The sequence below is a fragment of the Phenylobacterium sp. genome, assembly GCF_025351295.1.
In the GTDB taxonomy this organism is placed as follows: Bacteria; Pseudomonadota; Alphaproteobacteria; order Caulobacterales; family Caulobacteraceae; genus Phenylobacterium.
Map to the genome: position 1 here is coordinate 1 of NZ_JANXWD010000043.1, position 53967 is coordinate 53967.

56 protein-coding genes (1 of these 56 only partly in view) are annotated in these 53967 nt (G+C 70.6%); 36 read left to right on the forward strand and 20 right to left on the reverse strand.

What is annotated here, in order from left to right; genetic code table 11:
- Positions 1-250: 250 nt before the first annotated feature.
- A complete protein-coding gene (locus tag Q0R13_RS06450; protein ID WP_293901214.1) occupies positions 251-652 on the reverse strand; it encodes a hypothetical protein in 402 nt (133 codons plus the stop codon).
- Positions 649-957, reverse strand: a complete 309-nt coding sequence (locus tag Q0R13_RS06455) for a hypothetical protein (RefSeq protein ID WP_293901217.1) — start codon at positions 955-957, stop codon at positions 649-651. Before Q0R13_RS06455 ends, Q0R13_RS06450 begins: the two co-directional genes overlap by 4 nt.
- A gap of 164 nt (positions 958-1121) precedes the next feature.
- On the opposite strand from Q0R13_RS06455, the gene Q0R13_RS06460 reads away from it, so the two are divergent.
- Positions 1122-2531 carry an HWE histidine kinase domain-containing protein gene (locus tag Q0R13_RS06460; RefSeq protein WP_293901220.1) on the forward strand — a complete coding sequence of 470 codons (1410 nt, stop codon included), beginning with the start codon at positions 1122-1124 and terminating at the stop codon, positions 2529-2531.
- A gap of 12 nt (positions 2532-2543) precedes the next feature.
- On the opposite strand, the gene Q0R13_RS06465 is transcribed toward Q0R13_RS06460, so the two are convergent.
- The 3 genes from Q0R13_RS06465 to Q0R13_RS06475 form a co-directional block, all read right to left on the reverse strand.
- A complete protein-coding gene (locus Q0R13_RS06465) occupies positions 2544-2873 on the reverse strand; it encodes a GIY-YIG nuclease family protein (protein WP_293901223.1) in 330 nt (109 codons plus the stop codon).
- A gap of 385 nt (positions 2874-3258) precedes the next feature.
- Positions 3259-4512: a CoA transferase gene (locus Q0R13_RS06470; RefSeq protein WP_293901226.1), complete on the reverse strand. Its 1254-nt coding sequence runs from the start codon at positions 4510-4512 to the stop codon at positions 3259-3261.
- 55 nt (positions 4513-4567) lie between these two features.
- Positions 4568-6325 carry a peroxidase family protein gene (locus Q0R13_RS06475; RefSeq protein ID WP_293901229.1) on the reverse strand — a complete coding sequence of 586 codons (1758 nt, stop codon included), beginning with the start codon at positions 6323-6325 and terminating at the stop codon, positions 4568-4570.
- Between the two features lie 314 nt (positions 6326-6639).
- Here Q0R13_RS06475 and Q0R13_RS06480 point away from each other — a divergent pair, with 314 nt between their 5' ends.
- The 3 genes from Q0R13_RS06480 to Q0R13_RS06490 all read left to right on the forward strand — a co-directional run bounded on the left by Q0R13_RS06480 (position 6640) and on the right by Q0R13_RS06490 (position 10015).
- The gene (locus Q0R13_RS06480; RefSeq protein ID WP_293901232.1) at positions 6640-8010 is read left to right on the forward strand and encodes a caspase family protein; all 1371 of its coding nucleotides are present in this window, start codon (positions 6640-6642) and stop codon (positions 8008-8010) included.
- A 69-nt stretch (positions 8011-8079) separates the two neighbouring features.
- Positions 8080-9135 carry an AraC family transcriptional regulator gene (locus tag Q0R13_RS06485; RefSeq protein ID WP_293901235.1) on the forward strand — a complete coding sequence of 352 codons (1056 nt, stop codon included), beginning with the start codon at positions 8080-8082 and terminating at the stop codon, positions 9133-9135.
- 85 nt (positions 9136-9220) lie between these two features.
- Positions 9221-10015: a sterol desaturase family protein gene (locus Q0R13_RS06490; protein ID WP_293901237.1), complete on the forward strand. Its 795-nt coding sequence runs from the start codon at positions 9221-9223 to the stop codon at positions 10013-10015.
- 16 nt (positions 10016-10031) lie between these two features.
- Here Q0R13_RS06490 and Q0R13_RS06495 read toward each other — a convergent pair whose 3' ends face one another.
- Positions 10032-10907 (reverse strand): SMP-30/gluconolactonase/LRE family protein, encoded by an 876-nt coding sequence (locus Q0R13_RS06495; RefSeq protein ID WP_293901239.1) that lies wholly within the window; start codon positions 10905-10907, stop codon positions 10032-10034.
- A 113-nt stretch (positions 10908-11020) separates the two neighbouring features.
- On the opposite strand from Q0R13_RS06495, the gene Q0R13_RS06500 reads away from it, so the two are divergent.
- Positions 11021-11260, forward strand: coding sequence for a DUF2188 domain-containing protein (locus Q0R13_RS06500; RefSeq protein WP_293901242.1), 240 nt, complete (start codon positions 11021-11023; stop codon positions 11258-11260).
- Here the strand turns inward: Q0R13_RS06500 and Q0R13_RS06505 are convergent.
- On the reverse strand, positions 11257-12114 hold the full coding sequence (locus Q0R13_RS06505; RefSeq protein WP_293901244.1) for a PEPxxWA-CTERM sorting domain-containing protein: 858 nt from the start codon (positions 12112-12114) through the stop codon (positions 11257-11259). The genes Q0R13_RS06500 and Q0R13_RS06505 overlap by 4 nt on opposite strands.
- A gap of 264 nt (positions 12115-12378) precedes the next feature.
- Between Q0R13_RS06505 and Q0R13_RS06510 the strand changes: the two genes are divergently transcribed.
- From Q0R13_RS06510 to Q0R13_RS06520, 3 genes are read left to right on the forward strand one after another with little or no spacing between them, the layout of a single operon-like run.
- Entirely contained in the window at positions 12379-13059 is a 681-nt protein-coding gene (locus Q0R13_RS06510) for a fumarylacetoacetate hydrolase family protein (RefSeq protein ID WP_293901247.1), read from the forward strand.
- Positions 13059-13247 (forward strand): hypothetical protein, encoded by a 189-nt coding sequence (locus Q0R13_RS22595; protein WP_366852500.1) that lies wholly within the window; start codon positions 13059-13061, stop codon positions 13245-13247. The genes Q0R13_RS06510 and Q0R13_RS22595 overlap by 1 nt, the downstream gene beginning before the upstream one ends.
- Entirely contained in the window at positions 13247-13873 is a 627-nt protein-coding gene (locus tag Q0R13_RS06520) for a carbonic anhydrase (protein WP_293901250.1), read from the forward strand. The genes Q0R13_RS22595 and Q0R13_RS06520 overlap by 1 nt, the downstream gene beginning before the upstream one ends.
- Here the strand turns inward: Q0R13_RS06520 and pbpC are convergent.
- Positions 13870-15870, reverse strand: a complete 2001-nt coding sequence (pbpC, locus tag Q0R13_RS06525; protein ID WP_293901538.1) for a penicillin-binding protein 1C — start codon at positions 15868-15870, stop codon at positions 13870-13872. The two genes, Q0R13_RS06520 and pbpC, sit on opposite strands and share 4 nt — an antisense overlap.
- Positions 15871-15907: 37 nt before the next feature.
- Positions 15908-20956 carry an alpha-2-macroglobulin gene (locus tag Q0R13_RS06530; protein ID WP_293901253.1) on the reverse strand — a complete coding sequence of 1683 codons (5049 nt, stop codon included), beginning with the start codon at positions 20954-20956 and terminating at the stop codon, positions 15908-15910.
- A gap of 413 nt (positions 20957-21369) precedes the next feature.
- On the opposite strand from Q0R13_RS06530, the gene Q0R13_RS06535 reads away from it, so the two are divergent.
- The gene (locus Q0R13_RS06535; protein ID WP_293901256.1) at positions 21370-22953 is read left to right on the forward strand and encodes an AMP-binding protein; all 1584 of its coding nucleotides are present in this window, start codon (positions 21370-21372) and stop codon (positions 22951-22953) included.
- Here Q0R13_RS06535 and Q0R13_RS06540 read toward each other — a convergent pair.
- On the reverse strand, positions 22950-23858 hold the full coding sequence (locus Q0R13_RS06540; RefSeq protein WP_293901259.1) for a LysR family transcriptional regulator: 909 nt from the start codon (positions 23856-23858) through the stop codon (positions 22950-22952). The two genes, Q0R13_RS06535 and Q0R13_RS06540, sit on opposite strands and share 4 nt — an antisense overlap.
- 48 nt (positions 23859-23906) lie before the next feature.
- On the opposite strand from Q0R13_RS06540, the gene Q0R13_RS06545 reads away from it, so the two are divergent.
- From Q0R13_RS06545 to Q0R13_RS06555, 3 genes are all read left to right on the forward strand, one after another.
- On the forward strand, positions 23907-24638 hold the full coding sequence (locus Q0R13_RS06545; protein WP_293901260.1) for a TorF family putative porin: 732 nt from the start codon (positions 23907-23909) through the stop codon (positions 24636-24638).
- A gap of 287 nt (positions 24639-24925) precedes the next feature.
- On the forward strand, positions 24926-27016 hold the full coding sequence (locus Q0R13_RS06550; protein ID WP_293901262.1) for a phosphocholine-specific phospholipase C: 2091 nt from the start codon (positions 24926-24928) through the stop codon (positions 27014-27016).
- A gap of 419 nt (positions 27017-27435) precedes the next feature.
- On the forward strand, positions 27436-28596 hold the full coding sequence (locus Q0R13_RS06555; protein WP_293901264.1) for a DegT/DnrJ/EryC1/StrS aminotransferase family protein: 1161 nt from the start codon (positions 27436-27438) through the stop codon (positions 28594-28596).
- Here Q0R13_RS06555 and Q0R13_RS06560 read toward each other — a convergent pair.
- Positions 28593-30158 (reverse strand): winged helix-turn-helix domain-containing protein, encoded by a 1566-nt coding sequence (locus Q0R13_RS06560; protein WP_293901265.1) that lies wholly within the window; start codon positions 30156-30158, stop codon positions 28593-28595. The two genes, Q0R13_RS06555 and Q0R13_RS06560, sit on opposite strands and share 4 nt — an antisense overlap.
- Before the next feature lie 131 nt (positions 30159-30289).
- Here Q0R13_RS06560 and Q0R13_RS06565 point away from each other — a divergent pair, with 131 nt between their 5' ends.
- Positions 30290-30892 (forward strand): PEPxxWA-CTERM sorting domain-containing protein, encoded by a 603-nt coding sequence (locus Q0R13_RS06565; protein WP_293901267.1) that lies wholly within the window; start codon positions 30290-30292, stop codon positions 30890-30892.
- Here Q0R13_RS06565 and Q0R13_RS06570 read toward each other — a convergent pair.
- Positions 30889-31785: a patatin-like phospholipase family protein gene (locus tag Q0R13_RS06570; RefSeq protein ID WP_293901269.1), complete on the reverse strand. Its 897-nt coding sequence runs from the start codon at positions 31783-31785 to the stop codon at positions 30889-30891. The genes Q0R13_RS06565 and Q0R13_RS06570 overlap by 4 nt on opposite strands.
- Between Q0R13_RS06570 and Q0R13_RS06575 the strand changes: the two genes are divergently transcribed.
- Positions 31784-32392, forward strand: coding sequence for a hypothetical protein (locus Q0R13_RS06575; protein ID WP_293901272.1), 609 nt, complete (start codon positions 31784-31786; stop codon positions 32390-32392). The genes Q0R13_RS06570 and Q0R13_RS06575 overlap by 2 nt on opposite strands.
- Here the strand turns inward: Q0R13_RS06575 and Q0R13_RS06580 are convergent.
- Positions 32389-33066 carry a VOC family protein gene (locus Q0R13_RS06580; protein WP_293901275.1) on the reverse strand — a complete coding sequence of 226 codons (678 nt, stop codon included), beginning with the start codon at positions 33064-33066 and terminating at the stop codon, positions 32389-32391. The genes Q0R13_RS06575 and Q0R13_RS06580 overlap by 4 nt on opposite strands.
- 89 nt (positions 33067-33155) lie before the next feature.
- On the opposite strand from Q0R13_RS06580, the gene Q0R13_RS06585 reads away from it, so the two are divergent.
- The 4 genes from Q0R13_RS06585 to Q0R13_RS06600 all read left to right on the forward strand — a co-directional run bounded on the left by Q0R13_RS06585 (position 33156) and on the right by Q0R13_RS06600 (position 37810).
- Entirely contained in the window at positions 33156-34121 is a 966-nt protein-coding gene (locus Q0R13_RS06585) for a zinc-binding alcohol dehydrogenase family protein (protein ID WP_293901278.1), read from the forward strand.
- Positions 34122-34363: 242 nt separating this feature from the next.
- Positions 34364-35200, forward strand: a complete 837-nt coding sequence (locus Q0R13_RS06590) for an alpha/beta hydrolase (protein ID WP_293901281.1) — start codon at positions 34364-34366, stop codon at positions 35198-35200.
- Between the two features lie 16 nt (positions 35201-35216).
- Positions 35217-36002, forward strand: coding sequence for an SDR family NAD(P)-dependent oxidoreductase (locus tag Q0R13_RS06595; protein ID WP_293901284.1), 786 nt, complete (start codon positions 35217-35219; stop codon positions 36000-36002).
- Between the two features lie 86 nt (positions 36003-36088).
- Positions 36089-37810 carry a hypothetical protein gene (locus Q0R13_RS06600; protein WP_293901287.1) on the forward strand — a complete coding sequence of 574 codons (1722 nt, stop codon included), beginning with the start codon at positions 36089-36091 and terminating at the stop codon, positions 37808-37810.
- A 141-nt stretch (positions 37811-37951) separates the two neighbouring features.
- Here the strand turns inward: Q0R13_RS06600 and Q0R13_RS06605 are convergent, their stop codons facing one another.
- A complete protein-coding gene (locus tag Q0R13_RS06605; RefSeq protein ID WP_293901290.1) occupies positions 37952-38152 on the reverse strand; it encodes a hypothetical protein in 201 nt (66 codons plus the stop codon).
- 117 nt (positions 38153-38269) lie between these two features.
- Between Q0R13_RS06605 and Q0R13_RS06610 the strand changes: the two genes are divergently transcribed.
- The 9 genes from Q0R13_RS06610 (at position 38270) to Q0R13_RS06650 (ending at position 43028) form a co-directional block, all read left to right on the forward strand.
- A complete protein-coding gene (locus tag Q0R13_RS06610; protein WP_293901292.1) occupies positions 38270-39016 on the forward strand; it encodes a YebC/PmpR family DNA-binding transcriptional regulator in 747 nt (248 codons plus the stop codon).
- On the forward strand, positions 39016-39213 hold the full coding sequence (locus Q0R13_RS06615) for a hypothetical protein (protein WP_293901295.1): 198 nt from the start codon (positions 39016-39018) through the stop codon (positions 39211-39213). The genes Q0R13_RS06610 and Q0R13_RS06615 overlap by 1 nt, the downstream gene beginning before the upstream one ends.
- Positions 39214-39275: 62 nt before the next feature.
- Entirely contained in the window at positions 39276-39767 is a 492-nt protein-coding gene (locus tag Q0R13_RS06620) for an SRPBCC family protein (protein ID WP_293901298.1), read from the forward strand.
- Positions 39768-39884: 117 nt separating this feature from the next.
- A complete protein-coding gene (locus tag Q0R13_RS06625; RefSeq protein WP_293901301.1) occupies positions 39885-40034 on the forward strand; it encodes a hypothetical protein in 150 nt (49 codons plus the stop codon).
- 62 nt (positions 40035-40096) lie between these two features.
- Positions 40097-40777, forward strand: a complete 681-nt coding sequence (locus Q0R13_RS06630; RefSeq protein ID WP_293901304.1) for an EcsC family protein — start codon at positions 40097-40099, stop codon at positions 40775-40777.
- Between the two features lie 6 nt (positions 40778-40783).
- Positions 40784-41254: a hypothetical protein gene (locus tag Q0R13_RS06635; RefSeq protein ID WP_293901306.1), complete on the forward strand. Its 471-nt coding sequence runs from the start codon at positions 40784-40786 to the stop codon at positions 41252-41254.
- The gene (locus Q0R13_RS06640) at positions 41242-41838 is read left to right on the forward strand and encodes a hypothetical protein (RefSeq protein ID WP_293901308.1); all 597 of its coding nucleotides are present in this window, start codon (positions 41242-41244) and stop codon (positions 41836-41838) included. The genes Q0R13_RS06635 and Q0R13_RS06640 overlap by 13 nt, the downstream gene beginning before the upstream one ends.
- Positions 41839-41847: 9 nt before the next feature.
- Entirely contained in the window at positions 41848-42555 is a 708-nt protein-coding gene (locus Q0R13_RS06645) for a peptidylprolyl isomerase (protein ID WP_293901311.1), read from the forward strand.
- Entirely contained in the window at positions 42552-43028 is a 477-nt protein-coding gene (locus tag Q0R13_RS06650; protein ID WP_293901314.1) for a cupin domain-containing protein, read from the forward strand. Before Q0R13_RS06645 ends, Q0R13_RS06650 begins: the two co-directional genes overlap by 4 nt.
- On the opposite strand, the gene Q0R13_RS06655 is transcribed toward Q0R13_RS06650, so the two are convergent.
- Positions 43025-43639 carry an adenylate/guanylate cyclase domain-containing protein gene (locus Q0R13_RS06655; protein WP_293901317.1) on the reverse strand — a complete coding sequence of 205 codons (615 nt, stop codon included), beginning with the start codon at positions 43637-43639 and terminating at the stop codon, positions 43025-43027. The two genes, Q0R13_RS06650 and Q0R13_RS06655, sit on opposite strands and share 4 nt — an antisense overlap.
- A 106-nt stretch (positions 43640-43745) precedes the next feature.
- Here Q0R13_RS06655 and Q0R13_RS06660 point away from each other — a divergent pair, with 106 nt between their 5' ends.
- The 4 genes from Q0R13_RS06660 to Q0R13_RS06675 all read left to right on the forward strand — a co-directional run bounded on the left by Q0R13_RS06660 (position 43746) and on the right by Q0R13_RS06675 (position 47532).
- On the forward strand, positions 43746-44522 hold the full coding sequence (locus Q0R13_RS06660) for a site-2 protease family protein (RefSeq protein ID WP_293901320.1): 777 nt from the start codon (positions 43746-43748) through the stop codon (positions 44520-44522).
- A 72-nt stretch (positions 44523-44594) separates the two neighbouring features.
- Entirely contained in the window at positions 44595-45101 is a 507-nt protein-coding gene (ruvC, locus tag Q0R13_RS06665; RefSeq protein WP_293901323.1) for a crossover junction endodeoxyribonuclease RuvC, read from the forward strand.
- A 73-nt stretch (positions 45102-45174) separates the two neighbouring features.
- Positions 45175-46188 (forward strand): fumarylacetoacetate hydrolase family protein, encoded by a 1014-nt coding sequence (locus Q0R13_RS06670; RefSeq protein WP_293901326.1) that lies wholly within the window; start codon positions 45175-45177, stop codon positions 46186-46188.
- Between the two features lie 6 nt (positions 46189-46194).
- On the forward strand, positions 46195-47532 hold the full coding sequence (locus Q0R13_RS06675) for a C69 family dipeptidase (protein WP_293901329.1): 1338 nt from the start codon (positions 46195-46197) through the stop codon (positions 47530-47532).
- On the opposite strand, the gene Q0R13_RS22600 is transcribed toward Q0R13_RS06675, so the two are convergent.
- From Q0R13_RS22600 to Q0R13_RS06685, 3 genes are all read right to left on the reverse strand, one after another.
- Positions 47489-48022, reverse strand: a complete 534-nt coding sequence (locus Q0R13_RS22600) for a hypothetical protein (RefSeq protein ID WP_366852513.1) — start codon at positions 48020-48022, stop codon at positions 47489-47491. The two genes, Q0R13_RS06675 and Q0R13_RS22600, sit on opposite strands and share 44 nt — an antisense overlap.
- Positions 48023-48241: 219 nt before the next feature.
- Positions 48242-48907 (reverse strand): PEPxxWA-CTERM sorting domain-containing protein, encoded by a 666-nt coding sequence (locus tag Q0R13_RS06680; RefSeq protein ID WP_293901331.1) that lies wholly within the window; start codon positions 48905-48907, stop codon positions 48242-48244.
- A gap of 434 nt (positions 48908-49341) precedes the next feature.
- Positions 49342-49701, reverse strand: a complete 360-nt coding sequence (locus Q0R13_RS06685) for a VOC family protein (protein ID WP_293901334.1) — start codon at positions 49699-49701, stop codon at positions 49342-49344.
- A gap of 115 nt (positions 49702-49816) precedes the next feature.
- On the opposite strand from Q0R13_RS06685, the gene Q0R13_RS22605 reads away from it, so the two are divergent.
- Positions 49817-50092: a helix-turn-helix domain-containing protein gene (locus tag Q0R13_RS22605; protein WP_366852536.1), complete on the forward strand. Its 276-nt coding sequence runs from the start codon at positions 49817-49819 to the stop codon at positions 50090-50092.
- On the opposite strand, the gene Q0R13_RS06690 is transcribed toward Q0R13_RS22605, so the two are convergent.
- A complete protein-coding gene (locus Q0R13_RS06690; protein ID WP_293901337.1) occupies positions 50089-50475 on the reverse strand; it encodes a VOC family protein in 387 nt (128 codons plus the stop codon). The genes Q0R13_RS22605 and Q0R13_RS06690 overlap by 4 nt on opposite strands.
- Before the next feature lie 298 nt (positions 50476-50773).
- Positions 50774-50929 (reverse strand): hypothetical protein, encoded by a 156-nt coding sequence (locus tag Q0R13_RS06695; protein ID WP_366852539.1) that lies wholly within the window; start codon positions 50927-50929, stop codon positions 50774-50776.
- A 204-nt stretch (positions 50930-51133) separates the two neighbouring features.
- Here Q0R13_RS06695 and ruvA point away from each other — a divergent pair, with 204 nt between their 5' ends.
- The 4 genes from ruvA to tolQ all read left to right on the forward strand — a co-directional run.
- Positions 51134-51748 (forward strand): Holliday junction branch migration protein RuvA, encoded by a 615-nt coding sequence (gene ruvA / locus Q0R13_RS06700; RefSeq protein WP_293901340.1) that lies wholly within the window; start codon positions 51134-51136, stop codon positions 51746-51748.
- 175 nt (positions 51749-51923) lie between these two features.
- On the forward strand, positions 51924-52952 hold the full coding sequence (gene ruvB / locus Q0R13_RS06705; RefSeq protein WP_293901343.1) for a Holliday junction branch migration DNA helicase RuvB: 1029 nt from the start codon (positions 51924-51926) through the stop codon (positions 52950-52952).
- Positions 52949-53407: a YbgC/FadM family acyl-CoA thioesterase gene (locus Q0R13_RS06710; RefSeq protein ID WP_293901346.1), complete on the forward strand. Its 459-nt coding sequence runs from the start codon at positions 52949-52951 to the stop codon at positions 53405-53407. Before ruvB ends, Q0R13_RS06710 begins: the two co-directional genes overlap by 4 nt.
- 54 nt (positions 53408-53461) lie before the next feature.
- Positions 53462-53967: the 5' portion of a protein TolQ gene (gene tolQ / locus Q0R13_RS06715; protein WP_293901349.1), read on the forward strand. Its footprint extends 199 nt past the window's final position; 506 of the gene's 705 nt are visible here — the first part of the coding sequence; the start codon lies at positions 53462-53464; its stop codon lies off the right edge, out of view.

The window sequence follows — 53967 nt, forward strand, 5'->3', positions numbered from 1 at the left end:
CCACCAACCGGGCCACACGATCCCGCAGATCCAGCGAATAGGGTCGACCCATGCGAGCTGGCCTCCCGTCCAGCCCGCATCTTGAATCATGATCCGCCCACAACCAGAATCCCGATTCAGCTAACCGCGGTCACGCTCTAGATCGAGCTCAATTCCGCTCATTCCGGCGAAGGCCGGGATGAGCGGGCAGAGTGTCTATGTTATTGAAATCTCAAGGATCCAGCTGAGTCGGGACACGAGCGCCGGGCCGCTACTTCGGCGGTGGCTTGGACGCGCCGCCGGCCATGAAGGCGGTGATCACCGCGGTGATCACGGCTGGGTTGCGGACCAGCACCGTAGCGGCCGCCGCGGCCGCGCCTAGCGCGATCAGCGGCCGTTCCTTGGCCATCACGATCAGCCGGTCGACCAGCGAGCCGCCGTCAGGCTTGACGCCCTTCTGCGGGCGCGGCGTGACCTTGCGGGTGGTCAGCCAGGCCACGATCAAGGCGAGCAGGGCGAAGGCCCCGGCGACCGCCGCCGCGCCACCGGCCGGGCCGATGTACTCGCGCGCCACCGCATAGAGCGCGAAGGACGCGGCCACCACGCAGACGGCCGCAGCCGCCGCGACGGCGGCGATGGCGGCGGCGTAGCGGAAGATCGGCTTGAAGTTCAACGCCGCGAGGCGAGCAGCATGCCGATCAGGACGCCGATCCCCAGCGCCGCGCCGGTGGCGGCGAGCGGACGGGCGCGAATCTGTTCGCTGGCGATCCGGGTGGCCTCGTCCAGCTGTTCGCCGGCCACGTCGGCATAGACCCGGCTCTGGGCGCGCAGCTGTTCCAGGCCCTGCTGGACCACGGTCTCGATTCGCTTGGCCGCATCGGCGATCGCCTTCTGGGCGTCGGCGCTGATCTTGGCGGCGGTGTCGTTGGCCGCATCGGCCACATCTTCGGTCGTCAGGGGGCCGGCATTGGCGGGCATGGTCTCATCTCCGAACGCAAGCACTCCCCTCACGGGAGGCTTCGCCACAACGCGATGCAATATAGGTCGTTCCGGGCTACGGCGCAAAGAGCTCGCGTTGCAGCCACGAAAGATTGCATGGCTCGCCAGTCGCTTCGGCGCGCGGGTTTTCCTATGTTCGTGGGATGACACAGGACCTGGGCCCCAGCTCGGACCTCAGACGGCTGGAGCTTGCGCTTCAGGCCGCGGGCCTGGGCGAGTTCCAGTGGGACCTCGAGCGCAACACCCTGCTCGTCAGCGACCGCATGGCTGCGATCACGGGCTTTCCGGCGGGAGATGTCTCTCAGGTCGGGGACCTGATGGACCTGCACGCTCATCCGGACGACCGGGAGAGGTTCCGGGCTTATCGGACGGCGGCCGTGCAGTCCGGGAGCGCGTTCGACGTGCGGTTCCGGATGATCCGGCCCACCGACGGCGCCACCATCTGGCTGCGGCTGGCCGGCGCGATCAGCCGCGACGCGGCCGGCGCCGCCAAGCGCATCACCGGGATCGTCGAGGACGTCAGCCGCCATCACCTGGAGGAAGACACCCGCCAGCAGCTGATGAGCGAGCTGGACCACCGGGTGAAGAACGTGCTGGCCGCCGTCCAGGCCCTGGCCCAGCAGACCGCCAAGCGGACCACCTCGCTGGAGGGGTTCCTGTCGACGTTCGGCGGGCGGCTGAAGGCGATGGCCTCGGCCAACGAGCTGCTGACCGCCGCGCGCTGGCGCGGGGCGGCGATCGATCACCTGGCCGCCGCCGAGCTGGGCGCCATCGCGCCAGGCCAGGCCAGCTGGGAGGGGCCGGAGCTGTTCCTGACCCCCCGCGCCGCCAACGCCCTGTCGCTGGCGCTCCATGAGCTGGCCACCAATGCGGTTAAGTTCGGGGCGCTGTCGGTGGAGGACGGCCACGTGGCCCTGCGGTGGTCCGCCCTGCCGAACGGCGGCTTCGAGCTGGTCTGGACCGAGAGCGGCGGCCCCACCGTGACACCGCCCGCCCGCCGCGGCTTCGGGTCGACGCTGCTGAACCAGGTCACCGGCCGCGAGCTGAACGGCGAGACCGTGGTGGACTATCGCCCGGCTGGCGTCCGCGTCCGCCTGCTGGCCGGGCCCCAGGCCATGGCCGAGCGGCCCGACGTGGTGCCCGAGGCCCCCACCGTGCGGGTCACCGAGACCGTCGCCACGTCCCGCGGCCCGGCCAACCTGAAGGGCGCGCGGGTGCTGATCGTCGAGGATGCGGTGTTGCTGGCGTTGGAGCTGGAGACCGGGCTGTCCGAGGCGGGCGCCCAGGTGGTGGGGCCGGCCTATGAGTTGGAGGAGGCCCTGGCCCTGCTGGATCAGAAGATCGACGCCGCGGTGCTGGACGCCAACCTCAACGGCCGCTCGGTGACGCCGGTCGCCGAACTGCTCCGCCAGCGCGGCATCCCCTTCGTCTTCGCCACCGGCTATGGCGAGACCGGCGGCGCGCCCGGCGGGTTCTCGGCCCCGGTGATCCGCAAGCCCTATGACGTCACCCAGGTGGCGGCCGCGGTCGCCGAGCTGCTGGCGGGGCGTTAGACCAGGGACGCATCACATCGACGGCTCTCGGGTTTGGCGATGTGGGAACGGACCATCTTCGACGAAGAATTGCGGGAAGAGATCGTCCCAGCCGGGATTGTCCCGCTCGATCAGATTGATCTTCCCGTCTCGCCGGTACTTCTTGAGGGACTTCTCGCGCTGGATGGCGGCGACAACGCTGTCGTGCAGTTCGAACCAGGCAAGCCGCTTGACGCCGTGACGCTTGGTGAAACCCTCGATCTCACCTTCGCGGTGCTGACCGACGCGCCGCAAGAGTTCGCTGGTGACACCGATATACAGCGTCCCGTGCTTGCGGCTCGCTATGATGCAGACGGCGTTCATGCTCCACCCCACGTTCGTCATGGCCGGGCTTTGTCCCGGCCACCCATGATCTCCGCGCTCGAGGATGAGACGCAGTGGCGCCGCCGAGCGCAATCCCCATCCGCGGTGATCTTGGATGGCCGGGACACGGCCCGGCCATGACGATCCGCGGGGATAGGGCGCAAGGGTAGCCCGTTAACCCTCCGCAGCGTCGCAGTGACGCGCGACCAGATCGCCCTGAGACAAGGCGCCACCTCTGCAGTGGGCGAAACGGCCTTTATCTCATCAACTTACGAGGGCTCGCGGCCAGGCCGCGGGGACCAGACCGGTGGTTAAGGGATCTCGCCCGGAAGCAGGCGACCCGGCTTCGACGGAGGGTCCGCGGCATAGGCCGCGGACCGCTTTGTCAGATCACGCCCAGCGCCCGCAGCTGCTTCAGGCGCGCCGGCGTGCAGTCCGCGCGCGCCGCCAGCACCTCGTCGGTGTGCTGTCCCAGGGTCGGCCCCGGCCAGCGGACCCGGCCGGGCGTGGCCGAGAGCTTGGGGAAGGCGTTCTGCATCCGGATCGCGCCGAACACCGGATGGTCGACCGAGACGATGGCGTCGCGGGCCTTGAACTGCGGGTCCTCCAGCATGTCCGGGGCGCGGAACACGCGGCTGGAGGGGATGCCCTTGGATTCGAGCAAGGCCAGCAGGTCGGGCAGGGTGAAGGTCGCGGTCCAGGCGGCGATAATGTCGTCCAGCTCGTGCTGGTTCGCGCCGCGGCTGGCGTGGTCGACGAACTTCGGATCGGCCTTCAGGTCAGGCCGGCCCATGGCCTCGGTCAGACGGGCATAGACGTTGTCGCCGTTGCCGCCGATCAGGATCATCTCGCCGTTGGCGCAGGGGTAGGCGTTGGACGGCGCGATCCCCGGCAGCACCGAGCCGGAGCGTTCGCGGACATAGCCGGTGATGTCATATTCGGTGATCAGGTTTTCCATGACCCCCAGCACGCTCTCGTAGAGCGCCGCGTCGATCACCTGGCCCTTGCCGGTGCGCTCGCGGGCGTGCAGCGCCATCAGTATGCCCATCACCGCGTGCATGGCCGCCAGGCTGTCGCCGATGGAGATGCCGGCCCGCGCCGGCGGCCGGTCGGGCTCGCCGGTGACGTGGCGCAGGCCGCCCATGGCCTCGCCTATCAGCCCGTAGCCGGCGCGCTGCGAATAGGGCCCGGTCTGGCCGAAGCCGGAGATCCTGGCCATCACCAGCCCCGGGTTGGTCGCCGACAGCACGTCATAGCCCAGGCCCCACTTCTCCATGGCGCCGGGCCGGAAGTTCTCGATGACGATGTCGGCGCCGGCGATCAGCTGCCTTGCGAGCGTCTGGCCCTCGGGCTTGCGCAGGTCCAGCCCCACCGACTTCTTGTTGCGCCCGATCACCGGCCACCAGGGCGACAGGCCCTGCGGCAGGCTGCGTCCCCACTGGCGCATGGGGTCGCCCACCTTCGGGTCCTCGACCTTGATCACCTCGGCGCCGAAGTCGCCCAGGATCTGGCCGCAGAAGGGGCCGGCGATCAGGGTCCCCATCTCGATGACCGTGAGGCCGGCCAACGGGCCGGTGTTGGCGGGGCCCTCGGAAAGCGGGGGCGTGGCGGCGGCGGATGACGGGGCGTCGATGCTCATGCGGTTTGCTTAGCCGCAAGCGACGGTCGGCTCAAAGCCCTTCGGCGTGGCGCACCTATCCCAGGGCGTAGTCGATCAGCTTGCCCAGGGTGAAGTCTCCGCCGCCGGTGTTCAGCTTCGCGTGGGGACGCCAGGTCGGCTGGTGAATGAACGACTTCTCGTCGTAGGACAGCAGACCGAGGAAGGTCTCCAGAACGACCCTGGAGCCCACTGGACCCATATGTTGCCCGCCATAGTTGAGGTCTTCCTGCTTGACCGCCTCAGGGTCTTCGCCGGCCGCCACAATGCCGGCGAGATAGGCCTCCGGCAGTTCCCGCGTGCACCCGTAGTACTCCGCCTCGCGCAGGATGTAGTACCAAAGCGGCGTGCGGTCTTTGAAGTGTCCGGCGAACCCCTGGGCCGTGATCGCGGCGCGCCGGGACTTGATCTCGGAAGGGCCGTCCTCGTCCTTGTAGCGGTTTGAGCCGGCCGACCAGACCTGGTCATTCGACAGCGGCGTGATCTTGAGCGCGGCGGCGACCTCCTCGCCGGTCGGCAGCCCCAGCCCGACACCCCGGTTGAGGTTACGGTAGGCGAGGTTGGCTTCCTGCTTGCGCTCCGGCGGAAGGCCTTCGAATTCCGGCAGGTGGGACAGCGGATTCACCACCCGGGTATCGATCCGATATGAGGGCTGCGGCACGACCGCGCCGGCCGGCGGCGCCGTCGGCGTCACGCCATCGATGAAGAAGCCCCAGTCGATCGACCAGATGCTGGTGATCGGCTCGCCGAAGCCGCGCAGGTCGTCTCCGCGCTTGCCGAACGTCGGGAACCGCGGGTTCGGGACGCCGGCGCCATCGACGCCCTTCGTGAGATTCGCTGCGCTCAGGGAATAGCTGGGCCGGACCATCGAGTGGCCGAGGCGGTAGGCCGCGCCGCTGAACTCGACGGGCATGAAGGGGTAGTCGCGACCCTTCGCCATCACCGCGGCATAGTAGGGCAGGTGCGGGGTTTCCAGGGAGCCGAAGTCCGACAACGCCGTGGACATGCAGATATGGCCGGACAGGTAGTCGAACAGCACGACCCACTGATAATGCCACCGCACCAGGCGCACCGTATTCTCGAAGCGGACGTCGGGGTCCGCGATACCGGGATGGAAGTCGTCATCCTCGTAGATCTTGTTGTGCAGTGAGATCATCGTCGCCTGCACCTGCGACACGATCTTGTTCTCGTCGTTGCGCTTGTCGCCGATCAGGGCGATCTGCGCCGGATCGTCCGGCAGCGCCGGCAGCCGCAGCAGGTCGTTGCGCGTGCTGCCGGGACCCGCGCCGGCGATGGCGTCGCCGAGCCGCAGCAGATGCCGCGCGCCGTTGGAGGCCTTGCGATAGAGCGAGGGCTGGTCGGCGGGGCCGCCGCCGTAGACGCAGTCCAGGTCCAGGGCCGGGGTCCGGAAGTCGATGACCGCCTTGGCGTCCTTCTGGCTCTGGCCGAAGCCGGTCACGTCGAGGGTCAGGTCATGGTCCACGAACTGGCCGAAATAGGTGTAGGCCGCCGGGATCGTGGCGTTCTCGTCGGACACCTCGGCCTCGATGATCGGCCTCCCTGGGTCGGGCGCGCCAACACCGTCGGCTTCAAACGAGGTCACCATGAATTCCGCCAGCTTCAGCAGCATGGCGTCGTCGGGCGCGGTGGTCTGGGTCTCGGGAAACAGGCGGTCGAAGCGTCCGTGCCGGATGCCGTCGATGGCGCCGGCGCTCAGGCCCCTTGGCGTGATCGAGTGGCCCGAGCTGTAGGGACGGAGCGACTTGGGCATTTCGTTGGATGATTGCAGCGGCACGGAGGCCCCCATTTGTGGAATTGCGGAGAGACGCGGAAAGCCACTGGTACTCGACGGGATATGCAAACCAGATCCTGCGGCAGAGGTTGGCCACTGCATCGTGACAAATACAACCGCAGGGGTTCCCTCCCGCCTTGAGTTGTACGACAGGAACAGCCCTTCGGTTGCGTTGGCGCATTCCGGAAAGCGCACGAACCCGCGGCCCTGACTGCGGAGCGGCGCGAACGCCGTGCCGGCCCGGCGCCGGCGGGGTTGGACCGGTGTCTGGCGCCGGGCCGACCGCCGCGCTAAGGTCTTGCAGGAGGCCCACCCCGGTGCTGAGACGGCTCGCCGCCTGGATGATCGCGGCGCTGCTGGCGCTGGCTTTGGTCGCGCCCGCAGCGGCCGGCACGCGGGTGGCCCTGGTGATCGCCAACTCGGCCTATCGCAGCGTCCCCAGGCTGCCCAACCCGCCCAACGACGCCAAGGTGATGGCCGACGCCTTGCGCGAGGTGGGGTTCACCGTCAGCGAGAAGAACGACCTGACCAAGCGCGACCTGGAGGCAGCGCTGAAGACCTTCGCCCAGGCCGCGCGCGGCGCCGACGTGGCGGTGATCTACTACGCCGGCCACGGCATGGAGCAGGGCGGGCTGAACTACCTCGTGCCGGTGGACGCCACCCTGGCCAGCGACCAGGACGTGGACTTCGACGCCATCCCGCTGGACCTGCTGCTGCGCTCGGTGGACGGCGCGACGCGGCTGAAGCTGGTGATCCTGGACGCCTGCCGCAACAACCCGTTCCTGACCGCCATGCAGCGGTCCGGCGGTACGCGCTCCATCGGCCGCGGACTGGCGCGGGTGGAGCCCAGCGGCGACACCCTGGTGGCCTATGCGGCGCGCGAGGGCTCCACGGCTGCGGATGGCGACGGCGGCGACAGCCCGTTCACCAAGGCCCTGGCGCGGCGGATGGTGACCCCCGGCCTGGAGATCCGCCTGCTGTTCGGTCAGGTGCGCGACGAGGTGATGAAGGTCACCGACCAGCGCCAGGAGCCGGCGATCTATGGGTCGCTTGGCGGCGACCCGTTCTACTTCGTGGCCCCAGCGGTCCCGGTCAGCGTCGCCGCCGCGCCCGTGGCCCCGCTGACGCCCCGGACCGCGGCCGACTGGCGGCTGGCCGCGATGGCCGACCGGCGCGCGGGCGCGCTGGACAAGGCGGTCGCCGACTACGGCCAGGCGTTGCAGGTCAATCCCGGCGACACCGAGTCGCTCTATGCGCGCGGCGTGCTGCACGTCGAACGCTCGGAATGGGACCCGGCGATCGCCGACTTCGACGCGGTGCTGAAGCTGCGCCCCAAGAACAGCGGCGCCTATAACAACCGCGGCCGGGCCCGGGACGGCAAGGGCGACGTGGCCGGCGCCATCGCCGACGCCACCGAGGCGATCCGCCTGGCGCCGCGGAGCGACGCCCCCTACCGCGCCCGCGCCCGCTATTACCGCCGCCAGGCCAGCTGGGACCTGGCCCTGGCCGACGCCAACCAGGTGGTCGCCCTGCAGCCGGACGGCGACGCCTACTACCAGCGCGGCGCCGTCTACGACGGCAAGGGCGACGTGGCGGCGGCCCGGGCCGACTACGACAAGGCCCTGGACCTCGACCCGAAGAACGCACGGGCGGCCGAGGCCAAAGGGCGGCTGGCGAAGGGGAAGTAGGGCCGCGTTGTCGCCGCCAGGCCTGTTCGGAGCTCCGGCGCGGGATGCTAACGTCGCCGGATGCTCCCGGTGTTCGATCCTCTTCTGCGCGGTATCGCGGTGGGCGCGTTCTGCGTCACCGGGCTCGGCGTGTGGCGCAGCGAGCTTGGCCGCGACTCGCGGGTCGCGACGCTGCTCGCCTGCTTCAGCGCCGCGGCCTGGACGCTGACCGAGTCCGACACCACCAGATCCGGGCTCGGGCAGGTCTTCCCGCTGCTGCTGCTCGCGTTTCCCGTGGCCGGGCTGTTCTGGCTGTTCGTGGCCACGGTCATCGAGGATCGCCCGCTGGCGCCGCTCGCCTTCGCCCCGGCGGCGGCGTTCGTGGTCATGGGGTCGGCCATGACGGTCGCCTCGGCGGAGGTGAGCGACAGGCTGGGCGTCGCCTTCAACGTCCTGGCGGTCCTGCTCTGCCTGCACGCGGCGCTGATGGTCCTGCGCGGCTGGCAGGGGGACCTGGTGGCGAGCCGCCGATCGCTGCGCGCCGCTATCCTGGGCTTTGCGGCCGTGTTCGCCGCGGTCCAGGGGGGTACGGGGGTGCTGCGCCTGCTCGACCCCGCGGGGCCCTGGGTCGAGTTCAGTATCCGACGCCTCGACGGGGCGGTGATCGTGGCGCTGCTCGGCGTGGCGATGGGCGCGCTGTTCCTGCACGGCCGGGCGCCGCTGTTCGCCACCGCCAGGCCGCGCGACGACGGCGCCGATCCCCGCGCGGACGCCGCCGAGCGCCTGCTGCTCGCCGGGCTGGCGGCCACCATGGACGGCGGCGCGTGGCGCAACGAGGGCCTCACCATCGGCCGGCTGGCGCGGGAGCTGGCGACGCCCGAGCACCAGCTGCGGCGGCTGATCAACGGCCGGCTGGGCCACCGCAACTTCGCCGACTTCCTCAACGGCTACCGGATCAAGGCCGCCCAGGGACGGCTGGCCGACCCCGCCCAGGCGCGCACCACCATCGCGGCGATCGCCTTCGATGTCGGCTATGGCTCGCTGAGCCCCTTCAACCGCGCCTTTCGCGCCACGACCGGCTCGACTCCGACCCTGTGGCGGCGCGACGCGCTGCAGGCCGCGGCGAATTCCGCCGAGGCTGACTGATTCCGGAAGCGACCGGCGTTTTTCACGCGCGCCGAGACCCTGGCGGGTCGAGCCGGCCATCTGGGCCCTTGCAAGGGAACCTGGCATGGACAAGCTCTTCATCGACGCCGCGCGGATCTGGCTGCTGAACATCGCGATCGTACTGCCCGTCTACGTGATCTTCGCGGGCGGGGTCTGGTTCGTCCTGTGGGTGCTGCTGGGGCGGGTCCTGCGGCCCCGCAAGATCCGCGAGGCGACGCCCACGCCCCGCCAGTTGCGCACCGAGTTCCTCTACTCGGTGCGCTCGGTCGCCATCTTCGCGACCGCGAGCATCGGCGTCACCCTGCTGGCCCGCGCCGGGGCCTATCCGCTGTCCGACCTGGCCGCGACCTGGGGCCCGGTCTGGTTCTGGGCCAGCCTGGCGCTGATGATCGTCGGCCAGGACGCCTACATCTACTGGCTGCACCGCTGGATGCACCGGTCGCGGTGGTATCGGATGCTGCACCGCCGCCACCACCTCAGCCACAATCCGTCGCCGTTCACCGCCTACAGCTTCGACCTGGGCGAGGCGGTGCTGATGACGGCGCCGTTCGCGATCCTCTGGCCGGCGATCGTCCCCACCCCCTGGGCGGTGTCGCTGCTGTTCCTGGCCCACCAGATCTTCCGCAATACGCTGCTGCATGCGGGCTATGAGCTGACGCCGGCGCGCGCCGACGGCCGGCCATGGTTCGACTGGCTGACCACCTCGACCCACCACGACCTGCATCACGGCGAGGCCGGGTACAACTACGCCGCCTGGTTCACCTGGTGGGACCGCTGGATGGGCACCGAGCACCCGGAGTATCACGTCCGCTATGCCCGCGCCGCCGGGGTGGCCCCGGCGCGCGCGCCGACCGCCTGAGGCGCGGCCGGCCGGGTCAGGCGGCGAAGTTCAGCTTCAGGCCCGGATCGGGCCAGGACATCCGGATCAGGCGGCCGGTCTCGGAGAGGGTGATGAAGGCGTCGCGCAGGCCGGCGCCGCCGAAGCAGATGTTGGTGGTCATCCGGTCGGGCGCGGGGGTCTGGCGACAGGCGCCGCCCGGCGACATGGTGGTGATCCCGGCGGTGATGGAGGCGATACAGACCTGGCCGTCGGCCTGGACCGCGAGGCTGTCGAGGAAGGCCCGCCCCGGCGCGACACCCACCATGCGTCCGCCGCGACCGCCCTTCGCGACCTGTCCCGGCGCGGCGAGGTCGAAGGCGATCAGGCGCCCGGTCCAGGTCTCCGCGGCATAGACGGTCGTCTCGTCCGGCGAGAGGCCGACGCCGTTGTAGCCGGTCGAGCCGAACGACACCTCCTCGACCCTCGAGCCGTCCGGCCGGGCGTAGTAGAGGCCGCTGAGGTGGCGCGTGCGGCCGGTGGTCTTGCCGAAATCGGTGAACCAGAAGCCGCCGCCGCGGTCGAAGACCAGGTCGTTCGGCGCCGAGAGCGGGTGGCCGCCGACCTCGCCGTAGAGCCGCTCGCCCCGGCCGGTGTTCAGGTCGACCCGGTCGATCCCGCCCGGCGCCAGGGGCCGCCCCGGCGTTCCGGTCGGCCCGCCGCCCCCGCCGTTGTTGGCCACATAGACTGCGCCGTCCGGTCCCAGGGCCGCGCCATTGGGCCCGCCGCCCAGGTCGCAGATCACCTCGACCCTGCCGTTCCACACCCGCGACAGGGTCCCGCGCCCGATCTCGACCACGATCACCGAGCCGTCGGCCATGGCGATCGGCCCCTCCGGGAACTGCAGGCCCTCGGCCAGCACCTCGAAATCCATGCGTCCCTGCTCCCGATGCGTCGGCTTCAATCCATTGTGTGGACTTTCGCGACCCGAACCCATGACGTGCGGCGGCGTCCCGCGCTACGATTGATCTTTGCAGGAGCGTCCCAATGACCGAGATCGTCTATCACGTCGTCGAGCACGATGGCGGCTGGGCCTACAAGGTCGACGGATCGTTCTCCGAGACCTTTCCGACGCACGAGGCCGCGCATCGCGCCGCGGCCCGCGCGGCGGCCGAACAGCGCCAGCCGGGCGAGACCACCGGCATCGTCTACGAGGACGCCGCCGGCCGGTGGCGGGAAGAGCTGGCCTCCGGCGAGGACCGGCCGGAGACCAGCGTCGATGACTAGCTGAGCAAGGGGCCCGCCAGCGAACGCCGCCGGCGCAGCAGGGCGCCGACGCCGCCGAAGCCGACCAGCATCAGGGTCCAGGCGGCCGGCTCGGGCACGTTCATGAAGCCGCCGCCGCCGACCTTCACGACGCCGGCCAGGGTCGTGGCGATGCCGTTCTGGTCGGTGTCGACGACGTTCAGGCCGCCCGTCTCGCTGAAGGAATTGTGCGTGCAGCAATCGTCGACGTCTGCGTTGGTCAGGCCCAGGCTGGCCCCATAGGGGGTGACCTTGTAGGGGGCCGCGGTGCCCACCGAGACCACGGTGATCGGCAGGTAGGCGAACAGGTTGGCGGCCGAGGTGACGTTGCCGGCATTGTCGCAGCCCGCGACCAGGTAGCATTCGGCGAAGGCCGCGAGGCCGCCGCCGGCATTGATGAAATCGGCGATGTCGCTGGACCGCGTCTTCAGCTCGGCGAGCTCGGCGTCGCTCAGCATGCCGCCGAAGCTGGAGGCGATGGCGATCGCCGAATAGTCCTTCAGATCGACGCCCGCGAGCTGGGTGGCATCCACCCAGTCGACGTCGGCGGCGCCGACCCCGATGGTGGCCAGGCCGTCGAAGCCCCGGCGATGGCCGCCCAGGATCGGATCGCGGCTCTCGACCCAGAGGAACTTCTTGGTCGGCGCGGCGTCGTTGTAGGTGCCACCGGTGACGAAGTTCAGCGCCACGTTCAGCTGGTTCTGGCCGCTCACCTGGCCCTGGGAATGGAAGTCCGGGTCGTGCCCGGTCAGGAAGACCGCCCCGGCCTGCGCCGCGCCGGCGGCGAAGGTGAGCGAGAGGGCCGCCGCAGCGGCGACGGACGTCGGATATTTCATGGCTTGCCCCAGATTTCGTGCGGTCGAAACAGCGCTCCGCCCGGGCCGTGCCCCCGTGCCGCTGCGTCAAATTCGCACACCCGTTGACCATAACGCGCGCACATCTGGGCGACCGCAACCGGACTCGCCCACCAGGGGAATCGGCGTTATGCGACGGTCCGCCGACGTTGCATGGCGGACCCGGGAGGCGGATCGCGGGGCCGGCCCGACCCTCACCCCGCGTTGGGGTTCACATCCCCGCCCGTCCGGCTTAAAGGCGGCGCCATGGCCGAATATGCGATCGCCCCACCGCCGGTTCCTGTCGTCCCCGTCGAAGGGGAAGCCGGGGGTTTCCCGGTCCGGCGCATCCTGTGCGTGGGCCGCAACTATGCCGCCCACCGGCGCGAGATGGGCGGCGACGACCGCGACCCGCCGTTCTTCTTCGCCAAGCCGGCCGACGCCATCGTGCCGCCGGGCCGCAACCCGGCCTATCCGCCGCGCACGGCCAACCTGCACCACGAGATCGAACTGGTGGTCGCCATCGGCGGGGTCGGATCGGACGTCCCGGTCGAGGGCGCGCTGGCGCTGGTCTACGGCTATGCGGTGGGCGTCGACCTGACCCGCCGCGACCTGCAGAACGCCGCCAAGGACAAGGGCCAGCCCTGGGAGGCGGCCAAGGGTTTCGACGACTCGGCCCCGATCTCCGCCATCCGCCGCTGGACCGGGCCGGCGCCGCAGGGCCGCATCGCCATCTCGGTGAACGGGGCGGTGAAGCAGGACGCCGTGGTGGCCGACATGATCTGGAGCGTGCCCGAGATCGTCTCCGAGGCGTCCAAGCTTTGGGCCCTGGCCCCCGGCGACCTGATCTACACCGGCACGCCGGAGGGCGTCGGGCCGCTGGTCCGGGGCGACAAGGTCACCGGCGAGGTCGAGGGCGTCGGCGCCCTCAGCTTCACGGTCGCCTGATGGGCCTGACCCTGCACAGTTCCTGGCGGGCCGGTGCGCCCTACCGGGTGCGGATCGGCCTGGCGCTGAAGGGGGTCGAATATGACTACGCCCCCGTGGACCTGGTCGCAGCCGCCGACCGCGCCGCCCTCCACTCGGCCTTCGCCGCCGCCCATCCCAACCGCCAGCCGGACGCCGTGCCCACCTGATGTCCAATTCCCTCGACGACCTCAAGGCCAACAACAGCCGGTGGGCAGCGGCCAAGGTCGCCATCGACCCCGGCTTCTTCAAGCGCCTGGAGGACCAGCAGGCGCCGGAATATCTGTGGATCGGCTGTTCCGACAGCCGGGTGCCGGCCAACGACATCGTCGGGCTGGATCCCGGCGAGCTGTTCGTCCATCGCAACGTCGCCAACCTGGCCCCGCCGCAGGACGCCAACTACCTCTCGGTGCTCCAGTTCGCGGTCGACGTGATCAAGGTGAAGCACATCCTGGTGGTCGGCCACTATGGCTGCGGCGGCGTGGCGGCGGCGGTCGACGGCAAGCGCCGCGGCCTGGTCGACCACTGGCTGCACCCGATCCGCGAGGTGCGCCATGAGCACCGCCACGAGCTGGAGGCCCTGCCCAGCGAGAAGGCCAGGTGGGACCGGCTGGTGGAGCTGAACGTCATCCGCCAGGTGCGCAACGTGGCCTCCGACGTGTTCATCCGCGAGGCCTGGGCGCGCGGCCAGCCGCTCAGCGTGCACGGCTGGGTCTACACCCTGGGCAACGGCCTGGTGACCGACCTCTCCGTGACGGTGACCGGTCCGGACGACCTGGCCGAGATGGTGGATTAACCCGCGGTGACCCGCACGCGGGCCTGGGCGCGGCGGCCGGCGGCGTCGACCACGGTCACGCGGTAGAAGCCCGGGGTTGCCGGCTTCCAGATCACCCGGCCGCTGACCGGCTCGGACGCCAGCGGCGCGCCGTTGACGTACCAGTTGAGCGCCTCGCCGCCGGCCGCCAGCGACAGGCCGCGCGCGGCGGGGCCGAAGCCCTCCACCTGCACGGTCGCGCCGTCCGGCGGAAAGATCAGGCTCGGGCCGTCGCCGTCGGGGCGCAGGCGTTGCAGGGCTGGCGGCGCGGCCTTCGGCGCGATCGGGCGCGGGGCGGCGCTGGAGGTGGTCAACAGGTCGGCGACGTCGAACAGCACCGGCAGGGCGGCGTCGCGGCCGGTGACACCGCCGCGCGCGCCGCCGTCCGGGCGGCCGGTCCAGACCACCACCACATAGCCGCCGACCACCCCCGCAGACAGGGCGTCACGGAAGCCGTAGGAGGTGCCGGTCTTGAAGGCCATGGCCGGCCGGTCACGCACCAGGGCGGCGGGGCTGGCCCCGGCCGGCGGCGGGGTCTCGCGCAGGATGTCCATCACCTGCGCGGCCGCCTCGGTGCGGACCAGGCGCCGGCCGGCTGAGCGCCGTCGCTGGGCCGCCTCGGCCTCGGTCCAGGCCAGGGGCTTGGCGACGCCGCCGTCGCCCAGCGCGGCATAGAGCACGGAGAGGTCGCGCAGGCTGACGCCCACCCCGCCCAGCGCCAGGGCCAGGCCGGCGGCGCGGGTCTGGGCCTTGGGCCGTTCCAGGATGACGCCCGCGCCGGTCAGCCGCGCCTCGAACGCCTCGGGCCCGACGCCGGCCAGGGTGGCGACGGCGGGCACGTTCAGCGACTGGGTCAGGGCCTCGCGGGCGGTGACCTTGCCGTGGAAGGTGCGGTCGAAGTTCTCTGGCTGGTAGTCTGCGAAGCGGCGCGGCGCATCGTCGATCTCGGTGTCCGGCGCGGCGATACCTTCTTCGAAGGCGAAGGCGTAGATGAAGGGCTTGAGCGTCGAGCCCGGCGAGCGGCGCACCCGGGTCATGTCGATCCAGCCGCCCTGCCCTTGCAGCCCGCTGGAGCCCACCGCGCCGCGCACCGCCCGGCCGTCGATCTCGACCACCAGGATGGCTGTGGCCGTCCCGCCGCCCTCGGCGCGGGCGGACGCGGCGGCCAAGTCCTCCAGCCGGGCCTGCAGTGGGGCGTCGAGGGTGGAGACCACCGTCGCCGTGCCGTCCGGCGCGTTGGCCGCCAGCTCGCCCGCCGCGTGCCAGGCGCGGGCGGGGAAGGCGGCGCGGGCCGGCAGGGTCTCGGCTGCGGCCTCGGCGGCCGAGGCGGCGTCGAGGCGATGGGCGTGGACGAGGCGGGCGAGGACCGCCTGGCGGGCGGCGCGAGCCCCTTGCGGCCGGCGGTCGGGGCGGCGCGCCTCGGGCGATTGCGGCAGGGCGATCAGCAGCGCCTGCTCGGCGTCGGTCAGGCTCTCGGGCTCGTGGCCGAAGTAGGAGAGGCTGGCGGCGCGCACGCCTTCAAGGTTGCCGCCGTAGGGGGCGAGGGTCAGGTAGAGCGCGAGGATCTCGCGCTTGGAGAACCGCGCCTCGAGCTGGACCGCGCGCAGCATCTCGATGAGTTTCGACCCCACCGTGCGCGGGCGCGGCTCCAGCAGGCGGGCGGTCTGCATGGTCAGCGTCGAGGCGCCCGAGGTGGCGTGGCCGTGCACGATCGCCGAACCGACGGCGCGAGCGAGCGCGACGGGATCGACGCCGGGGTGGATCCAGAACCGGGCGTCCTCCACCGCCACCACACGCCTCAGGAACTCCGGGTCCGTGCGATCGAGGTCCGCCCGCAGCCGCCAGCGCCCGTTCTCCACCGGCAGGGCCCGCAGCCACGCCCCATGCCGGTCCAGCACCACGGGTGAGGCGCTGCGGGCGCGGGCGAGGTCGGGCGGCAAGGCGGTGTCGAGGGCGAACACCATCGTCTGCGCGGCCATGAAGGCGAGCAGGCCGAGGGTCAGCCGCCGGGCCACCTCACGCCCCCGGCGCGATGCCGACCCGCCGCGCGCCCGTCCGCGCGGTCACCGTGGGCCGGTACATGTCGCGGGCCTCGGCGCCGGGGAGCAGGAAGTCGCCGGGGGTGACGGCGCGGGCGATGTAGGCGAAGGCGAACGCCTGCCTGCCGCCCAGCCCCATGGCGGCGACAAAGCGGTCGTCGCGGGCTTCCTGGGCGCTGGCCGCGCTGAGCTTGCCCAGGAAGCGGAACGGCCCGTCCTTGGCGTCGTCGGCGCCCAGCACGGTCTCGATCTCGAAGCCGGCCGGCAGGGCGTCGTCCACCACCAGGGCCAGGCTGCGGGCCTGCAGCGACTGGCCGCTGACCCGGACGATGACCCGGTCGCCCTGGCGCAGCGTCGCCGGATCGACGGCCTCGCCGCGCATCGTGAACAGCTGCTTGGTCAGGCTGAGGCCGCTGGCGGACGGGGCCGGCGCGGACACCGGCGCGCCGGTCACCGTCACCGTGCGCCAGAGCGCGCCGGTCCCGGCGTTAGCGAAGCGGGCGGCCGCCAGCTTGGTCACCGCCCAGCGGGGAGTCCCCCCGGAACCGGTCAGGGCCGTCACCCCCTGGGCGTTTATCTTCACCGGGCCGGAGACGCGCATCATGAACCAGGCGGCCTGGAGCAGGCGGGCCTGTTCCTGGGTGTTGAGGCTGTCGGCGTCGCGGACGGTGTTCTCCAGGCGGCTCTGGAGCGACCGCGCGATGCCCGGTTCGCCGGCTTCGTAAGCCAGGCTGATCACCCCGGCCAGGTCGCGCAGCGGGCTCTGGTACCAGTCGGTCGGCTCCTTGTAGCCGAGGGACGCCACGGCCTGTTTCAGCGCCGAACGCGCCCGCGCCCGGTCGCCCATCGTCGCCAGGCCGGCGCCGATCTGGGCCTTGGCCAGGGGCGAGGCTTCCGACTTCATCTGCACGTCATGCCACCAGCGCAGGCGGGCCAGGTCACCGCGGCCGCCCTTGGCCAGGACATAGAGCGCATATGCCGAGGCGCGGCGGCGCAGCACCTGGGTCGCCGCCTTCGAGGCGGCAGGATTGCCGGCCCACCAGTCGGGATACTCCATCCGGTAGGAGACGTTGGCGTAGCCGTCGGGCCGCGAGACCTCGCGCAGCGCCGCAAGCGCCCGGTCGATGGCCCCCTGGGTCACCGGGGCGCCGAGCTTCTTCGCCTCGATCAGGAAGTCGGTCGTGTACGCCCCCAGCCAGGGATCGGCCTCGGCGTCGCCGACCCGCCAGAGGCCGAAGGCGCCGTCCAGGCTCTGGCGATCCAGCAGGCGGCCCACGGCCAGGTTGAGACCGGGGTCGCCGCGCCGCAGCTTCGGGTCGAACTCGGCGCCGTAGAGCAGCGGATAGGCGCCGGAGACCAGCTGTTCGGTGCAGCCATAGGGATAGCGCGTCAGCGCCGCGGCGATCGGCGCCGGGTCGAAGCCGCGGAACGGCGAATAGCTGACCTGCAGGGTCGCATCCCCCGCGGCGAGGCCGGCCAGCAGGTCGGAGGTCGGCGTGTACGCGGTCCCCGGCTGTTGCAGCACCGAGGTGGTCCGGGTGATCCGGCCCCAGCCCAGGCGGCTCTGGATCGGGAAGTCCCGGCCGGTGGCGAAGCCGGGCCCGGTCACCCGGAAACCCATCTGGCCGAGGCCGGCGCTGCGCGGCGCGTCGAAGGCGATTCGCTGCACCGCCCGCTGGCCCAGCGCCAGGTGGAAGAGCTGGCGGATGCTGGCCAGGAAGCCGCCGCGGCCGGTGACGGTGGCCGTGTAATCGCCGGCCCGGCCCTCCACATTGTGCAGCTCCAGGGTCGCCAGGGCGTGGTCGCCGGGGGCCATGAACCGGGGCAGCGAGAGCTCCGCCACCATCGGCTCGCGGACGGTCAGGGGCTTGGAGGCCCCACCCACCGCGTCGTCGGTCCAGGCCACCACCATCAGCCGCAGCTCGCCGTTGAAGTCGGGGGCCGGCAGGTGGATCGTCGCGTGGCCCAGGCGGTCGGTCTCCAGCACCCCGGACCACAGGGCCACGGTGCGGATCGGCGTGGTGGTCAGGCCCTCGCCGCCGATCTCGTCGGCGCCGAAGCTGACATTCGCCGGGGCGCCCAGGTTGGGGTCCAGCAGGCGGCCGTAGTCGTCGCGCAGGTCGACCCGCAGCGCCCGCTTGCCGAAGTACCACTTCACCGGGTCCGGGCTGGCGAACTTGGTGAGCCGCAGGATGCCCTCGTCCACCGCCGCCACGGTCACCCGCGCCTTGCCCGCGAACCCCGCGCCCTTGATGGTCACGGGGATGTCCAGCTGGGCCTTGGACTCCGCCTTGGCCGGCGTGCCCAGGGCCACGTCGAGCCGTCGGCCCTTGGGGTCGAGCGGTACATAGACCAGGCCCAGGGCGCGGCCGGGCTTGGGCGAGGTCACCGCGTCGCGCGGCTGGATCACGCTGACCAGCACATAGACACCGCCGCCCCAGGCCGCGCTCGACTTCAGTTTGACCGTCGCGCCGTTCGCCCCCACCGAGACGGTCTTGAAGTCCACCAGTCGGTCGGTGGCCACGGCGATCTGGGCCTCGCCCGCGTAGGGCGGCTTCAGCGTGATCTCGACGGTGTCGCCCTGGCTGTAGCTCCTGGTCCCGGCGCTGACCCGCACCACGTCGGGGGCGTCCACGTCCTTGGCCGGGGCGCCCCAGCCGGAGGCGAAGCGAATGACGCTCCTGGCGCCCTCGGGCCCCGCCAGTTCCAGCCGGTAGTCGCCCCAGCCCAGCCGCCGCGCGATCCGCGCCGGCGCATTGGCGGCGATGTTCAGGATCCCCTTCTGGATCACCACGTCGCGGCTGGTGCGCCGCCACTGCCAGCGGCCGTCCTGCTGGAACCAGTCGTAGCGCCAGGTCTCGCCGATCAGGGCGTAGCCGACCCCGGCCTGGGCGCGGCGGCGGCCATAGGGGTCGGCGGCGATCACGTCGATGGCGACGGTGGGGTCCTTGCCGCCGGCCGCGACCCCCTGGTCGACCTTGGCGCCCAGGTAGTAGGCCGCCGACCGGACCTTGAACGTCGCGCCTTCGCGCACGGGCCGGCCGCCGGGCTCGAACACCGAGGCGACCAGCGCCGCCTCCAGCGGCTGCGGGCTGTCGTGGGCGGCCATCGACGGCAGGTGGATGACCGCGTGGCCGTCGCCGTCGGTGACCGTGGTCTCCAGGTCGAGGAACTGCTCCTGGAACGGCGCGCGCTGGTCGCCCCACTGGTAGTCCTTGAACTGCGGGAACGGGTCGGGATCGACCTTCAGCCGCGCCTCGCCCTGGGTCTGCAGCCCCGCACCGGCCGCGCCATAGAGGAAGCGGGCCATGACGTTGACGGCGCGGACCTCGTTGGCGCGCAGCGGGACCTGCTCGTCGCCCTTGGCGCTGACGTCCAGCCGGCTGGGCGCGAAGTCCTCGACCGAGAAGGCCAGCTCGCCGGCCGGCTTGTCGAGCCCGTCGATCTCCACCGTGGCCTTCCAGCGTCCGCGCGGCGCGCTCTTGGGCAGGACCACGCTGGCGGCGGCCGAACCGAACGGGGTCTTCTGGAAGGCGTAGCGGATCAGCTCCACGCCCGATGGCCGGCGGACCACGATGAAGCCCTTGCGGTCCTTGATGGCGCGCGCCTCGCGGTCGCGCAGCAGGGCGTTCAGCCGCACCGTCTCGCCCGGCCGGTAGATGCCGCGGTCGGCGTAGAGATAGGCGTCGACGGCGCCGGCCTGCGCCTCGCCGGGCTTGGCCTCGGTTCGCCCGCCGACCCCCTGTTTCGACAGGTCGACCGGCGAGCGGTCCAGGTCGAGGACGGCCAGGTCGCCCTGCGGCCCATAGGCCATCACCATCTTCGCATCGCCGGCCCCCTCGCCGTCCAGCAGCGGCCGCTCGAACTTCACGCGGCCGGCGGCGTCGGTGCGGGTCTCGGCCAGGCTCTCGCCGTTGCGCGCGACCAGCGACACCTTCAGGCCGGGCAGGATCTTGGCGGTCTTCAGCGAGCGGACCACCACGTCCAGGCCCTCGGAGCCCTCGTAGGCGGTCAGCGCCAGGTCGGTGAACATCACCCACCGGCGCGCCTGGGCCGGCGGGCTGGCGTCATAGTCGTCCTGCTCGCCCTCGCTGGACGACGGCTTCTTGAGGCTGCGGGCGCCCGAGGCGTCCTTGGCCCTGATCAGATAGCCGCCCGGCTGCATCTCCTTCAGCACCGCGCCCAGCGGGAACACCGTGGTGACCCGCTCGCCGTGGCCGGCGCGTACGGCGATCTCGCCCTTCCAGATCAGCCGGCCCTCGCCGCGCGGGCTGTCGTCGCCATAGTCGCCGGCGTAGTCGCCCTCGCCGGTGGGATCGGGCGCGCTGATGGATTTGCGGACCAGGTTGCGGTCGACCACGCGCCAGACCTCGACGGCGATGCGGGTGACGTTGACGGTCTCGATGCCCACCCCGTCGGCGTCCTCGCGCGGCAGGATCACCCCCTCGCCGGCGAAGCCCACATAGGGCGGCTTCTCGCCGAAGTTGAAGGCCACCTCGGCGTTCTGGGCCAGGGTCGCGCCGCCGGCGCCCGGCAGGCCCTTCAGCAGGGTGACGGTACGGTCGGTGAAGCCGACGCCGCCGACGCAGAGCTCGTCGCCCTTGACGGTGACTGCCGGCTTGGTCCCCGGATCGGGCGAGAGCAGCACGAAGTCGCCATAGGCCCGGACCGGATCCAGCGGCTGGCTCATCTGGATGCAGGCCTTGGGCTCGGCCGTCGAGACGTCGACCCGGCTGCGCCAGACCGCGAAGCCCTCGGGCCGAGGGACGCCACGTCGCCGCGCGTCGGCGCCCCGCGGCTTGCCGAACAGGCCCCACAGGCTCTTGCCCGGTTCGCCGGAGGCCAGCACCGCGGCGGGGGCGCCAGACCCCTCGAAGAGCTTGGTGGCGACGACGCCGCCGGCGAAGGCGGCAAGCGCGACGAGGATGGCTGCCGCGACCGGCGGGCGGTGCGCGGCCAGCCGCCGCAGCCGGGCGCGCCAGGACGATGCCGACCCCTCGGGATCCGACCCGCCCCCCAGCGACATGACGCCCTCCGACCTTCGATCCGCGCCCGATGGGGCGCTCGCGCCGGGGCCGCGTCAATGGGGCGCCCACGCTTGACGACGAAGGTTTTGGCTGCGTTGCATCGGACCCACGCCGCGCCCGCCGCGCCGCTCAGGATTTGCTTTCAAAGATCAATGAAATCATTGGTCTTGGCCGCGAACGCTGAGACCGAGCTGGCGGCGTGACAGACGACTTCAAGCCGCTGGACGCCTGGTTGACCCGGCACAACAAGGGCGAGACGTGCAGGTGATAGCCGCGCCGCCCGCGTAGCGCGAGGCGCCGTTCCTCGCCCGCAAACGAGAGCGGCCGGACGCGAGCAATTGTCCGCCGCGCTTTCCCCATGCCATGGTGGTTTCGAAAGTCGGGCATGACACCGGCGCGTGCGGAGGGACGGATGGACGCGGTGATGGAACGGGAAGGTCTGACGGAACGCCTGGAGGCCGCCTCGCTGACCGGCATGTCCCTGGCGATCTGGGCCCAGGCGCAGCCGAACAAGGCCTGCGTCATCGACCCCGATGGCCGCACCCGCTCCTATGCCGAGGTCAACGCCAACGCCAACCGCCTGGTGCGCCTGCTGCGCAAGGCCGGGCTGCAACCGCTGGATTCCGTCGCCCTGATCGCCTCTAACCGGGGCGAGTTCGTGGAGGTGATGATTGCCTGCCAGCGCGGCGGCTATCGCCTGACGCCGGTCAACTGGCATCTCGCCACCGACGAGATCGCCTACACGCTGAACGACTGCGAGGCCAAGGCCGCCTTCTGCGAGGCCCGCGTCGCCACCTCGGGACCGGCCGTGGCCCAGGCGCCGGCCATCACCCTCAAGGTCGCCATCGGCGGCGGCATCCCGGGGTTCGTCAGCTACGAGGAGGCGATCTCCGGCCTCGACCCGTCCGACATCGACGACCCGGTGCTGGGCAACCAGATGCTCTACACCTCGGGCACCACCGGGCGGCCCAAGGGGGTCTATCGCGAGAACCCGGTGACCGTGCCCCAGGCGATGTACGCCCTGCGCGGCTACGACGAACATTCGGTCCAGCTCTGCGCGGGGCCGGCCTATCACGCCGCGCCGCTGGCCTTCGATGTGCGCGGGGCCATGGGGGCCGGCGCAACCCTGGTGTTCATGGACAAGTGGGATAGCGAACACACCCTGCGCACCCTCCAGGAGCGCCGCGTGACCCATCTGCACCTCGTGCCGATCATGTTCCAGCGGCTGCTGGCGCTGCCGGCCGAGGTGAAGGCCCGCTACGACATCTCCAGCGTGATCTACATCGTGCACGGCGCGGCGCCCTGCCCGCCGGAGGTCAAGTTCGCGATGATCGACTGGTTCGGCCCGGTGCTCAGCGAGTACTACGCCGGCTCCGAGGGCGGCGCGGGCTTCATGATCGACAGCCACGAGTGGCTGGCCAAGCCGGGTTCGGTGGGCAAGCGGCCGGTCCTGCTGGGTTCCAGGATCCTAGACGAGCAGGGCGCCGAATGCCCGCCCAACGTCTCGGGAACCATCTACCACCAGCTGCCGCCGGGCGGCGCCTTCACCTACTACAAGGACGAGAAGAAGACCCTGGCCAGCCGGGTCGGCGACCACTTCACCATGGGCGACATGGGGTACTTCGACGACGACGGCTACCTGTTCCTGACCGGCCGCAGCGCCGAGACAATCATTTCCGGCGGGGTCAACATCTACCCGCAGGAGGTCGACAACGAGCTGATCAAGCACGACGCCGTCGCCGACAGCGCCACCGTGGGCGTACCGCACGACGAGTGGGGCGAACAGGTCAAGGCGGTGATCCTGCTGAAGCCCGGCTACCAGCCCTCCGACCTGCTGGCCCAGGAGATCCTGGCCTTCGCCCGCGACAGCCTGCCGGCCTTCAAGGTGCCCCGCAGCCTGGATTTCGTCACCGAACTGCCCCGCTCCGAAGCCGGCAAGATCCAGCGCAACAAGGTCCGCGCCCCCTACTGGGAAGGCCGCGCGCGGCAGATTTAGGCGATCGCGGCGGCGCGCACCTGGTCCAGGAACCAGTCGGCGCCGGGATCGGAGACCCCGGTGCGCCGCATGACCGAGACGGTGATGCGGTCGGGCGGGAACGGCAGGTCGACCACCTGCAGGCCGAGCTTCTGCGCATGACGCTCGACCAGCCGCCGCGGGCAGGTGGCGATGGCGTCCGTCGAGGCCACCAGCATCAGGGCGGTGAGCCAGCCGGGGACCGAGGCCAGGTGCGCGATCCGCAGTTCGGGCGCCGCCTTGACGGGGTCGGCCGTCTCGCTGGGATTCCAGGCGAAGACGTGGCCGATCTCGCGCCAGCCCGCCTCGTCGATCGACCCGCTCACCCGCGGATGGCCGTTGCGCGCCGCGACGCAATAGTGGTCCTCGAACAGCGGCTCGACCAGATAGCCCGATCGGGCGGCGCCGAACCGGCCCAGCGCGAAATCGGCCTCGCCCCGACGCAGTGCCCGGAAGGCGTCGTCCTCGGCCAGTTGCGCGACGCCGAACGCCACATGCGGCGCGATCTGCCGCAGGCGATTGATCAGTTCGCTCCCGATCAGGGCCGTCACGAACTCCGGCGCGACGATGCGGAACAGTCGCCGGCTCTGCGCCGGGTCGAAGGTCGCGTCCGGGGTCATCGCCAGTCCCGCAAGGCTGATCAGGGCGTCGATCTGCGGCCCCAGGGCCAGCGCCCGCCGTGTCGGCTCGAAGCCGTGCGGGCGGCGCACGAACAGCGGATCGTCGAACAGGTCGCGAAGCCGGCCCAGGGCATGGCTGATCGCGGGTTGCGACAGGCCCAGCGTTTCGGCCGCGCGGCTGGCCTTGCCGGTGCGCAGCAGTTCGCGGAACACCAGCAGCAGACCGCCGTCCAGCCGGCGTAGTTTATTCAGATCGATATCACTCATTCAGCCAATTCAGTACGGCTGAACATGTAGCGCGTCTAGCCTGGCGGCATGAAACACGCCCTCCCCGCTGCCGCTGCCCTGCTGGCGGCCGCGCTCCTCCCCGCCCCGCCTGCCCGCGCCGCCGGCGAGCGGGGCGGGATCTATTCGGCGGTGACGCTGGTCTCCGACTACCGCTACCAGGGCGTCTCCAACTCGGACCAGCATGCCGCGATCCAGGCCAACGTCCATTATTTCCGGCCCGACGGCTGGTACGCCGGGGTCTTCGCCACCACCGTCGATTTCAACGACTATGGCACGTCGTATGAGCTGGATATCTACGGCGGCAGGACCCTGACGCTGGACAAGCAGACCGACCTGAAGCTGCAAGTGCTCTACACGACCTTCCCGGACAACCGGACGCCGGGCCCCACCTACGACTTCATCCAGGGCGGCGTCAGCCTGGTCCGCAAGGCCGGCCCGTTGACCCTCATCGGCCAGACCACCGTCGTGCCGGAGGCGTCCTACGGGTCCGGCAAGGCCTATCGCGCGGAACTGGGCGCCGACTATGTCCTGACCCCGCACCTGACCCTGAAGGCGCTGGCCGGCCGCCGCTGGATCGGTCGCGGCTCGGACCGCACCTACTGGAGCCTCGGTGCAGCCACGATGTGGAAGCACCTGACCTTCGAGGTGCGCTACCAGGACTCCAACCTGTCCCGCGCCCGCTGCGGCTACAACCCCGACATCTGCGGGCCGGCGCTGACCGCGGCGGTGACGGCGGCGTTTCCGTTGATCCTGTTCTGAGGTTCCGCGCTGCAGGATTGGAACCGCAGAAAACGCAGACAGACGCTGAACGGTCGATGTTGGCCCCGCCGCCGCAATCTCCCCGGCGCTTCCGCGTCTTTCCGCGTTTTCTGCGGTTTAAATCTCTTCGGCGCTGACGCGCCCGCGAACGCCGCCTAAGCTCCTCGAAGATCTGTGCCGGGGCTTCGCTGTGAAACACCCTGTGGCGGGCGACCCGCTGGGGGACGTCAGCGTCCTGCAACAGATCGTCTTCGTCATGAAAGAAGGAAAGTCTACAAACCCTGACCATGGATCGCCGCAGCTTCCTCCTGGCCGCCGCCGCCTCGGCCGGCCTGCCGCCCGCCATCGCCCGGGCCCGGGCGATCGACGCCCATGTGCGCACGGGCACGATCCGAGACGTCGAGCATGTGGTGATCTTCATGCAGGAGAACCGCGGCTTCGATCACTATTTCGGGGCGATGCCCGGGGTGCGGGGCTTCGCGGACCGGTTCCCGATCCCGCTGGAGGGCGACCGCACAGTCTGGATGCAGGCCAGCGGCGGCGGGGCCGGCCACCCGACCTTCATCGCGCCCTTCCCGCTGGAGACCACCGAGACCTTCGCGCTGATGCGGGTCGAGGGGACGCCGCACTACTGGCCGGACGCCCAGGCCGCCTGGGACGAAGGCCGCATGGCCCGCTGGCCGGCCGCCAAGGGCGACCACGCCATGGCCCACTACCGGCCGCAGGACCTGCCGTTCCACTACGCCCTGGCCGAGGCGTTCACGGTCTGCGACGCCTACCACTGCTCGATCCAGGCGATGACCAACCCCAACCGCCTGTTCCTGTTCAGCGGCACGAACGACCCGACGGGCCGGGCCGGCGGGCCGGGCATCGTCAACTCCCACGACCACTTCGTCGAGGAGGGCGGGGCCGCGGAGCCCTATGCCTGGACCACCTATCCCGAGCGGCTGACCGCGGCCGGGGTGTCGTGGCGGGTCTACCAGGACATGGCCGACAACTTCGGCGACAACTCGCTGGTGGGCTTCGCCGCCTTCCGCGCCGCCCACGCCAAGGCGCCCGGATCGGATCCCCGCCTGGCCCGCGACGGCCTGTCGACCTACCGGCTCGACGCCCTGAAGGCCGACGTGATGGCCGACGCCCTGCCGCAGGTCTCCTACATCGTCGCCCCTGAGCAGGCCTCCGAGCATCCCGGCCCCTCCAGCCCCGCCCAGGGCGCCGACTACACCGCCCAGGTGCTGGACGCGCTCACCGCCAATCCCGAGGTCTGGAGCAAGACCGTCCTGCTGCTGATGTTCGACGAGAACGACGGCTTCTTCGACCACGTCCCGCCGCCCGCGCCGCCCTCGCGCGATCCTGGCGGCGGCTGGCTGGGGGGCTCCACCGTCGACCTGGCCGGCGAACACCACCTGGTGCGCAACCCGATCGCCGGCGAGGCCGACCTGCCGGAGCTGATGGGCCGCCCCTACGGCCTGGGCGCGCGGGTGCCGATGGTGGCGATCTCGCCCTGGAGCCGGGGCGGCTGGGTGAATTCGCAGGTGTTCGACCACACCTCGGTGATCCGCTTCCTGGAGACCCGGTTCGGGGTGATGGAGCCGAACATCAGCCCCTGGCGACGCGCGGTGTGCGGCGACCTGACCTCGGCCTTCGACTTCAGCACGCCCAACCGCGAGGCGCGGCCGCCGGCGATGCCCGCCACGGCCGCCGTCGCCGCGCGCGCCGCCGCGCTGCCCGGCCGCACGCGCCCGCCGACCCCGGCCACGCCCAGCGCCCCGGAACAGGCCCCCGGCCTGCGCCGATCGCGGGCGCTGCCCTACGCGCTGGACGCCACCATCACCGTCGACAGCCGCGCCGCCCGGATCGCCTTCGCCAACACCGGGGCCGCCGCGGCGGTGTTCCACGCCTATAACCTGCTGGACCTGACACCCGCCCCGCGCCGCTATACCGTCTCGCCCGGCGAGCGGCTGCTGGACGGCTGGCCGCTGGTGGACGGGCGCTACGACCTCTGGGTCCTGGGCCCCAACGGCTATCACCGCCACTTCCGCGGGCTCGACGACCCGAAGCTGGCGCTGACCACCGCCTTCGACCCGAAGGCGACCCAACTCACGCTCACCCTGCACAACACCGGCGCGGCGGCGCTGGAGGTCAACGCCATGGGCAACGCCTATGAGATGAAGACCTGGCGCGCCGCCGTGCCGCCCGGCGGCTCGGTCGCCAACGCCTGGCCGCTGAGCGCGCACGGCGGCTGGTACGACCTCTCCGTGACCCTGCTGAACCACCCCGGCTGGCTGCGCCGCTACGCCGGACGCCTGGAGACCGGCCACGACAGCATCTCCGACCCGGAAATGCACGGCCCGGCGCGGATGACCCGCGAGACCTGAAGGGGATCGAATACCGTTTCCTATGAGTCCTCAAACTGCCGTTTGGTGTAGCTGGACAAATCGGGCCGCCTCTCGGGCGTTGGTCGGGTAAGCTTGTTCGAACCGAGTCGCTCCGAACACTGATAAGCTAGGCTATCCTTCGCCGACGAACGCACTTCGCAGGCGCGTTGGTTTGAAAGCTTCAATATACCGGGATTGCAGTCGTGCCTTGTAGGCGTTTGGCTCCGCGCGCTTTACGTCCCGATGAACTCGATAGCTTTCATCAGCGCCTGCATGCGGGGACGCTGATGGGTGCCGGGTTGACCACCAGTTGCAGCGGCGACAGCCCGCCATGAAGGCCCGATCAGACCCGGAGGGAAACACCCCGTCACCAACTGTGTTTTGGCCTCGCGGGCCGGCGCGTGGCAGAAGCCGCGGCCATGATCCCGTTCATCGATCTGCAGGCCCAACGCGCCCGCCTGGGCCAGCCGCTGGAGGACGCCATCCTCAAGGTGGTCCGCTCCGGCGCCTATATCTTGGGCCCGGAGATCGCCCAGTTCGAAGCCGCCCTGGCCGCCTTCGGCCAGGCGCCGCACGCGCTCTCCTGCGGTTCCGGCACCGAGGCCCTGGTGCTGCCGCTGATGGCCTGGGGGATCGGGCCCGGCGACGCGGTGTTCTGCCCCGCCTTCACCTTCGCCGCCACCGCCGAGGCCATGCCCCTGGTGGGCGCGTCGCCGGTGTTCGTGGACGTACGGCCGGACACCTACAACATCGACCCGGCGAAGCTGGACGCGGCGATCGAGGCCGTGACGGCGGCCGGCGCGCTGACGCCCCGCGCGATCATCGCCGTCGATCTGTTCGGCCAACCGGCCGACTACCCGGCCCTGGCCGCCATCGCCCGGAAGCACGGCCTGAGGCTGATCGCCGACAGCGCCCAGGGGTTCGGCGGCGCCCTGGATGGCCACCACCCGATCCATTGGGCGGACGTCACCACCACCTCGTTCTTCCCGGCCAAGCCGCTGGGCTGCTACGGCGACGGCGGGGCGGTGCTCAGCAAGGACGCGCGATTCCACGACCTGCTGGTCAGCCTGCGGGTGCACGGCCAGGCGGTCGCATCGGACCTGGTCGGCCGCACCTTCGACCATGACCCCAAGTACCTGAACATGCGGGTCGGCATGAACAGCCGGATGGATACCCTCCAGGCCGCCGTCCTGCTGCAGAAGCTGGCGATCTTCCCCGACGAGATCGCCGCCCGCAACCGCGTCGCCGCCCGCTACGCCCAAGGCCTGGGCGACATGGTCCGCACGCCCTCGGTGATCGCCGGGGGCGTCTCCGTCTGGGCCCAGTATACGATCGAGACCGACGACCGCGACGGCCTGGCCGCCCACCTGCGCGGCGAGCAGATCCCCACGGCGGTCTACTACCCGGTCCCCTTGCACCGGCAGGCGCCCTACGCCCGTTATCCCGCGCCCGGCGGCCTGCCGGTGACCGAGGCGGCGGCGGGGCGGGTCCTCAGCCTGCCGATGCACGCCTACCTGGAGCCCGACGTGCAGGACCGCATCATCTCGGCAATCCGCAACCACGTGAAGCGCAACGGCTAGATGGCGCGCGCCGCCAGAAAGTCCGGCCGGTGGCCGGACCGGCGCCAGTAGTCGGCGAGACCACAGGCTTCGCACAGCGCTGCGAAGCGCGGATCGGCCCTCAGGGGCGCAGTTGGCGGGACGAAGAACACCTGGCTGTGCCGACGCCGCTGGTCGGTCATGCCGGCCTCTCCGGGGCGTGGGCGGAGCGGCATGAGGCTGGGACCCCGGCGCAGCATGTAGCCATCGGCGACGATGAAAGCCTCGTCGAGGCGCCCGAGCGCCGACAGGATCATGATCGCACTGATCGCCGCTCCAGGCCCCGCCAGCGCGTCGGCCATCCAGCCGTCCACAGCGGTCTGAACGATCGCCGGCCGGCGTGTCCGGATGGCCTCGATCGCGATCCGAAGCCGTTCAAGGCGATCCTCGGGCATCCCTTCGGGCCTGCTCTCGACATCGGCGATCTGTGCAAGGGCGATCGTCGTGCGGCCAGTATTGCTCATCAGCCAGAGCCGCGAGAACCAGACGCCGGGATGACGAGGCCAAAGGGCGAAGGCCCGGTCGGCGGCCCGGTCGGCCTCGCCCACGCGGTCCCGGCTCCAAAGAAGGTAGACGTGGCGGTACTGAAGCGCCGGCGAAAGCGGCAGCGCCGCCGTGAGGGCGTCGATCAGGAGGCCGCTTTCGTGCGTCCGCCCGACGGCCTGCAGCGTCGCCGCCAGCTCTCGCGTCGCCGCTTCGTTGGTCGGTGCGTCAGCCAGGATTGCACGCAATCCCCGCTCGACAGCCAGCCAATCGCCATAGCTGGCGCGCAGCATGATCAGGGCGGTCCGCGCGTCCGGCTGACCAGGCGCCAGGGAGAGCGCTCGCGCCGCCGCGACTTCGCACGACCTCACCACCTCGGCGGTCTCGGCGGCTGGGGCGTCATCGGCCATCGCGACGCAGGCGAGGGCGAGCTTGCCCCAGAGCGCGGCGTCTCGCGGCTCGAGCACCACCGCCTGGCGCAGCAGGCCAGCCGCTCTTGGCCCTGACCCGCGCTGGTCTTCGTTTAGCGCCAGCTGGGCCTGTTCCGCGAGGTCGGCGGCGCGCCGCGCCCTGCCGTCAGGCCAGAGGGCGTAGGTCGCTGCGCCGGCTGTCACCAGGCCGGCGGCGGCGCCTAGCAACAGCCGCCGCGGAATCGGGCGCGGCGCGGGCGCCACGACGCCGTTCGCCGCCTCGGCCCCGTCCGTCGCGATCACCGCCCCGGTTAGCCGGTAGCCGGTCCGTGTGATCGTCTCGACGCCGAACTCTCCGGCCGCGACGGTCCGCGCCACGCGCCGCACCTCGCCCACCGCGCGGTTGAGGGCGTCGTCGCCGACGATCTGGCTGTTCCAGCAGAGCCGGCTCATGTCGTCGCGGGTCACCACGCCACCCGCGGCATTGGCCAGCACCAGCAGCACCTGCATCACCCGCGGCTCGATCGTGACCACGCCTCCGGGGCCTTTGACCTCGCGCGACGCGGGATCAATGCGGGTCGCGCCCAGGCGGAAAGGCCCCCACCGCGCCAGCTCCGCGGCTGTTGTCGCGACTAGGGTGTTGCCATCCAACCCACTGACTCCAAAGACGATCGGGAAATCATCGGCTTATCAACGGTTGTCCATCATTCCCCAGGCGACGGCGCCGGGGCCAGGATTTCCTCGGCCGCTTCCCCGGCTGTACGAGACCTTCGGAGATTAGCATGCGCCTGTCTTTCCTCCATCATCTGATCCGCCCCGCACTTGTCGCACTGGCGCTGACGGCGGCCTCGCCGGCCGCCGCAACGACCTACGCCTTCACCGGGACCTCGACGAACGATACGCCGCCGCCGACGCCCAGTGCGCTCTGCGCCGCCGGGGAGGTGCGCATCGCCTTCTCACCCGCCAACTCGACCGCGGCCGGTACGTCCAACTTCGGCGCGTTCGGTCCGTCGCTGGCGCATTGCCTCAGCCTGCCGCCGAGCAGCTACAGCGGCGGGGTGTTCGATTTCGCGTTTGCGGCCGGCGACGATCTGTCTGGCAGCTATTCGGGGTTCTTCAGCCCCACGGCCACGCCCGGCGTCCTGAACAACACCGTCAACTTCGTGGTCACTGGCGGCACGGGCCGCTTTCTCGGGGCCACGGGGGCGTTCCAGTCCATCGGGACCCTCGACCGCCGAGTCCCACGGCCGCTGAACACCGGGACTTTCAGCGGCTCGCTGAACCTGCCGGCCGTCCCCGAGCCGGCGACCTGGGCGATGATGATACTGGGCTTCGGCCTCACCGGAACCGCCATGCGCCGTCGGCGGGTGGGCCTCGCCGTCTAGACGGCCCAGGCCGCGGCCAGCTCCGCCGCCTCTGCCGCACCCTGGACCAGGCCGGCGCGGGCGGCGTTGGCGCGCTTGCGGAAGTCCATCAGGTTGACGCCCATCGCCGCCTGGCTGGCGGCGTGGGGCCCGACCACGAGCACCGTCGCCCCGCCGTCCTTCAGCGCCTGGACCTCGCCGTCCAGGCGTGCGGCGATCCGCGCGCCCACCTCGCCGCCGGCCGCCAGCCGCACGGCGATCACCACGACCAGGTCGTGGCCCGTGGCCATGTCGGCGTTGGTTGACGAGCGCATCCCGCCATCGATGTAGCGTCGCCCGTTGATCGTCACCGGCGGATAGATGCCCGGCACGCTGCAGCTCGACGCCACCGCCCGGCCGACGCCGACGCCGCTCTCCCGCGTCCAGAGCTGGAAGGCGCCAGTCTCGGCGTCCACCGCCGTGCAGGCATAGTTTCGCGGCGGCCAGACATCGGTCGGCAGGCCGGCGAAGGTGCGGCCGAAGCTGGCGATGAAGTCATTCTCGCTCATGGTCTGGGCGGCCAGGGCGAAGGCGCCGATCTCGCGGCGCACCTCCGCCGGATCGCGCGCGCCGCCCTGGGCCTCGCCCATCAGCCGCATCAGCGGCCCCCGGTCGGCGGGCGGCCCGCCCGCCGCGCCACCGGCGCGTTCGCCCGACTCCGCGGGCGGCCGCTCCGCCAGGATTGGGTCGGCCAGGGTCGCCGTCTCCGCGCCGAACGCCAGTCGCGAGCCGACGAACGATCCGGCCGAGGTGCCCATGATGAAGTCGGCCTGGCCCAGGTCGACCCCGGCCTTCGCCAGCCCGGCCAACAGCCCGCTCTCCCAGGCGATCCCCACGGGCCCGCCCCCGCCCAGCACCAGCGCCCGTGAAGCCATGGCCGTCTCTCCCACCTTGCATTTCGCCAGCATCGGGCGTGCCTTGGGCCTCGACAAGTCCTCGCTTGAGCCCGCCATGCCAGATGCCGATCCGCTCTCCGGCTTATCCGTGCGCCTTGCGGTTGGTTTGGCCCTGGCGGCCTTGGCGCCGCCAGCTTTTGCTGCTGACCCACCACCACTCTGTTCGGCGTTCCGCGACCTAGCGCGGACCGTGGAGCGCACCGGCCAGACGCGCCATGTGTCGCTCCGAGTTAACCAGAACGCAGAGGCCTTTACATCGTGCTCCGTCGAGCCGGATGATCTACCGCAACGCGCCTATTGCGCGGCCGCATTGGACACGGCCGGTATCGAGATGGCGCACCGTTACCCCTGGGTGTTGATCGCTTGCCTCCAAGTAGAGGGGGCTCGCTTCGTGATCGACGCGCGATCCGGCGACACGGGAATCCTGCGCAACAAACAGAAAGTTGTGCGTCTTACAGCTAAGCTGCGCAGAGGTATTGAGCTGAATCTTCGGTTCGAACCCGATCGTCGGCCCGACGCAAAACCGACGGACGACAACTACTTCGGCGCCTACGACCTCACGCTGAGCCGAACTGAGCGCCGCTAGCTCAGCGACCCCACGATCGAGGCCCGCTGGGAAAGCTCGATCCAGTTGCCGTCCGGGTCGCGGACCATGGAGATGCGGGCCGTGGCGCCCAGGGTGACCGGCACCATGGCCTCGCGGCCGCCCTTCGCCAGGACGGCGGCATGGTCCTCGTCGACCTTGAACACCTGGAAGGTGATGTAGCGCCAGCCCGGCCCGCGCATCTCGGCGTCGGCGGGAGCTTCCGGGTCGGGCTCAAGGATCAGCAGGCTCTCCCCGGCCCGGAACACGCCGGGCCGCTCCTCCGGGAAGCCGAACGCCTCGGCATAGAACCGCCGATGGGCGTCCAGGTCGCGGACGCCGATCCGCACGCCGATCTGGGTGACCCCCGCGTGGCCGGGCGGGACCAGGGTCACGCGGTTGCCCTCCGGATCGGCCAGGGCCACCGGCGTGGCCAGCCCCTCACGCGCCACGATCAGCTCCCGATACCCGCTCGGCGGGTTGGGCGGGAGCGGGCTCGTGTGGTGGTTGATCTTCAGCACGCTGCCCAGCACGTCGTGCCGGTGTTGGTCCTGGCCCTCGCGGATCGGCAGCAGGTGGTCGAACGCAATCCCCGCCTCGCCCTGCCAGAACGCCAGCATCGGTTCGAGGTGATTGGTGGCCAGACCGATGTCCAGGCGGGGCTTGGCGAGTTGCATGGGGTCCTCACTTGCGCGCCCAGCTTGCCCGTGGAATGGGTTTCGTCAAACAAGCGTTTGAGCCAGAACGCCATCAAAGGGAGCGTCCGATGAAAGCCGCCGTCTATCATGAGAACGGTCCCCCGGACGTCCTGCGATACGAGGACGTGCCCGACCCGCAATGTCATCCCAAGGGCATCGTGATCCGCGTCGAGGCGGTCTCGATCGAGGGCGGCGACACCCTCAACCGCCTCGGCGGTCCGTTGATGACCCACCCGCACGTGGTCGGCTACCAGGCCGCCGGCGAGGTGATCGAGGTCGGATCCGAGGTCGCGAATTTCAAGGTCGGCGACAAGGTCTGCACCACCGGCGGCTGGGGCAGCCATGCCGAGCTGCGCGCCGTCTCCGCCAAGACCGCCTGGAAGGCGCCGGACGGGCTCTCCACGCGCGAGGCCGCGGTGATCCCGGTGACCTTCGGCACCGCCGACGACTGCCTGTTCGAGTTCGGGCGGCTGAAGGCGGGCGAGATCGCCCTGATCCAGGCCGGCGGCTCAGGCGTGGGCGTTGCGGCGATCCAGCTCGCGGCCAGGGCCGGCGCGAAGCTGGTCATCGCCACCGCCTCGTCCGACGCGCGGCTGGAAAAGTTGAAGCCGCTCGGCATGACCCACGGCATCAACTATTCGACCCACGACGTGGTCGAGGAGGTGATGCGGATCACCGACAAGCACGGCGCCGACGTGGTGGTCGATTCGGTGGGCGGCGCGGTGCTGCAGGGCTCGATCCTGGCGCTCGCCTACCGCGGGCGCGTCTCGACCGTCGGCCAGGCCGGCCGCGACCGCCAGAAGCTGGATCTGAGCACGCTGATGGGCGGCAACCGCACCATATCCGGCGTCTTCCTGGGCGCCGAGATCAACACCGACCGGGTGCAGAAGAATATGGTCAGCCTGATCGACCGGGTGGCCAGGGGCGAGCTGAAGGTGGTGATCGACCGGGAGTTCCCGCTGTCGGAAGCCGCCGCCGCGCACGCCTATATCGAAAGCCGGCAGGCCGTGGGCCGGGTGCTGCTGATTCCCTAGCCGGGCTTAGCCGAAGATCTTCAGCCACAGGCCCGCGAGGCCAAGCAGGATAAACGCCCACATCGCCAGGGAAAGCAGGAGTGGAACGATCACGCGCATCGGTTCGCTCAGCCCCTCCCCCAAGGCGACTCTTACAGGAATGATTGGCGCACATGTCCCGGGAAGACCAGCCGATTCACGCGTAGAGATCGTCGCAGGGTCAAGCCTGCAACCCACAGGGGACCGACCGGAGGAGAAGATCGATGCCCAAAGCCCGTAACGGCGCCGTCGAAATCGAATACCAGACCTTCGGAAACGACCGTCCGGAGACCGTCCTGCTGGTCAACGGCCTGGGGTCGCAGATGACCCGCTGGCCCGAGGCGTTCTGCGCGAAGCTGGTGGCCCGGGGCTACCGCGTGATCCGTATGGACAACCGCGACACCGGCCTCTCCACCTGGCCCGCGGACGACTACGTCCTGGCCGACATGGGCAACGACGCCATGGCGGTGCTGGACGCCGCCGGGGTTGCGGGCGCCCACATCGCCGGGGTCTCCATGGGCGGGATGATCGTCCAGCGGATGGCCATCGACCATCCGGACCGGGTGCTGTCGCTGACCTCGATCATGTCGGCGCCGGGGCCGGCCACGCTGAAATCGACGCCGCAGGCCATGGCCGTGCTCGACGTGCCGCCGCCGGACCCCAAGGCCGACTTCGCCGCCTATGTCGCCCACGGAGTCCAGAACGCGCGGACCATCGGCAGCCCGGCCTATCCCTGGGACGAGGCCGAGCTCACCGCCCGCGTCGAAGCCGAATACCGCCGCGCCTTCAACCCGCCGGGGGCCGCGCGCCAGCGCCGGGCGATCGGCGCCGACGGCGACCGCGTGGCCGCGCTCAAGCAGCTCGACGTGCCGACCGTCGTCCTGCACGGCGCGGACGACCCGCTGGTCCAGCCCCTGGGCGGCGAGGCCACCGCGGCGGCCATCCCGGGCGCGGAGCTGCGGATCATCCCCGGCATGGGCCACGACCTGCCGCCGGCCCTGCACGACATCTTCCTCGACGCCATCTGCGCGGCGGCGGCCCGCGCCAAGACCGCCGCCTGATCTTAAGGACAACACCATGGGACGTCTTTCAGGCCGCACGGCCGTCATTACCGGCGCGGCCAGCGGCATCGGCCGGGCGGCGGCGAAGATCTTCGCCGCCGAGGGGGCCAGCCTGGTCCTCGCCGACAAGGCCGACGCCGTCGACGAGACCGCCGAGGCCGTGACATCCGCCGGCGGCAAGGCCGTGGCGCTGAAGGGCGACGCCGGCGACGAGGCTTTCGTCACATCCCTGGTCGCCCGCGCCCAGTCGGAGTTCGGCGGCCTCGACATCTTCTGGGCCAACGCCGGCATCTCCGGCGGTTTCGTCCCCCTGGAGGAGCAGACGGCCGAGTACTGGACCGAGATCCTGCGGGTGAACCTGATCGGCCCGTTCCTGGCGGTGAAGCACGCCTCGGCGGTGATGGTCGCCAGGGGCAAGGGCGCGATCATCTGCACCGCCTCGGTGGCCGGCATCCGCTCCGGCGCCGGCGGCCCGGCCTATTCGGCGTCCAAGGCCGGGGTAATCAGCCTGGTGAAGACCGCCTGCAACGAGCTCTATGGCACCGGGGTGCGGATCAACGCCATCGCGCCCGGCCTGATCGAGACCGGCATGACCAAGCCGATCTTCGACGGCGCCCGGGCCCGCGGCAACGAGGACCGGATCGGCCAGCTCAACCCCACCACCCGTTACGGCCAGCCGGAGGAGATCGCCCGCGCCGGCCTGTTCCTGGCCTCCGACGACGCTTCCTACGTCAACGGCCAGACGATCGCGGTAGACGGCGGCCTGTCGACCTCCCACCCCGTCGTGCGCCGCAAGCGATGATCCGGCCGGTCGGTCACGGCCGCCTTCAAAACGGCCAGATCGACCGCTTCGACTGCGACCCCGCCCGATAGCCGCATAAGGGACCGATGTTCCGCGCCCTCCTCATCGCCGCCGCCGCCGTGCTGCTGCTGGCCGCCAAGCCGGCGCCCAGCGTCGACTACAGCCTGGGCGTCGCGCCGCAGACGTCGGGCCCGCCGCTGCTGACGGTCGAGATCCGCCTGCGCGGCGACGCCGACGGCGAGACCCGCCTGGACCTGCCGGACCACTTCGGGGATGGGACTGAGGGCTGGCGCTATCTGTCGGCGCTCAGCGTCAGGGGCGCGAGCGTCACCGCTCCCGATCCGGCCCACCGCCTCCTGCGCCACAGGCCGGGGGCGAAGCTGGTCATCCGCTACCAGGTCCGGACCGCCTACCCTGAGGACCCGCCGGGCGAGGCGGGCAACACCTATCGCGGCCCGCTGATCCGGCCCGAGTGGTTCGCGGTGCTTGGAAATTTCGTCTTCGCGATCCCCGAGGGCCGCGAGAGCGAGCCCGCCACCTTCGCCTGGGGCAAGTTGCCGAAGGGCTGGCGCGTCGCCTCGGATCTCGAGCACGGCGCGATGGGCCGGCCGATGTCGACGAAGGACATCGACGAGTCGATCGCCATGGGCGGCGCCCGGCTGGCGGTCGAGGAACGCCCGATCCCGGGCGGCGTCCTGCGCTTCGCCACCCTGGCGGATGGCCCGTTCCAGCCCGGCCCGCTGGCCGACCAGGTCGCCCGCATCGTCAGCGCCGAGCGGGCGTTCTGGAACGACCTGCGCGAACCCTATTTCGTGGCGCTGATCCCGCTCACCGCCAAGCCGCATGGCAGTTCGACAGGCGGGACCGGCCGCGGCGACGGCTTCGTGCTCTACGCCACGCCGAACGGCGCCGACGCGCTGGAGTTCACGATCGGCCACGAGCACACCCACACCTGGATTCCCGAGCGCACCGGCCGCATGCCGGAGACCGCCGAGCCGGCCGTGTACTGGTTCAGCGAGGGCTTCACCGACTTCTTCACCACCCGCACCGAACTGCGCGCCGGCCTGATCGGCGCGGCCGAGGCGGTGGCGCGAATGGACAAGTCGATGCGGGCCTATGACGCCAGCCCGGCGCGCACCGCGCCGGCCGCCCGCATCGTCATCGAATTCTGGAACGACCCCAACGTCGAGCAGCTGCCCTACCAGCGCGGCCAGTTGCTGGCGCTGAAGTGGGACGAGGAGATCCGCAGGAAGACCGGCGGCAAGGCCGACCTCAACACCGCCATCCTGCGCATGCGCGACCACTACCAGCAGTTCCCGGCCGGGCAGGGGCCCGACGTGGTTACCGGGCTGGTCTCCGCCGTCTGGGTGACCGCCGCCCTCGACATCCGGCCCGACATCGCCAAATACGCCGACGATGGGGCCGTGGTCCCGTTGCCGGACGAGATGTTCGACGGCTGCCTGCAGGCCCGCGTGACGATCTCGCCGGGCTTCGACGCCGGGTTCGACGCGGACGCCTCCTTCACGACCAAGGTCCTGAAAGGCGTGAAGCGCCGCGGCCCCGCCTGGAATAGCGGCCTGCGCGACGGGATGGTCCTCGACGCGTGGACCTACAAGGCCGGCGACATGACCCGGCAGATCGAACTCACGGTGCGACCGCCGGCGAGGCGCGGCGTCAAGGCCAGGCCCAGGACCATCGCCTACTGGCCCTATGGCGACGTCGACACCCAGACCCGCGCCCTGCAGCTGACGCCCGGCATGTCCGAGGCGGCGCGTGCGGCCTGCGGCAAGAAGATCGGCGGCCTGTAGACATCCCTCCTCTTCAGGGGAGGGCCGACTCGCCGAAGGCGAGCGGGCTGGGGATCTCGCGACCAGGCTCTGAGCCTGGCCATGAGTTCCCCACCCTGACGGCTTCGCAGTCTGTCCCTCCCCTGAAGAGGAGGGATGAGGTCAGCGCCGCGGCCCTCGCCGCCAGCGATGCGCGGCCAGGACGGCCACCGCCGCCGCCACGCCCAGCACGAACGCGGCCACCGCCTTCGCGGAGACGTCCGCCGGGCCGATCCGCAAGGGCCCGCGTCCCATCCACTGGACCAGTTCGCCACGCGTTTCGGGTATCTCGATCTCGTCGGGGGTGAAGTCTTCGGTCGACATGGGCGGGCTCCGGCCTACGGCTGAGCTAACCCCCGCCGACCTCGGGGGTTCCGCCGGCCCGCCTGGCCGGTTAGAAGCGACGACCCAGTTTCCACGACGCCTCGACCGCAAGAGACCATGGCCGGACACTCAAAGTTCAAGAACATCATGCACCGCAAGGGCCGCGCGGACTCCGCGCGCTCCAAGCTGTTCTCCAAGCTCTCCCGCGAGATCACCGTGGCGGCCAAGCAGGGCCTGCCCGATCCCGCCATGAACGCGCGGCTGCGGCTGGCGGTGAACAACGCCAAGGGCGAGTCCCTGCCCAAGGACGTCATCGACCGCGCGATCAAGAAGGCCTCCGGCGGCGAGGCCGAAAGCTATGAGCAGATCCGCTACGAGGGCTTCGGCCCGGGCGGGGTGGGGGTGATCGTCGAGGCCCTGACCGACAACCGCAACCGCGCCGCCGCCAACGTCCGCTCGATCTTCACCAAGAACGGCGGCAACCTGGGCGAATCGGGCTCGGTCTCGTTCATGTGGGATCGGGTGGGCGAGATCCGCTACGCCCCTGCCGCCGGGTCCGAGGACAAGGTCATGGAGGCGGCCATCGAGGCCGGGGCCGACGACGTGGAGTCCGACGAGGACGGCCACACCATCTACGCCGCCTTCGAACTGCTCTCCGACGTGGCGACCGCGCTGGAGGCCGCGCTGGGTCCCGCCAGGTCCACCAACATCGTCTGGAAACCCCAGGTGCTGAACCCCGTCGCCGGCGACGCCGTGGCCACCCTGGTGAAGATGCTGGAGGCGCTCGAGGACGAGGAAGACGTGCAGCACGTCTATTCCAACGCCGACATCTCGGCCGAGGACCTGGAGAAGCTGGCGGGCTGATGGCCAAGCCCCCCCAGGACCCCCGCGTCACCGACCTCGCCAGCTACAAGAAGGCTCGCGAGCAGGCCAGACGCAAGCCCGCGCCCAAGCCGCCGGGCGCCTCGTTCCTCGGCTCCAACCCGCGCGCCGGCGCGATCCTGATCCTGGTGATCGTGGTGGTGGCCGCCCTCTATGTGGTCCCGCGCTTCCTGCATTGAGCCATAGGCGCCGCCACGTCCGCCCCGCTATGGTCGCGCAAACGGGACATAGGGGAACCGCCTTGCAGAGCACCATCAGACTCGCCGCCGCCGCCGCCGCCGCCGCCCTGGCGCTGACCGCCGGCGCCGCCCAGGCCGCCGACTTCGTCTCGGTGGCCCTGGAGACCACGCTCGACAAGCCTGCCGACGTGGCCTGGCCGAAGATCTCCGGCTACTGCGACATCGGCGCCTGGATGAAGACCACCTGCACGATCACCTCCGGCACCGACAACCAGGTCGGCGCCGTGCGCCTGATCGCCGGCCGCATCAGCGAACTGCTGGTCGCCAGGACGGCGTGGTCCTACAGCTACTCGCAGCCGAAATCGCCGATCGACTACCACGGCACGGTGGAAATCCGCCCGATCGACAAGGGCCACTCCAAGCTGCTCTACACCCTGGTCTACGACGCCGAGCCGCTGGCGACCCCCGAGGCCAAGGCCGCTGACAAGGACCGCCGCGCCAAGCAGTTCACCGTGGTCCTGGCGACCATGAAGGGCATCGCCGAAGCGAAGTAGGCGCGCCGCGGCGCTTCCTTTCCCGTCGCAGGCGGGAGAGGAAGGTCTCCGGTCGAGGTTCCGTAGCGGCGCCGGGCAGGCTAAGAACACCGCGCATATCGGGGGACAGGACGCGTCATGCAGAGACGTAAGGTCGATCGCGCCCAGCGGATGCGCGCACGCCGGGTCTGGTGGGAGCGCAACGGCGCCTTTGTGCGGGGGATCCTGACCGGCTCGGGGCTGACCGCGCTGGGGGCCTGGATCCTGCAGATGGTGCTGGCCCGATAGCCCGCGCCACCCCGCCCGCGGTCGCCACCGAAGCGGCCTACGAGGCCTGGGCCCGCGCCGAGGTGGCCCATTGGGGCCTGGGCGTTCTGAAGCCTGCCGGCGCCCTCGACCGCGCCGCCCAGGGGCTGCAGGGCCGCATCAACCGCCTGATCCCCGAGGCCGTGCACAACGCCGTCACCCGGGTGATGGAGGGCATGACCCGCACCATCCTGACCGGCGCCGACCTGACCACCGGCCCGCCGCTGATCGGCGCGTCCCTGGCCGAGCGCGACCGCCGCGCCCTGGCCGCCATCGACGGCTACCGCAAGACCGCGGCTGTCGAGGGCGGGGTCACGGGGGCCGGCGGCTTCTGGCTGGGGGTCGCCGACTTCCCGGCCCTGCTGGTGCTGAAGTTCAAGCTGCTGGTCGATCTCAGCGCCATCTATGGCCACGAAGCTGACCGCTTCGACGAACGGCTCTACATCCTCGCCCTGTTCCAGCTGGCCTTCTCCGGCCCCGACCACCGCGCGGCGATCTTCGCCGGCGTCGAGGGCTGGGACGGCCGCACGCACCCCACCGACTACGATCACTTCGACTGGCGCGCCTTCCAGCAGCAGTACCGCGACTACATCGACCTGCCGAAGCTGGCCCAGATGATCCCGGTGGTCGGCGCGCCTATCGGCGCCGTGGTCAACTGGCGGCTGGTCGAGCGCCTGGGCGAAACCGCCATGAACGGCTACCGAATGCGCTGGCTGGCGCGTTAGGGAAGCATGCGCCGTCTCCTCTTCCTCATCGCGTTCCTGGCCGCCCCGGCCAGCGCCGCGCCGACGATCACCGACCCCGCCGCCCGCGCCTTCGTCGCCCACCAGGAGCAGGCCTGGAACGCCGGGGACCTGGGCCGCTACTTCGCCGGCTTCACGCCGGACGCCCGCTTCACCGACCAGGCCTATGTCGGCGACAAGCCGCCCGTGCCCTACGGGACCAGCACGCTCATCCAGGCCCGCGCCCAGGCCCGTCGCGCATTGACCCAGGGCAAGGCCCACGAGGCCGGCGAGGTGCTGCGCGTCGAGATCGCCGCCGACGGCGCCTCGGCCCGCGTCACGTCCCGCGAGGCGTCTACCGTGGAGCGCGCCGGTAGGACCCGCCGGCTCTGCGCCACCCGAACCCAGACCCTGGTCGTCGCGCCCGGCGGCTTGCGCTCCCGCGGCCAGACCGACACCTTCTACCGATGCCCCCGGTAATCCCCTCCCGCCTCAAGGTCGGCGTCGACGTCCCCTGGGTGACCAGCTGGTCACAGGAGCGCCAGGGCGGCGTCGGCCCCTGCCCGACTGTGGACGGCCAGATGGCGGCGCTGCAGCTGTGGAAGCCCGGCGTCGGCAAGCCGCTCTATTCGCGCAACCACCTGCGCCGCCAGCGCGATACGGTGCGCGCCCTGCTGTGCCCGATGTGCGGCGAGGCCACCCCGGACGGCGACCGCTGGAGCCAGACCGGCGCCTTCGTCGCCGCCGGCGGCCTGCGGGCCCGCGGGTTCGGCAAGGCCCTGCCCGCCGACCTGGCCGACGACCGGGTGCTGCTGGACTGCGGGGCCATCGCGCCGCTGCATTTCCGCTGCGCCCAGGCCTCGCTGCAGCGCTGCCCGCACCTCTCCGCCCTGCCCAACCGCGAGCTGAAGGCCTTCCCGCCCGCCTGGACGATCGTGCCGCTCTATGTCGAGGCCCGCCGGCCGGTGGGCGGGACGACGTTCGGCGCGGTCAGCTTCCTGCAGCTGCTGGGGATCACGCAGGACCGAGACCCCGACTGGCGTTCGAGGCTCCCGCCGGTCTAGTCTCGCGATATGCTCCGCCGCACCCTGCTTGGCCTCGCCGCCGCCCTCGCCGTTTCCGTCGCCCAGGCCCAGACGCCGCCCGCGCCATCCGCCGCGGCGCCGCCGGGGCCCACCGCAAAGCCAAACCCGCGGGTCAAGATCGACACCCCGCAGGGGTCCATCGTCGTTGAGCTCTTCGCCGACAAGGCGCCGATCACCGTGGCCAACTATCTGAAGTATGTGGACCGGGGGCTGTTCAACGGCGCGACCTTCTACCGGGCGTCGCGGCCGCCCGGCTACACGGCCGCCGACTACGGCCTGATCCAGGGCGGCCTGCAGAACGATCCCAAGAAGGTGCTGCCGCCGATCGCCCACGAATCGACGATCAAGACCGGCCTGACGCACAAGACCAACGGCACGATCTCCATGGGCCGCCACGCGCCGGGCACGGCCCAGGCCGACTGGTCTATCACCCTGGGCGACATGAGCTACCTGGATGCCGATCCCAAGGACCCCAAGACCAACCCCGGCTTCGCCGCCTTCGGCGAGGTGGTGGAGGGGCTGGACGTCGTCCAGAAGATCATCGTCATGCCCACCGACCCCGCCAAGGGCGAGGGCGCCATGAAGGGCGAGATCCTGAAACAGCCGGTGCGCATCACCAAGGTCAGCCGCGTGGTCGCCGCACCGGCCCCGGCGCCTCCACCCGCCCCTGCAGCCGGACCGACAGTGACGCCATGACCGACGCCCTCGAAACCCCCGACGACGGCTGGAAACACTCCGGCGTCCAGGTCATCCCCGGCGACAAGCTGGACCCGGCCACCGCCACCACCCCCGGCATGGACCGCGCCGTCGCCATCGACCGGGCCAGAACTGGAGCCCAGAAGCTCTGGGCAGGGACCGTCCACATCCACGCCAACGCCAAGACCGGCCCGCACCACCACGGTCCGCTGGAGAGCGTGATCTACATCGTCTCCGGCCGCGCCCGCATGCGCTGGGGCGACAAACTGGAGTTCGTCGCCGAGGCCGGGCCGGGCGACTTCATCTACGTCCCGCCGTTCGTGCCGCACCAGGAGATCAACGCCTCCACCGACGAGGTGCTGTCCTGCGTCCTGGTCCGCAGCGACAGCGACGCGGTGGTGGTGAACCTGGAGATCGAGCCGGCCGAGAAGCCCGAGGGCGTCGCCTGGATCGACCCCATCCACCGCAGCTAGCTCACCGCGTGATAGACCAGCGTCAGGCCTGAGATGCTGGCGCGCTCCTCGATGGTGGTTATCGCCGGGTCCAGCTCGGCCCGCGCCGCGTCGGTCAGCAGCACCATGCCGCCCTGGGCGATATCCTCGCCCAGCTTGGAGGTCAGGTTCACCTCGTCGCCGAACAGGTCGTGGCCCTCCAGCACCAGGATGTCGCCATAGCCGATGCCGATCGAGGCGTAGAGCCTGCGCCCGGCCGGCAGCAGCACGTTCACCGTGGTCAGCTGGCGGATGATCTCGCGCGCCGCGCAGACCGCGTCGTCCACCGTGTCGAACAGGCAGTAGAGGTTGTCGGCCTCCGCCTTCAGCAACACCCCGTCACAGGCCGCCACCGTCGGCACGGCCAGCAGCCGCATCTGGTGGATCATCATCAGGAAGGCGACCACCCCATGCACCTGGGTGGTCCGCGAGAAGCCGCTCATGTCCAGCACCAGCACCGCGCGGCGCTGGGTGAAGATCCGCTCGATCTCCGCGGTGATCTCGAGCCGCCGCTCAGGCTCCTCGATGATCCGGGACAGCAGGGCGTCGAGGCGCGCGCGGGCGTTGGGAGCGTCGGATCGACCGTCGTTCATGCGCAGCCCCACCCTTGATCTCACCGCAGATGCGAGCCTGCGGGGCTGGCCAAGTCAAGGACCGGGCGCTTGCTCCGGGCGCGCCCGCGACGGATACCAGCGCGCCATGACCGCCCCCGCCGTCCCCGTCGCCCCGCCCAAGCCGCCCAACAACCTCGTCGGCCTGGCCCTGCTCGCCGCCTTCGTCGCCACCGGCGCGGCGCTTCGCCTGGCGCCGCCGGCCAGGACCCCGCTGACCTTCGCCTTCATCATGGCCGGCTGGATGCTGGCGGTGATGGCGCACGAGTTCGCCCATGCGTTCACCGCCTACCTCGGCGGCGACACCACTGTGCGCGACAAGGGCTACCTGGCCTTCGACCCGCGGCGCTATGGCGACCTGGGGACCAGCCTGGTGATCCCGTTGATCGCGCTGGCCCTGGGCGGCATCGGCTTTCCCGGCGGGGCGGTGTTCCTGCGCAACGACCTGATGCGCGGCCCCGGCTGGCGCGCGGCGGCCTCGCTGGCCGGGCCGGCGGCGACCTTCGTGGCGCTGCTGGTCCTGGCCTACGTCCTGAACCTGTGGTCGCGGGTCGCCTTCCCCGACATGCTGTTCGACGGCCTGGCGATGCTGGCCTTCCTGCAGGCCACGGCCCTGATCCTCAACCTGCTGCCGCTGCCCGGCCTCGACGGGTTCGGCGCGATCCGGCCCTTCCTGCCGCGCGCCTGGGCGCCGACCATCCACCGCTTCGAGGGCCTGGGGATGCTGCTGCTGCTGGCCGCCCTGTTCCTGGTCCCGGGCTTCAGCGGCGCGCTGTTCGGCCTGGCGCTGCAGCTCGCCGCCGCCCTGGGCGTGCCGCGCGAGGCCATGCAGGCCGGCTGGGAGGACTTCCACTTCTGGCGCTGAGGCGCGCCGACCTTCATCCTCTCTTCACCATTCCCCCCGCTCCGTGGTTGCGGCATTCTGCCGGAACAGACGATGAACGCTTCGATTCGCATCCCCGTGAGGATTCTGGGCCTCGACCCCGGCCTGCGCCGCACCGGCTGGGGCGTGATCGCCTGCGAGGGCGCGCGGATCAGCCATGTCGCCCATGGGGTGATCGCGCCCAGGGACACCCTGCCCTTCGCCGAGCGCCTGCTCTGTCTGTTCGCCGGCATCGAGGCGGTGATCGCCGAACACGGCCCGCACGAGGCGGCGGTCGAAGAAACCTTCATGAACAACAACGCCCAGTCGGCCCTGAAGCTGGGCCACGCGCGGGCCATGGCGATCATCGTGCCCGCCCGCGCCGGCCTGCTGGTCGCCGAATACGCCGCCACCGTGGTCAAGAAGGCCGTGGTCGGCACCGGCGGCGCCGACAAGGCCCAGGTCGGCTGGATGATCGCCCGCCTGCTGCCCACCGCCGGCAAGACCGCCGCCGACGCCGCCGACGCCCTGGCCGTCGCCATCGCCCACGCCCACGCCCGTACGGCGCGGCGGGTCGCCTGAGGGCTGAGCCGCCTTTGCGCGGGCGCCACGACGGTGCATCGTGCCCGACAGCAGCGGCGGGAGCGGCGGGACCATGGCGCAGGATCGTAGGCAGGTGATCGGCATGGGCGCGTTAGGCGTCGGCGCGACCCTGGTCGCCGGCGCGGCCAAGGCCAAGCCGCGCGCTGCGCCCCGGCCCCGGACGGCGCAGCCCCGCCTGAAGGGCCTCACCGTCACCACCCTCGTCACCGCCGCTGGCCCCGGCCTGGGCGTGCGCACCGTGCGCGGTGTGCTGGACGTGGCCGGCGCCGAGCGCGACCTGAAGCAGGGCCTGCCCGTCACCGTCGCCGCCCTGATCGATGGCCACGGCGACCTCCGGGCCCTGGGCGCGCTGCTGGCCGACGCCGCCGCCAAGGCCCCCGCCCGCCACCTGATCGCCGAGCACAAGGTGCGGTTCGGCAACATCCTCGACACCCCGCCGAAGATCATCTGCGTCGGGCTGAACTACGCCGCCCATGCGGCCGAGGGCGGCGCCGCGCCGCCCAAGGAGCCGATCCTGTTCAACAAGTACAACACCGCGCTGAACCACCACGACAGCACGATCAGGGTCACCGGCGAACCCGCCGTCGAGTGGGACTACGAAGCCGAACTGGTGATGGTGATGGGCCAGGGCGGCCGCCACATCCCCGAGGACCAGGCCCTGGACCACGTCTTCGGCTATGCCAGCGGCAACGACTTCTCGGCCCGCGACCTGCAGCGCCGGTCGGCCCAGTGGATGCTGGGCAAGACCGTCGACGGCTCCGGCCCGTTCGGCCCCTGGCTGGTCAGCGCCGACCAGGTGGACGTCAACAACCTCGACATGAAGATGACCGTCAACGGCCAGGTCCGGCAGTCGACCAACACCCGGCTGATGATCTTCAGCTGCGCCCAGATCATCGCCTACTGCTCGAAGCATTTCAGCCTGGAGGCCGGCGACGTCGTCTTCACCGGCACCTGCGAGGGCACCATCCTCGGCTATCCGAAGGACAAGCAGGTGTGGCTGAAGGCCGGCGACCGGATGGTCACCTCGATCCAGAACCTGGGCGACTTGCACGTGACCCTGGTCTGACCGCCGATGTGCGACACCCTGGTGGCCCTGCCCGCCGCCACGGCGCGCGGTGGCCTGCTGTTCGCCAAGAACAGCGACCGCGAGCGCAACGAGGCCCAGCGGCTGGAGATCTCGCCCGCCCGGCATAACGCCACGCCGGTCCCGCTCAAGCTCACCTACATCACCATCCCGGACGCGCCCGCCGCCCACGCCTGCCTGCTCAGCCGCCCGTTCTGGATGTGGGGCGCCGAGATGGGGGCCAACGACCAGGGCGTAGTGATCGGCAACGAAGCGCTGCACGCCAAGACCCCCGCCCAGCGCCGCCGCGCCCTGACCGGCATGGACCTGGTCCGCCTGGGCCTGGAGCGCGGCGCCACCGCGCGCGCGGCAGTCCAGGTGATCGTCGAGCTCTTGGAGCGCCATGGCCAGGGCGGCGACTGCGGCCACCTGGGCCGGTTCTACTACCACAACGGCTTCATCGTCGCCGACCCGGCGGAGGCCTTCGTGCTGGAGACCGTCGGCCGCGACTGGGTGGTCCAGCGGGTCAGCACGCAGCGGGCGCTCTCCAATGCCTATTCGATTCGCCGCGCCTATGACGCAGTCAGCCCGGGCCTCGCCGCCCAGGCCCGCGCCGCCGGCGGGATCGACGCCGACGGCCGCTTCGACGTCGCCGCCCATCTGATCGACGAGGCCCGCGACGGCGTCAGCTTCGGCCGCGGCCGCTGCGCGCGGGGCCAGGCCCTGCTGGACCGCGCCGCCCCCGCCCTGACGCCCGCCGGCATGATGGCCATCCTGCGCGACCACGGCGACGACCCCGGCTGGACCCCGGCCAACACCGCGCGCCGCACCTTGTGCATGCACGCCGCCCAGGGACCGCGCCGCAGCCAGTCGGTGGCCTCGATGGTCAGCGAGCTGCGCCAGGGCCGCATGGTCCATTGGGTCACCGGAACCTCGGCGCCCTGCACGAGCCTGTTCAAGCCCGTGGTCCTGGGCGCCGCCCTGCCGCCGCAGAGCCCGGCGCCCACCGACGCCTTCGACGACGCCACGCTGTGGTGGCGCCACGAGCGCCTGCACCGGGCCATGCTCGCCGACTTCACCCCCGCCCTGGCCGCCATCGCCCCGGAACGCGACGCCCTGGAGGCCCGCTTCCTGGCCCGAATGGACCAGGCGCTGGACTCCGCGCCGGAGCCGGCCGGCCTGGACGCCGCCATCGCCCAATGCTGGCGCGAGGCCGCTCAAGCGGAAGCCCGCTGGCGGTCAGCCCTGCCGGCGGCCGCGGTCCCGACCGGCGACCTCCCCTACCGCCAGAGTTGGGCCCGCCTCAATCACGTGGCCAGATGGTCGGGCCGTAGCCTGGCGCCTTGACCCCATAGACCCCGCCCCCATACCCCCGCGGCGCCCGATCCCGCGCCGCCCGCGCCGCCACGGCCGCGGTCCGCGCCTGGGCCAGCGCCTGCGTCCGCAGCCGCGCGAACTCCGGTTGCGACCGCACCCAGTTCCACACCGTCTTCTCGGTCGGCATAGGCGGCTCGCGCCGACAGATCGACGCCAGACTCTCCCCCGCTGCCAACCGCGCACAGATCACCGCCCCCAGCTCACGCCCATACTTCGACGCATAGATCCCCGGCGGATTCGGCTGCCGCGCGAGGGTGCGGATGGCGCGCGGGTGGGGTCTCGGGCATGGACGCAAGGATAGCACCGAGGCAGTCAGGAATAGAACAACAAGCGAACAACCAGTTCCTCCCCCGCGACGCGGGGAGGGGAACCACGAAGTGGTGGAGGGGGCGCTGCCACCGGACAGCGCCCGCCGCCAACCCCCTCGACCGCGAAGGCTCCCTCCGGGAGCCCTCCCCACCCTTCACGCCACGGCAGCCCTCAGCCAGCCGGTCCAGGCGGGTCAGGGACCGGGCGCCCCGCCCGGCGACGAGCCCTGCGGGCTCATGCTTGAGGCGGCTGTTCCGGCTGGCATGCTGGGACGGTGGGACGGTGAGACTGTTAAACTTGGCGTGCGTTGGATGCCGGCTGTCTGCCATGCGCCCGTTTCTGACCTCGTCATCAGGCCTGAAAGCAGACCTTAGACGCTGAGCCCGCCTTCGGAATGACCATGACCAGCAGCGCCGGCAAGTAAAAAGACTTCAGCCTTGCGCCGACGAGTTCGCAAGACTCCGCCGATTGCGCCGAACCCAGCGATCATCATTGTCCAGCTTGCAGGCTCAGGCACCGCCGCAACATAGCGATTGCCATCAATACGGACGCCGATGGCCGAGGCGGCAGACGACGGGTCGTCGAGAGTCCAGCTACTTCCGGTGCTGAAGGCATATTGAGGCAGAGGTGTTGGAGCGAACCCTTTCATGAAGTTGCCATTCCCAGAGTTAGAGAATCCGACCCAGTAAGATCCAGCAGCCAGCTTCCATTTCTGACCGAAGACGCCTTGCCATGCGCCGGCTGAGGACAGGATCGCAAAATTCGCTGAAAATAGAGTGTTTGACGCCGCGGGGACGGCTGCATCGCTATATATTGTGATCGTTCCGACGCTATCGAGCCCCGAGATGAAACCCTCAACCGAGCTGACCTCGAGGGCTGACGCAAGTGTAAAGTAGCCAGCCAAGCTCTGAGATTTCGACAACTGTATATCGTTTGCAAGTGGCATACCCGTGTCGACCGCAAAATTGGCGGATGCAGGACTTGCGACCACGGCGGCACTGAATAATGCGGCAAAACCGATCATGTTCAGATTCATATTGACCCCCTTATTTACTAAATTCACGACTCATCACCAGATGTTCATGTAATGAATATTTGTCGATCAAAACGTATCGGCTACCAACAAGCAATGAAATTTGAATAATATTTCCACATTACTGGAACAACGATCGTCATGTCTTCGCGCACACCACATGCAACGACTTGCCGATGCCGCGTCGGCGAGCGTCGCGAGTTGCTTCAAATGCTTCTACTGGCGGGCCCACGGCCGTTGCGGCCCAGGGCGCCGCAGAGCAACCCGGCGCAGCCATTGTGGGTCAGCCGGGACCGTGCGCGCAGATGTCGCGCGATGCATCGCGATGCATCGCGATGTGCTGCCTCGGGCCACGGCTAGCTTGAGCTAACGCACGCGAGTTCAATGGCGCCCGCTTGTTCAGGAAGAATGTTGCGGTCCACCAGTCATCACCACGCCTACCGGCTCGACAAGAAGAATGTGTTGCCGTCGGGATCCTTGAAATAGACGTGTGGGAACGGTTTTTTTTCGGGCGCTCCGAGAAACTCAACGCCCCGAGCAAGAAGCTTCTCATAGGTGTATTGCACGTCGTCACATCCGAAGGAGCCGTTGAAGAAAGTACCAACCCGATCCTCTTGTCCTTCCGGTGTCAACAGCAGCAGGCCGGTCTGGGCGCCGGGGATGGTGAGTTCGATCCAGCGTTTCTCCCCGATTAGACGATCCGTGGCGATGATGCAGCCCATCGTCTCAGTCCAGAAGGTCAGCGCCCGATCCTGATCCCGCGTCGGAATGCCCACAAAGTTGACTTTTTTGAGCATTCCAGTCTCCGCAACGACTTCGGCCCCCGATTTGCACCGCCGTCAGTGTGAGGCTACTGCTATAGCAATGAGCGGCAAGCAGTACACGATGGACGCGTACGTCTTGGACGCCCTTATGAGAGATCTGGTTGGTCACGACCACCGCGCATCGGCCTTCCTCTTATACCTAGTCTTGGCGGCGGCCTTCCAGGACGGCGCGCCGCGCCTCAGCCATGCCCAGCTTGCCGAACGGACCGGGCTTTCGAAACGAAGCGTGCAGGATGCCGTGCTACATTTGATCGACAGGAACCTTCTTCGCGTCACCAGACGCGGCGCGACAGACGTTCCTCAGTATGAACCCTTGACCCCCTGGCGACGGGGTCGCTCCACAGACCCGGAGACCCTGACCTAGTTCTTCTTCGGCTGCCAAAGCTCGATCTTGGTGCCATCGGGATCCTGAATCCAGGCGAACCGGCCAAACGGGTCAGTGTCGTCGCGCTTCAGAACGGGAATGCCTTTCGCGGTCACGCGCGCGATGATCGCATCCATGTCATCGACTGCAAAGTTGATCATGAACTCCCGAGCCGAAGGGCTCATATAATCCGTAGAGTCCGGAAACGCCGTCCACGACACCTTGGGAGGATGGCCAGGCGCATCGAAGGGCAACGCTGCTCCGCCCCACGGCTTGATCTCAAGGCCCAGAACCTCGCGATACCACTGCGCAAGGGCCCTGGGATCCTTGCTCTTGACGAATACACCGCCCACGCCGGTGACATGCCCTGGTTGCTCAGCCATGGCTGCCTCCTGACAGATGAGCGCGAGCGAAAACGCTAGAACTGTGAGGTGCTTTAGCGACATCTGCCATCCTGTTCATGTCCTACGCTGATTGTCCGGCTGCGACGCCGCAGGCCTAAGTGTTAGGTGCAACGCCGCCGAACCACCATCACCGCAATGATTGCTATAGCGCCCGATGCGCGAGCTTCGGTGGCGAGGGCAAATCTGCGGGTCCGCTAACGGTCGATTGTGTTGAAGAAGGCCGGGTTCGGGGCGCTGGCGGGTTGGCCTGCTGAAGCGCGAGCGGCGGCGTTAGCGCTCAGGCGGGCGCCAGGTGCGCTAGGGCCGGGATCAGCTTGGCGCGTTTGCGGAGGTTCTGGGCGGTGGCGGCGAGGAGAAACTCGTCTCGGGCTCCGCAGGGACCGCGTAGTCGCAGGCGGTCCAGCTTCAGGATGCCGGCGCCTTCGGGCAGCACTGGCTCTTCAGCGCACAGGCGTCGCAGTCGGCCATTCACAGCCGCCGCCACGCCCCATCCCTCGCCACCACCCTGACGTAGAGCCCTCCCTCCCCAATTCCCCCCACCGCCCCCCTGCGGTACCTCTACCCTCCACATGCCCCACCTGATTCGCCCCTCGCGCTCCCCCCCGCGCCGCCGGGCCCGCGGCCCGGAGCGCCCCGCATGATCGGGCGTCTGCGCGGGACCGTGGCCGAGGTCGGCGAGGAGGACGCGCTGATCGACGTGATGGGCGTGGGCTATGTGGTCCGCTGCGGCAGTCGCACGCTCTCGCAGCTGTCCGGCGCGGCCGGCGAGGCCACCCTGCATGTCGAGAGCCAGTTCGGCGAGCAGACCGGGCTGACGCTCTACGGCTTCCTGGCCCGCCAGGACCGCCAGGCGTTCCGGCTGCTGCGCACCATCCAGGGCGTGGGGCCCAAGGCGGCGCTGGCGGTGCTGGACGTGCTGCCGCCGGCCGAGCTGGCCGCCGCCGTGGCCCGCGACGACAAGGCCCTGGTCGCCCGCGCCCAGGGGGTGGGGCCGAAGCTGGCGCTGCGCATCGTCACCGAGCTGAAGGGCAAGCCGATCACCGACGGCCCGGTGGCCGCCTTCCACGCCGGCGGCGGCGCGCCGCCGCCCGCCAAACCGACCGCGGCGGGCGAGGCCGTCGCCGCCCTGCTGGGCCTGGGCGTCGCCGAATCCGCCGCCCGCCGCGTGGTCGAGAGCGCGGCCGTCCGCCTGGGCGACGAGGCCGAGCCGGGGGCGCTGATCAAGGCCGCCCTGCAGGAGCTGGGGCGGTGAGGGGTTGCGCTGGCCAGTTGCTCCCCCGTTGGGGGAGCTCCGGCGAATCGGGTGAGGGGGTCCGCTCAGAAGCGTCGACCGGGCGCCTCGAAGGCGCCGACAGGATCGCGGCGGCGGCGGCGTGGAGGACCCCCTCCGGCGCTTCGCGCCACCTCCCCCGATGGGGAGGCGCTCTGTGACCCGCCTGGTCTCCGGCGAGCCGGCGCCGTTCGAGCCGGCAGACAAGGCGATGCGGCCGCAGACCCTGGCCGAGTTCGTCGGGCAGCAGCAGGCCAAGGGCAACCTTCGCGTGTTCATCGAGGCGGCCAAGGCGCGCGGCGAGGCGCTGGACCATGTGCTGCTGTTCGGGCCACCCGGCCTGGGCAAGACCACCCTGGCGCAGCTCGTCGCCCGCGAGCTGGGCGTGAACTTCCGCGCCACGTCCGGCCCGGTGCTGGCCAAGGCCGGCGACCTGGCGGCGATCCTCACCAATCTCGAACGCAACGACGTGCTGTTCATCGACGAGATCCACCGCCTGCCGGCCAATGTCGAGGAGATCCTCTACCCGGCCATGGAGGACCACGTCCTGGACCTGGTGATCGGCGAGGGGCCCTCGGCGCGCTCGATCCGCATCGACCTGGCGCCGTTCACCCTGGTCGCGGCGACCACCCGGGCGGGGCTGCTGGCGACGCCGCTGCGCGACCGGTTCGGCATCCCGATCCGGCTGGAGTTCTATTCCCACGCCGAGCTGGAGACGGTGCTGATGGGCGCCGCGGTGAAGATGGGCCTGGCGCTGGCCCTGGACGGCGCGGCCGAGATCGCCACCCGCGCCCGCGGTACGCCCCGCGTCGCCGGCCGGCTGCTGCGCCGGGTCCGCGACTTCGCCGCCGCCGACGGCGCCGCGATCATCGACCGCAAGGCGGCCGCCTCGGCGCTGGCCCGCCTGGACGTGGACGAGCATGGGCTGGACGCCCTGGACCGCCGCTACCTGCGCGCCCTGATCGAGAACTATGCCGGCGGCCCGGCCGGAGTGGAGACCCTGGCCTACGCGATCGCCGAGGCCCGCGACGCCGTCGAGGACGTGATCGAGCCGTTCCTGCTGCAGCAGGGCTTCATCCAGCGCACCCCGCGTGGCCGCATGGCCTGCGCCAAGGCCTACAGCCACCTGGGCCTGCTGGCGCCCAAAGGCCTGGGCCAGCCGCCCGCCACGGACCTGTTCGAGTGAGCCAGCCGCTCTGTCCCGAGCCCTCCGCCGGCTGGCTGGATGGCCGCGAGCACGTGCTGCCGGTGCGGATCTATTACGAGGACACCGACTTCACCGGCCTCGTCTACCACGCCAACTACCTGCGCTATTTCGAGCGCGGGCGGAGCGACTTCTTCCGGCTGGTGGGGATCAGCCACTCGGCCCTGCTGGCGTTGCCGGAACCCACGGCGTTCACGATCATTCGCATCGAGGTGGACTACCGCCGCGCCGCCCGCATCGACGACGCCCTGCAGGTGCGCACCACCTATGACCGCCTCCAGGGCGCGCGGCTGATGGTCAGCCAGCGCCTGTTCCGCGGCGAGGCGGTGATCGCGCAGGCCGTGGTCCACGCCGTCTGCATCGACCTGAAGGGCCGGGCGCGGCGGCCGCCGCCCAGCCTCATCGCCGCGCTCAGCCCGCTGTTCGCCACGCCATAAGTTCGCCACTGAAGCCCCCCACCCCTGACACGCCGAACCTTCGCAGGAGACACGATGAACCCGGCCGCCGCCGTCACCCCGCAGAGCTTCGACCTGGTCAGCGTCTTCCTGCACGCCGACTGGATCGTGAAGCTGGTGATGATCGGGCTGGGCCTGGCGTCGCTGTGGTCGTGGACCATCATCCTGGACAAGCTGTTCCGGTTCGGCGCCCTCAACCGCCAGGCCGACAAGTTCGAGGACGCGGTGGCCTCGGGCCGCAGCCTGGAGGAGGTGGCCGCCGACGCCGGCGAACATCCCCGCCACGCCCTGCCGCGCATGCTGCAGGCCGCGCTGCGGGAATGGCGCGAGGCCCGCGCCCGCGGCCAGGCCTCCGAGGGCCAGCTGGCGTTCCTGGTGCAGCGGATCGACCGCACCCTCGACACCATCATCGCCCGCGAGAGCGCCCGGGTGGAGACTGGCCTGGGCGGCCTGGCCATCGTCGCCACCGCCTCGCCGTTCGTCGGCCTGTTCGGCACGGTCTGGGGGATCATGGGATCCTTCCAGGCCATCGCGATCCAGAA

Excerpts from the sequence above, each read along its gene's own strand:
- Q0R13_RS06460 (WP_293901220.1), top strand. The coding sequence starts at position 1,122 with ATGACACAGGACCTGGGCCCCAGCTCGGACCTCAGACGGCTGGAGCTT.
- Q0R13_RS06520 (WP_293901250.1), top strand. The coding sequence starts at position 13,247 with ATGTCCAATTCCCTCGACGACCTCAAGGCCAACAACAGCCGGTGGGCA.
- Q0R13_RS06590 (WP_293901281.1), top strand. The coding sequence starts at position 34,364 with ATGCCCAAAGCCCGTAACGGCGCCGTCGAAATCGAATACCAGACCTTC.
- Q0R13_RS06645 (WP_293901311.1), top strand. The coding sequence starts at position 41,848 with ATGCTCCGCCGCACCCTGCTTGGCCTCGCCGCCGCCCTCGCCGTTTCC.
- Q0R13_RS06680 (WP_293901331.1), bottom strand. The coding sequence starts at position 48,907 with ATGAATCTGAACATGATCGGTTTTGCCGCATTATTCAGTGCCGCCGTG.
- Q0R13_RS06540 (WP_293901259.1), bottom strand. The coding sequence starts at position 23,858 with ATGAGTGATATCGATCTGAATAAACTACGCCGGCTGGACGGCGGTCTG.
- Q0R13_RS06530 (WP_293901253.1), bottom strand. The coding sequence starts at position 20,956 with ATGTCGCTGGGGGGCGGGTCGGATCCCGAGGGGTCGGCATCGTCCTGG.
- Q0R13_RS06470 (WP_293901226.1), bottom strand. The coding sequence starts at position 4,512 with ATGAGCATCGACGCCCCGTCATCCGCCGCCGCCACGCCCCCGCTTTCC.
- ruvA (WP_293901340.1), top strand. The coding sequence starts at position 51,134 with ATGATCGGGCGTCTGCGCGGGACCGTGGCCGAGGTCGGCGAGGAGGAC.
- Q0R13_RS06655 (WP_293901317.1), bottom strand. The coding sequence starts at position 43,639 with ATGAACGACGGTCGATCCGACGCTCCCAACGCCCGCGCGCGCCTCGAC.
- Q0R13_RS06605 (WP_293901290.1), bottom strand. The coding sequence starts at position 38,152 with ATGTCGACCGAAGACTTCACCCCCGACGAGATCGAGATACCCGAAACG.
- Q0R13_RS06585 (WP_293901278.1), top strand. The coding sequence starts at position 33,156 with ATGAAAGCCGCCGTCTATCATGAGAACGGTCCCCCGGACGTCCTGCGA.
- Q0R13_RS06510 (WP_293901247.1), top strand. The coding sequence starts at position 12,379 with ATGGCCGAATATGCGATCGCCCCACCGCCGGTTCCTGTCGTCCCCGTC.
- Q0R13_RS06495 (WP_293901239.1), bottom strand. The coding sequence starts at position 10,907 with ATGGATTTCGAGGTGCTGGCCGAGGGCCTGCAGTTCCCGGAGGGGCCG.
- Q0R13_RS06625 (WP_293901301.1), top strand. The coding sequence starts at position 39,885 with ATGCAGAGACGTAAGGTCGATCGCGCCCAGCGGATGCGCGCACGCCGG.
- Q0R13_RS22605 (WP_366852536.1), top strand. The coding sequence starts at position 49,817 with ATGAGAGATCTGGTTGGTCACGACCACCGCGCATCGGCCTTCCTCTTA.
- Q0R13_RS06490 (WP_293901237.1), top strand. The coding sequence starts at position 9,221 with ATGGACAAGCTCTTCATCGACGCCGCGCGGATCTGGCTGCTGAACATC.
- Q0R13_RS06670 (WP_293901326.1), top strand. The coding sequence starts at position 45,175 with ATGGCGCAGGATCGTAGGCAGGTGATCGGCATGGGCGCGTTAGGCGTC.
- Q0R13_RS06500 (WP_293901242.1), top strand. The coding sequence starts at position 11,021 with ATGACCGAGATCGTCTATCACGTCGTCGAGCACGATGGCGGCTGGGCC.
- Q0R13_RS06545 (WP_293901260.1), top strand. The coding sequence starts at position 23,907 with ATGAAACACGCCCTCCCCGCTGCCGCTGCCCTGCTGGCGGCCGCGCTC.
- Q0R13_RS06660 (WP_293901320.1), top strand. The coding sequence starts at position 43,746 with ATGACCGCCCCCGCCGTCCCCGTCGCCCCGCCCAAGCCGCCCAACAAC.
- Q0R13_RS06640 (WP_293901308.1), top strand. The coding sequence starts at position 41,242 with ATGCCCCCGGTAATCCCCTCCCGCCTCAAGGTCGGCGTCGACGTCCCC.
- Q0R13_RS06685 (WP_293901334.1), bottom strand. The coding sequence starts at position 49,701 with ATGCTCAAAAAAGTCAACTTTGTGGGCATTCCGACGCGGGATCAGGAT.
- Q0R13_RS06465 (WP_293901223.1), bottom strand. The coding sequence starts at position 2,873 with ATGAACGCCGTCTGCATCATAGCGAGCCGCAAGCACGGGACGCTGTAT.
- Q0R13_RS06565 (WP_293901267.1), top strand. The coding sequence starts at position 30,290 with ATGCGCCTGTCTTTCCTCCATCATCTGATCCGCCCCGCACTTGTCGCA.
- Q0R13_RS06575 (WP_293901272.1), top strand. The coding sequence starts at position 31,784 with ATGGCCGTCTCTCCCACCTTGCATTTCGCCAGCATCGGGCGTGCCTTG.
- Q0R13_RS06455 (WP_293901217.1), bottom strand. The coding sequence starts at position 957 with ATGCCCGCCAATGCCGGCCCCCTGACGACCGAAGATGTGGCCGATGCG.
- Q0R13_RS06610 (WP_293901292.1), top strand. The coding sequence starts at position 38,270 with ATGGCCGGACACTCAAAGTTCAAGAACATCATGCACCGCAAGGGCCGC.
- Q0R13_RS06580 (WP_293901275.1), bottom strand. The coding sequence starts at position 33,066 with ATGCAACTCGCCAAGCCCCGCCTGGACATCGGTCTGGCCACCAATCAC.
- Q0R13_RS06650 (WP_293901314.1), top strand. The coding sequence starts at position 42,552 with ATGACCGACGCCCTCGAAACCCCCGACGACGGCTGGAAACACTCCGGC.
- Q0R13_RS22595 (WP_366852500.1), top strand. The coding sequence starts at position 13,059 with ATGGGCCTGACCCTGCACAGTTCCTGGCGGGCCGGTGCGCCCTACCGG.
- Q0R13_RS06555 (WP_293901264.1), top strand. The coding sequence starts at position 27,436 with ATGATCCCGTTCATCGATCTGCAGGCCCAACGCGCCCGCCTGGGCCAG.
- ruvC (WP_293901323.1), top strand. The coding sequence starts at position 44,595 with ATGAACGCTTCGATTCGCATCCCCGTGAGGATTCTGGGCCTCGACCCC.
- pbpC (WP_293901538.1), bottom strand. The coding sequence starts at position 15,870 with ATGGCCGCGCAGACGATGGTGTTCGCCCTCGACACCGCCTTGCCGCCC.
- Q0R13_RS06505 (WP_293901244.1), bottom strand. The coding sequence starts at position 12,114 with ATGAAATATCCGACGTCCGTCGCCGCTGCGGCGGCCCTCTCGCTCACC.
- Q0R13_RS06615 (WP_293901295.1), top strand. The coding sequence starts at position 39,016 with ATGGCCAAGCCCCCCCAGGACCCCCGCGTCACCGACCTCGCCAGCTAC.
- Q0R13_RS06635 (WP_293901306.1), top strand. The coding sequence starts at position 40,784 with ATGCGCCGTCTCCTCTTCCTCATCGCGTTCCTGGCCGCCCCGGCCAGC.
- Q0R13_RS06675 (WP_293901329.1), top strand. The coding sequence starts at position 46,195 with ATGTGCGACACCCTGGTGGCCCTGCCCGCCGCCACGGCGCGCGGTGGC.
- Q0R13_RS06600 (WP_293901287.1), top strand. The coding sequence starts at position 36,089 with ATGTTCCGCGCCCTCCTCATCGCCGCCGCCGCCGTGCTGCTGCTGGCC.
- Q0R13_RS06535 (WP_293901256.1), top strand. The coding sequence starts at position 21,370 with ATGGACGCGGTGATGGAACGGGAAGGTCTGACGGAACGCCTGGAGGCC.
- Q0R13_RS06550 (WP_293901262.1), top strand. The coding sequence starts at position 24,926 with ATGGATCGCCGCAGCTTCCTCCTGGCCGCCGCCGCCTCGGCCGGCCTG.
- Q0R13_RS06595 (WP_293901284.1), top strand. The coding sequence starts at position 35,217 with ATGGGACGTCTTTCAGGCCGCACGGCCGTCATTACCGGCGCGGCCAGC.
- Q0R13_RS06690 (WP_293901337.1), bottom strand. The coding sequence starts at position 50,475 with ATGGCTGAGCAACCAGGGCATGTCACCGGCGTGGGCGGTGTATTCGTC.
- Q0R13_RS06570 (WP_293901269.1), bottom strand. The coding sequence starts at position 31,785 with ATGGCTTCACGGGCGCTGGTGCTGGGCGGGGGCGGGCCCGTGGGGATC.